The following is a 57,671-nucleotide window of genomic DNA, read 5'->3' on the forward strand; positions in this document are numbered from 1 at the left end:
CACCACAATGCGGGAGAGTAGGTAGCTGCCATTCTTATTGAGGGCCTCACAGTAATGTGAGGCTCTTTTTTTTTGTGCCTGTAAACCCCGAAACGAACCGCTCAGGGATGACAAATGGACTAGCGGGCGAACAGCTGACCGGATGACATGATATTGAACAGGTATGCCTGCCAACTCCGCCTGTCGCCCTGGTCTGCCAAGCCGCGCATGCTCCTTTGAGCCCGCCACCCGCAACAGAAAAACCGCCAGAATATAATCCCCGCTTTTTAAAAACGAATTGAGCCCCTGCCTGTCTGCATAAATAGCAAACCAGAAGCACCGTATTCTCTTTGCATATTTGGTTAAGGGGGGCACATGCTCTTCCGGTTGGGACAATGAATATTTTAATGGAAGTACAACAGCCGTGTCTCGCTTGCGGTTTACCCGCGAAATTTTACTGGTGCAATGGTTTAGGTAAATGAGCAAAGAAAATGAAGGGAAGGGATGTAGGGATTTTTAAATGTCCTGAAGATTGTGTATGGGGTGTTGTCAGATAAAGAAAAGGCTGTTCCCGGTTTGGGAACAGCCTTCCTGCATTTTCAGTATGTGTTTAGTGGCTATCTAATAAGGCTGATGGATCTGTATAACTTCCATGCTTCGCGGCCTTCATCAGTAACCAAACTAAAAGTTAACCGATAAAGTGCCTGATTCAAAAATATCGATACTGCTTTGTACCGGTTTGAATAGGGAATAAAGCGTTATGGTACCGGTGGCTGCAATATCAGGAACCGGTACGGAATTCGTAAAAGCCGAGATTTCAAACGTATTGGTTCCCCCGGAAGCCTTCGGATAGGTAACGACTGTTTTTTGTAACGGATAGAAGACGGTGCTATCCTGTGGCTTTGCCGATTCGTTGATAAAGTTCATGTACTTGACGCCGCTTACCGTGGTTATATTCTGATAAACCCTGTTGTATAGTGAAGCTCTGTACCGGTCGCCGTAAATGGTACCGGAAACCTGGGCTACCGTGGAACTATCTCCGTTTTTAGCAAAAGAAACAATATTTGCAATCAATGTAGCCTCGGGTAAATTGTCGATGGCCACTTCTTTCCTGCTTCCGTAATCCTGGTCTGTGATATCTACAAAGGAGGTTTTTACATCAGCGCTTAATGAACTGGAGTAAGAGATCCTGACCTTGGTAACGCGCCTGTCCGGACTTACAATAAACCGTAATAAGGCCCTGTTGCGACCGGGAAGTATGGTCAATGAATCGACCCGGCCTGGTTTGGCCGTTTCCGCATTGTTTAAAAAAGGTGCAGAATAGTAATCACTCGGTTTATTGCACATGGAAACTGCGTAAAGCACGGTAAATAGAGTACCTGTAAAAAATATTTTTCGCATAATTCAGTTTTTAAAGCTGGCCAAACAATCTTAATTCAAAAACAAAAACATTGGTATCGCCCTCGTAAGATCCATTCCAGGTTGCATAAGTCCTGATACGGATATATCGGAACTTTCCAAAATTGGTCGGATCCGGAAATTCGTAGGTTTCACCGTTGTCCCTGATATTGTTTTGCTCTGCAGTGGTTGCCGGAACCCCAAAGCCAAACCCTGTCAGCGGCCTCGATCCCACAAAGCGTCCCAGTGAGGTCCAGGAGTTATCCCATTCTCCGGTTGGGGTGGGGTTATTGCTGCCATATACCTCGAAGTCGTAAATATGTGCTGGTCCGTATACATCTGAAAGTGTACTGTACCGCGTTGCCCATATTTGCATGCGGCTTAACCGTGCCTGGATACCCATATCGATGGTAAGCGAATTGGGCAGGGTGATATTGGGGGTGGTTGAAAGAAAACCGTTATTGGTATTGTTATCCCAGATGCCACTGAATGGAAAGCTTCCAACGCGCTCTGTAACGTCGTTTGGTAAAGCAAATTTTTTCCAGAGCGTTGTTGGGATTTTTACTTCTTCGATCGGGGTGCGCTTAAATTGTAACGTGTCGGAAAAATGATCGTAGCGATCTTCCACATAGATGCCAAAGGTTATTTCCTGTGCCTGCTGGCTTCTTACCCGTATAATACCGGAATCCCGGCTTGTATATTCAGATTGCACCGGGGCCCATTTCCCGGTAGAGTCTATTTTTATAACTCTTATCACCAGGTCTGCTTTTGTCTGATTGTGATAATTGATATTCAGTCCGCCAAAGGCCGTTACTACATTGGTTAAATCACGCAAGGAGTCCAGCACCACAAGATAGGGTGGGCGCAACACCGTCACTTTCGCAATAACCGGGTCTGATGCCACTTCGCCCACACTCACTGAACGCAGTTCCACATCGTAGGTTCCTTCTTTCCCAAACCCCTCAACTGTCAGGTGATTGTTATATATGGATCCTTTCGTTTCGCGCACGGTACCGTTGTCGAGGTGGTACGTAGCCTTTACATAGCGTAAATCTTCTGAAGCCGGCAGATCATATTTAATAATGGCTCCTCCGGACAGGGGCGTAACCTGTATGTTTGATACAACGTCGGGTTTTGCTCCCACTTTATTGATGGTTATGCCCGTATCCTGTTTGCATCCGTAGCAGGATAGCAATATGATCAGTAATATTGTTTTTGTATATAAAAAGTATTTCATGTTTATTTATTTTAGACCAGCGTTGCTGGCAAATGAACGTTTGCTATAACCTACCAACCCGGATTTTGTTTCAGTTTTGGATTCCGTCTTAATTCATTAAGGTTGATCGGCCAGAAATAATCCTTCGTGGTAAACGTCCGGTTAAACATCGTGTTCGGCCGGTAAAATGCCCCTGCCGTTCTTTGCTTTACATCCCAGCCCTGGATCAGCTCATTTAATTCCCCAACAGCATCTTTCCATCTTCTCAGGTCCCAGAATCTTTTGCCCTCAAAAGCGAGTTCTATTGTTCGCTCCCGTTTAATAATAGCACGCATTCCGTCTTTCGATGCAGGCTTGTTGGGCTGCGAGGAATAGGCGGCCCATGAAGTAACCACGCTGTTTAAGCCCGATCTTGCCCGCACACTATCCACATAAGCATACACATCAGCACCAGGGCCCTGGCTTTCATTGAGGGCTTCCGCGTACATTAAATACAAATCTGCAAGGCGGATAATTGGTATGGCATAAGGCCGGGCCGTATAGGCGTTACTGGCGCCATAGGAGTTTTGATAATTCACATACTTCTTCACCATATAACCTGTAGCCCCGTTATTGATTACATTGTAGTTGCTGACATTACCGCCCGATTTGTAATTCGTATTGGCAGCGTTCGCATCATTGGCATCGCTCATCATGAAATAGCGCCCGCCATCCATTGATAAGGTGCCATAAAACCTTGGCTCCCGGTCTAAATGGAGCAGCGCGGTCTGATAGCCCGCCTGAAGGTCATACCGGTAGTCATTGGTCGACGGAACAGTGGTTAGCTGGTAGCGGGAAGCATAAGGATAGGTTTTATCTTCTTCGATGGGCACACCATTTTTTGAATAGAACTTTTCGGCCATATTTAACGTAGCGGCCATATAACTTAAAATATTCCCATTTGAAATGGTGTTGGCATTAAATCCCCTTGGCGTAAAAATAGCCTGGAAGCCGGCACTCGACGGATTATTCGTATCAAACCACAACGCTTCTGTATTTCCATCAGATTCATTGAATGCGGTGCGCAGGTTCATCTGGAAATAGGTGGATGGGGCGTTTACCACGATATTGCCGGGTTTCTGCCATATCTGTAACCGTTTCCCGTTGATGGCAGCAAAGTCAATGGCGTCTTTACAGGCAATGGCCGCTGCCGTCCATTTTGTTCCGTCGTAATTTTGATTGAACAACGGGGCCCCGTTATCGTCTTTCAGATCGGCCATGTCGGTATTCCCGTTGAATAGCGGACTGGCTGCTTCTATCAGTATTTTTGCTTTAATGGCTCTTGCCGCAATTTGCGTAATCCGTCCTACATCGATATTGCCATTTTGCTCTACGGGCATGAGATCGGGCAGGGCTTCGTCGATCGTTTTAACGATGTAGTTAAAGCAGTCATCCATCGGAGAACGGGGGATATGCATTTCGTTGGGATCTGTATATACCGGCAGGTTTTTATCCATGATCACAATAGGACCATATGCGCGTGCCAGCAGGTAATGATAATAGGCTTTCAATACTTTTGCCTCTGCTTTCCACATCGCTTTTTCCACATCGGTCATATCCGGAACCGAGCCCACCCGGTCGATCATTACATTACAGTCATAAATGCCCCTCCAGTAAGAACCCACAATACTGGTTTGCGATGTGCTCACACCATTACCCCACCAGTCCAGAAGCGGCGCATTTGCATTTTGTTGTCCCATTGCGATGTACCAGTTGGGATAACCACCGGAAGAAAAATTGGAAGTGGAGTTTAACCAGAATTCATCAGCTGCCAGGTAGCCTTCTGTGGATCCCAAATTCGTGCCGGATGGCAGCCGGCTGTAACAGGTGGCCAGGTAGCGGAGCGCCATCACGCGCAGATTAAAAGCCTGGTCCAGGACCGGTACGTTATCTGGTACCACGTCGATAAACTTCTTACACGAACCAAACGTTACCAATGATAACAGGAATATGATTGATATTTTTCTCATGACAATATTTTAGAGATTAACGTTAACGCCAAAGTTGAATACACGTTGCAGGGGGTATTTAAATCCATTGCCCCCCATTTCCGGATCCCAAAGCGTAAACCTTGAAATTTTAAACAGATTCGTTCCGCTTAAATAGAGACGAATGTTTTGTACATGGTATCTTTTGATTTTAAGCCCTTTGAGATTATAACCAATTTCAGCTTGTTTCAAACGTATAAAACTTGCGTCCCGCATCCAGAATGTACTGGTTTGCGTATTGTTATTGGTGGGCACCTGGCTTAAGCGGGGCCAGTTGGCATATACATCCTGGTTGTCTTCAGACCAATAACTATCTGCCCAGGCCTGTAATACCGCATTGGGAGAAAGCCGGTCGCCGAACGGAGCCGCTCCGTAAATGCCACTGCCTTTGTCGTATGTAGCCGTAGGGTTAATGAACAAAGACGTACGCGCATTGCCCGTAAAATAGAGTGATAGGTCAAACGATTTATAACTGATGCTTGGACCAAAACCATAACTGATTTCCGGTACGGTTGGATAGCCGATCGGTACCATATCATTGGCATCGATAACCCCGTCTTTATTAATATCCACATATTTGATATCGCCGCCCAGTACTGCCTGTCCGCCAAACTGCTGTTGCGGGCTGTTCAGCACCTCTGCATCATCGATAAACAGGCGTTCTGCGATATAGCCTCTCGTTTGGTTGGCACTGAGTCCTATGCGCGACAAATAGCTGTAGGCGTATGTGGGCTCATCATAAAATACATATTTCCCTGAAGAATACGTGAAGGTCCCCCGGGCCTGAATGTAGAAGTCGTGGCTTATATTTTTGCTATAGGCCAATTCTGCCTCAAAGCCATTGCTTTTATATTTCCCGAGATTGGCCAGTACGTTCGCCTGCAGGCCGGCCGATGCCGGAATGCCGGCCCTTGTTTGTACGATATTATAGCGGTCCTGTTTGTAGTAATCACCGGTAAATGTTAATGCACCGTTGAACATAGACAGGTCGATACCGAGGTTTAATTGCTTGGATTTTTCCCATTGAACATAAGGGTTGTCATATCTTGAAACCGAAACACCCGAAACATTCAACCCGGGTACGGTAGGCAACCCAAAAGAGTATTTGCGGTTTTGGTCGTTCAGGTTGATGTTGGACAGGTAAAAAAAGCGGGTATCGCTGATATTATCATTCCCTACTAAACCGTAGGTTGCCCTGAGTTTGAACCTGCTGAACACCGGTTTCAGCACTTCAAAAAAATCCTCCCTGTCAACATTCCAGGCTACACCAAAAGAAGGGAAAAAGCCCCATCTGTGACTGGCATCGAAACGCTCAGAGGCATTATACCCGAATGAAAACTGTGCATAGTATTTTTCGCTGTAATTGTAGGCAACGTTACCCGATAAACTGATGTTACGGAAGGGCAGCGTATTGATCAGTGAAAAATCGGTTGGAGTCGACACGTTGGTGCGCAATGTGGAAATGCCCATGGCAGATAGCCCGTGTTTTCCATATACCCTGTTGAACGAAAGCTGCGCCTCGCCGTAGAAAATGGATTGCTGGGTGCGGTCTCCCGGTACAAAATTGAGGTACTCTGTTCCGCCGTCCGGATTGATCACCTGGAAATTATCTGCTTTCCCGGTTTGAGGGTTTACAATCGGGGTATAATAAAACGGGTTGTAAACGCGGGATTGTGTAAAGTATGAATTCCTTGTAATATTGGCCAGCCCTCTGAAGTTAAGCCCGCTGGTAATAAAGGATAGGTTCTGGTTTAACTCCGTTTGAAAATACAGGTTGCTTCTTCGTCTTTCTGAATATCCTTTTACAATTTCGGCGTATGCATTCATATATCCGCCTTCCCCGAAGTTCCCGAACATGGGATGTTTTATCCACGACATATTATCCGGAGGCGTGTATACCGGCTGAAACAGTACGGGGTTGGAACGCAGGGCTTTGGCAAAAGCATCAGAACCATCCACGGGCGGCCCGTTATAGTCCTGGATATTGACATTTGCGCGGGCGGTAAGACGGGTGGTTTTGGTGATGTTCATAACCACGTTGGTACGCAGGTTATATACATTAAACTTAACGTTGCTGTTAAAATTATTAATGGGATCTATTTTTAGCAGTCCGTTGTCAGTGGTAAGGTTACCGCTCACATTATAGGTAGCTACCTGTCCTCCTCCGGATATATTCAGGTTGTAGTTCTTTGTGGTGGTTACTTTTTTGGTAAGAAAATCCAGCCAGTTTACGGAGGGATACAAAATAGGATCATCGCCGGCAATTGTCCGGTCAATTTTTTCTAAGGAGTAAACATTTTGATTGTCCTTGTCAAGCGGATCCCTGGTTAGAATCGCTTCCCGGTTCATTTTCATGAATGTGATGGGATCTGCAATCTTTACCGTTTGGGTAGGCATGGATACGCGTTGCTCGGCCCGCAGATTGAGTTTGGGCGGACCGTCTTTTCCGAGTTTCGTTGTAACCAGTATCACGCCGTTTGCGCCCCTGGAGCCATATACCGCTGCCGCTGTGGCATCCCGTAGTACACTGAAGCTTTCCAGGTCGTCCCATGGTATTCGTGCCAGGTCATCGGTGGACACTTCCATATTATCAACCAGGATGAGCGGCTTTTGGTTGACACCGAAGGTACTGACACCGCGCACAAAAAAATCGGCGTTATCGGCACCCGGCTCTCCGCTTCGCTGAAAGGAGATGACCCCCGCGATGCGCCCCTGTAAGGCTGCTGTAAGGTTACTTGCGGGTACTTTCAGTTCTTTAGGATCGATGGTGGTTACAGACCCCACAACATCTCTTTTCTTGGCACGGTTACCAAAGGCGGTAATGACTACCTCGTCAAGTTTTTGAACATCCTTACGCATGACCACATCGATACTTGTCCGGTTGGAAATCGGGATCTCCTGCGTGGTATAACCGATCATTCCAAATACCAACACACCGGAAGCCGGAACTTTTAAAACGTAGCGGCCGTTTAAATCCGTAGTGGTTCCGATATTGGGTTTCGACTTCAATACGATTGTTACGCCTGGCAGGATGGCTCCTGCCGAATCCGTTACCAGCCCGGTTACTTCTATATCTTCCGGCGGTAATGGCCGCGAACCGGTATTATTGGATATCTTCTGCGATGACTGGACCGGAGCGGTTCTTTTTGTAACCACAATGGTTTTACCGGTTTTACTATACGTTAGCGGCTGCCCGTTGAAGCTTGCCGCTAAAACCTGGTCGAGCGGAGCATTCCGGAGATCAATTGTTACAAGGTTTGCTTTTTGCAACGCATCCTGGTCATAGAAAAATACATAATCGGTTTGCTTCTCAATGGCTTTAAACACTTTTTCCAGTGAAACTTTTTTGCCGGAAACGGATACTTGTTGTGAGTAACCCGCCGCACTGACCTGCAGCAGTCCCGACAATAAAAAAATAGCAAGCAATTTCATCATCTTTACAGTTTTTGACAAGCTGTGCCCCTTGGGTCGCCTGGGCCCATAAATCATTAAATACATTACCTTTGTTTTTGGTTAATTAAGAAATCCGCATACACGGTAGACAATCCTCAGAAGTTGTTGTTTTAATTAGCTTTTTACGCCGTTTCGGCTGCAACCCGGAACGGCTTTTTTGAGCTATTGTGTTACAATAATTTTTTTACCTTCAATCCTAAATTTTATCTGGCTGAGCTCAAGTATTTTCAGCACTTCAGCAGCATTATTTTGTCTTGATATTTTACCCCCGAAATTTCTTTCGGGTATTTTACCTTCATAACTGATCTCTACATCGTACCAGCGTCCTATCTGGCGCATAACCTCCTGCAAGCCGGTTGCATGAAATTCAAAGAATCCGTTCTTCCAGGCAACCGCCTCATTCACATCTATGTTGCTTGCTACCGTAATTCCATTTCTGTCGGTTTGGCTGGCCTGCTGAGCGGGCGTTAAAATGGCGGTATTCCCGTTGCTTGATATGCTTACGCTTCCTTCCAGCAGGGTGGTTTTGGCCGCTTTTTCATCGTTGTAGCTCATTATATTGAAATGCGTACCCAATACCGTTACTTCACTCTTCATGCCGGCCGGGGTTTCAAATGCTACTTTAAAGGGTCTGGCCGCGTCTTTCGCAATTTCAAAATAGGCCTCACCCGAAATCTCTATCTTTCGTTCCTTTCCCTGGAATGTAGTTGGAAACCGGATGGAAGAAGCAGCATTCAACCACACTTTGGATCCGTCTTCAAGCGTTAGCTGGTATTGCCCGCCCCTGGGTGTGGTAACGGTATTATAGAAAACAGACGCCGGACCCTGTTTTTTGTTATAAATGAGCTGGTCATTTTTTTTAACGATAGCAGCCTGTCCCTGCATGGTTAAGTCGCCGTTTTGAGCATCTCCAAGTATTACCTGGGAGCCGTCATTCAATGTTAGAACCGCCTTATTGCTGCCGGGGGGCAGGTCGTTGACCAGTCGTGCCTGCGGCGTATTCTTTTTATACCATTCCGGGTTTTGGATCAACAGGTAGCCTCCGATTAAAACAAATAAGGCCGCCGCAGCTACCGAAAAGCGTCTCAGGATCTGGAGCCTTTTGCGCTTTGTGTTGGTTTGTTCAGCAGTGCTGATCTTACGGGAAATGTTTTCGAAAATCTTTGCCAGCTGGCGTTCGTGTTGAACGGAGCGTTCGTTAGGATCGGTATGAGTCGTTTCGAGCGCTTTCTTTATAAGTGCTTTTTGCTGCGGGCTGTATGCCTCCGACGAAAGCCATTGCAGAAGCTGTTCGGCCTCCTGGGGCGAACACCTGTTTTGCAGGTATTTTTCTAATAACGCTTCGAGATTTTGAGCTTTGTCCACAAACGATTTTTCTCTTAGTCGTTCAGGCTCAAAAAATCATCGGCTCAATAATTAATTTTTTTTTATTTTTTTTAAGAATGGGAAATGGCCGCCTGTGAAACGGCAAATATGGCCAGCAGGGTAGCCGCTCTTATTTCGGATTCGGTGAGCATAAATTCCCGTATTGCGTGTGTTGCCTTTACGATATGATCGTTAATGGTAGAGGTGGAAATCCCCAGCAAGTCGCTCACTTCACGGTAAGACCGGCCTTCCATTTTGCAGAGGTAAAATATTTTTTTTCTTTGGGGGGGTAAAATTTCCATTGCTTCCTCCAGTAACGCAAGTTCCTGGCTGTTTTCAGGACCCTCATACAGGTATTGTAAACTGGCGGTATGTTTTATGTGCTCATATAGGCGCCTGTCCCTTTTCAGTTTCCTGAAAAAATCGCTGGCTTTATTTTCTGCAATACGGTACAGATACGCTTTAATACTGTATTGGATATTGAGCGTTTCCCGCTTCTCCCAGAGATTGAGAAAGATGTCCTGTAAAATTTCTTCGGCTTCTGCCTCTGATTTTACAAGTCTGATCAATGCCAGGTACAGGTCTCCGCTATACTGTTCATATAAACGGCTGAATGTAGCAAAACACCCTGTCTTTAGGAGTACAACAAACTCCTGGTCAATATTAATTTCCCTTTCCATACATAAGACAGCCAGAAAACTTAGAGATTTAATTGTTAATATGAGATATCAGGAAATTAAATCGTTTCTCCGGAAAATGCATTTTTAATGCGTTAAAACAAAATTAACAGATAATTAAGAGTTGCAGCAAAGCGAAGAACGAAAACGTTTTCGTTGGGAAAGCCAACTGTAACGACGACCGTTTATTGAATGACTTATAATATAAAAATATATCTTGTAAATTGTTTATTTTAAATTATTTATTGCTTTTTGCGATTAGCCAGATTTCTCCGAATTTGTTAGAAAGCAGCTGTACGGAACAAATTAAATGTGTTGGCTCTATAGTGGTACTGTTAGATGCGAATCGCCAGCGGGGCGACGGCCTGACGGTACCGCATGTATAAGAAACTAGACAACGCTTCGTCACCGGGCCAGCAATTTTCTGCTGTAAAGAATGCGCCTGACGCAGATACAATGTAAGGCATCCATATATAGCCTGCCCGCATGATCCGGTTTCCTGGTAATGCTGTTTCGGAGATTCATTGCTATACCGCCCAAACAGGCCATACACTCTAAGGTTGCTTTGTCGCCTCTCAAAAAAATGGACTATTCGTTTATCGTCTTCAACAAAGAGGGGGTGATGCGTTGCCAATCGGTACATTTTCAGTGACCTCTTTTTCAGCAAAAGCCCGCACGATTCATTTTAGCTAAGGATTCGATAACTGACCCTTCTCTTAAACACCTGCCGCATCGCTCATTTAGGCGATGCCGTATTATCAAAAATCATGTTTTTAGTGGATAAGTGAACGACAGCTGGTCGTATATTTTTACACAGTTAATTGCATGCAACATACCGTCTGTAACATTCCCTTCTAAAACATTTAGATGCGTATGAAACAGGCCCTATTTAAGTATCATTTTTTAAACCCCTAAAAGAGCAACACATGAAACGTCTATTACCTTTTTTATTGCTGGCGCTTATGATAACAACGAGCCATTGTATCAAGAAAAATCAAACAGGTCCTGATTTACCGGTGGAAAAAAGTCAACTTCGGGAACCGGTTTCAAAAATTTCAACAGCCTTGGCGGGAGCGGAGGATTCGGTAAAATCTATTTCTCCAATTCCCCAAAAATTCTTCGACGCGGTAACTGAGCTGGTAAAACCATTGCAGGAACAGCTGGATGCGGTTTATAAGGACATGAATCCTTCGTTGTACGAAGCGTATCAGAAGGACGCCAGTGCACTCAGTAAGCTGAGTTCCGACGCAGAAAGAGCAAAAGTTCTTTACAATATGAAAAGCAGGTATTATCCCTTTTTAAAAGAAGGTTGGGTAAAAGCAGGTATAAATGATGCGGCCTATAAAGAGAAAATAACCGGCCTGCTACCGGATGATCTGCGCAAGCTGATCCGGTTTGATCCGGATTTTCTGAACTTTTATTTTGACCTTGTGAGAGCACCCAATGCCACCACATGGTCGCTGCGCATGAGAGATAGAGACCGTATCGATTATGATGAAGATGATGTGCCTCCTCCTCCGGTTCCCACCTGCACCTGGGTTGAAGGCAAAGTATATTATCCAAATATTTTAGGTTGGCACCCCTATGTACAGAAATTTGCCGCTACCGATGCAGAGGCATACGGTGTGGGCGCAAATGGTGTGTTTACCCATGCGAATACCTATCCGCTCTGGGGACGTGGTCTTGCGAGTATGGATCTTATAACCAACACGACACCCGATAATAACGCATGTGCCAAAGTCAGGGTTCGGAAAACCACCAATTGGAGTGCATCACTTTATGCCTTTTGTTTTTATGGCCATGCAACCGTATCCACTACGGAGTACAACACAGGATATACGGCCGGGTACATAGCGGCTGTGGCCCCGGTTATATTTTATCAGGAAAGGCACCCCAGCAGTATTATTACGGAGCAATACACACTTTATAAGGGCGACGCTAAAATTAAATTTGGCGGTAACTCTATATCAACGGTGGCTTCTGAAGGTATATTTTCCCACGGCTCATCTAAGTCAAACCTGTCTATATCCTCGTGGACCATTACGGATCTTTGTTGCAACAAATAACACCGGTCCGGTTTCTATCCACAGCCAGGCTGGAAACCCAGGATGAGCATTTCAGGTAAAGGATAGTAAGATTAAGCGCATTACTAATGATCCGAAGCTTCAGCATCTGGATTGTTCAGGCTCCTGAAGTTTTAAAGAATAGACATCGTGAGTGCGCGCGATTTTTGGTATATCCTTTCTTGTGGAATAGGAGCGTGGTCATCTTTTCGGTTGAATTGAACTATTAAGTAACTTTAACAGGTTTAAACCCTTTATTTGTGCCTGTATGGATACACTAATAATAAGCGAAAAGAAGAAGAAGTACAAGGTCGACCTGATTGTTGTTGCAGTGATATTTGTTCCAACACTGTATTGGATTATTTCTAGTTCAGTGGCTATCGGGTTTGCAATTTTTCTTATCATTGTATTATTGATCATTCCAGGTTTTATTGTTGCTGGATATATCTGGGACGTTGCAGCGAAGATTACGCTTTCCAAAGAGGGAATCGCTTTTTCCTACGGCAGAAACATTTATGATATTGTTAATTTTGAAGCCGGTTTTGGTATCGAACCTGACTCGGAATTTATATGGAAAAATATTTCAGATTTCTATGTTCTATCTTTAAGTTCTCAAAGCTCCGGTGGCAGCGACGGAGTTTTGGTTACTTCCACTAATAACTACCTTACCGTTCTATATCGCAAGGACGGTGATTTGCCTAAGCATTGGCGAAAAGGAATAATACGACTACGGCGTTTTGAAAAAGAACCAGCCGAAATCTTAGCGCTTTGTAAAGCATTTAAGAACAAATTCGGAACCTTACAAGCAGAGTAATTCCTGCTTTCGAATAAAGGATGCTAAACGCAGCCGGCAGATCCGGAGTGGACAGGCCATTGATCGGATGGTTTTCTGGTCCCGTACAACACTCCAGGTTTAACCTGGTAAAAAATAAAAATGCCCATAAAATGCATATTTTATGGGCATTTGGCGTGCATTATTGAAAAAAGCCGGGAGGACTGCACGCTAAAGGTTTATGCAACATCTTCAATACCTGAATATTTTACTTACTCAGTGAAATGGGGACCACGAATGGAGCATTTTATCTTTCCCGAATTTTTCAGGAGTAATTTCCATTTATCTGGCACAAAGGTTTTTAACGTATCCGGATGATGGTTAAATGCTGCCAAGCAAGTTCATTTTATAGCTAATAGCGTAAGTTTTCTTACCTGCCTGGATGAGAACCAGCGGCCTCTTGAATTTGATTTTGGTTGGCGGGCTTATTGTTAAGCGGTGATCGGCTGATAAGCACTATTAGTAAAACAGAAATCATAAGGTAAGGCCATAAAACGTGAACCGGGTTGTATGCTTTAGTATCGGTAACAAGTTTGAAAAGCACGCCTTCGCTGTTCTGCGGAGACCTGGGTATTATAGACTGTGCCAGGTTCCAACCCATGTGTACACCGATCGATAAAAAAAGCTTACCCGTTTTTAAGTAGCATAGACCGTAAAGAATAGAACCAAGGCCTGTTGTTAGCCAGGTTATCAAGAAAGACTTCATGTCTATCGGCGCGTTGAGTTTAATGTGCATGATAGCAAAAGGCAGTGTAATGCAAATCTGAGCTATCCAGGGGCCGTAAGATTGCAAAAGCCGCTGGAACGGGTATCCGCGATAAGTGAATTCCTGTACAAAGGAGGATACGAAATGCATAAAAATAAGTGTCAGCAAAAAGAATGGTCCGGGGAATCCGGTGAATACCAGCTTCCCATGATTGAGCCAGATCGTTAAGCCGGCAGTGCCGGCCAGCGCAATCATACCCAGCGCAATGCCGCTGAAAAATTGCCGATAGTCTTTCGATTTGGACGGTTTAATGCCCAGGCTCCACAACGTCAATCCTTCCCGGCGAAGCAGCAGGTAGCTTAAGAGTAACGCGGTTCCAAAATATACGAATATACTATCCAACACTTCTACACGACTGGCTATCCAGGAGATGCCAATGACAACGGTAAAATAGAGTGCAACCGTCAGCCAGGCGTAACGCTTCGAGCTACTGTATTTGATAGGCATCATTTTTTAAAGGCAAATTGCCGCACCAACATCATGCGTCCAAATGTAATCGACTAACCTGGGTAAAATACCAACGAAGGGAACCGCATTGCCAACAAAACTTCATCTTCCACCAGTTCCTTTAAGGGGCGCCATGTGCCCTTGTTCACATTACCCTGCACTTCATCGTATTTCCATTAGCCTGCACGCTCTTGGAAAAACAAAAATGCCCATAAAACGTTCATTTTATGGGCATTTAGCGTGCATTGAACTGCAAAAAAGTCGGGATGACTGGATTCGAACCAGCGGCCTCTTCGTCCCGAACGAAGCGCGCTACCGGGCTGCGCTACATCCCGAAAGGGGACGCAATATAAAATAAGTTTCTATATTATAAACCGATCTGCGGAATTATTTCTGAATATTTACACCCGGTGTTTTTGCGTTCCTGGCTTTCTAACACGTTCGCTGCTAATCGAGCAGCAGCTGTACTATAGACAACCTGGGAAGTGTTACGGTAAGTGCCTGGCCTGTTAACTGCGCGCCTGTAAAGGGCGCCGGGGCCACCTTCTTTTTGTTTTCAAACGTATTAACATCGGTAAAGGCCTTTCCGGTGAGCACGCTGCCGCTTACTTTTTTATACTTCAACCCGGGTAATGATGCCTGGATGGTACGATCATTTGCCGGATCAATATTCACCAGGGTGATGCAAAGCTTTCCTTTTGCATTGATCGAAGCCGATGCATTTACAGCGGGGAGCTGCTGTCCGCCGTTGGTATACCCCGGTGTTTCAATCTGAAGCGGTACCCGTTTGGCATCCATATGCGGCTGGTACAGGTCAAACACATAATAGGTGGGGGTTAACAGCATGTCGGACCCTTTTGTGAGAATCAATGATTGAAGCACGTTGATCGTTTGAGCCAGGTTGGCCATCCGTACACGGTCCGCATGATTGTTAAAAATATTCAGCGTGGTGGCCGCAATCAGCGCATCCCTTAAACTATTTTGCTGGTACAGGAATCCGGGGTTGGTGCCGGGTTCCACATCTGTCCATATGCCCCATTCGTCTACCACCAATGCTACCCGTTTTTCGGGGTCGTATTTATCCATGATGGCGGCGTGCCGGGTGATCAGCTCGTCCATAAACAGACAGTTCTTCATGGTATTGAAATATTCCTTTTCATCAAAGGCGGTAGCCGATCCTTTCTGGTTCCATTTTCCGGTGGGGATGGTATAATGGTGAAGACTGAGTCCCCACATCATATGCCGGGGAATGTTTTTCATAATTACTTCTGTCCAGTTATAGTCTGCAGAATTAGCCCCGGCCGCTATTTTTTTCAGCGGGGCATCCGGATAGTTCCGGGCAAAGGTTGCATAACGCCGGTACTCGTTGGCATAATACTCCGGTGTCATATTACCACCGCAACCCCAGCTTTCATTGCCCACTCCCCAGAAGCTTACCTTCCAGGGCCGGTCTCTTCCGTTTTCTTTCCGCAACCGGGTCATCGGCGTTTCCCCGGAAGCATTCAGGTATTCTACCCATTTCGACATTTCTTCCACGGTTCCGCTGCCTACATTTCCCGCGATATACGGTTCTGTTCCCAGCAGGCTGCAAAGCTCCAGGAATTCATGGGTACCAAAACTATTGTCTTCGGTTACGCCGCCCCAATGTGTATTGATCATCTTGGGCCGGTTATTCCGCAAACCGATGCCATCCCTCCAATGATATTCATCCGCAAAACAACCACCCGGCCAGCGCAGATTGGGGATCCGTATCTTTTTCAGTGCCTCCACAACGTCCAGCCGGATCCGGTCTTTCTTCGGCACATTCATACCTGGGTCTACCCAAAAACCGTCGTAAATACAACGACCCAGGTGTTCCGAAAAATGACCGTAAATATGACGGCTGATGACGGTTCCGGTGTCATTTACCGCAAGGCTGAGGGTTCCCTGTTGTTGGGCATTTGAAAATAGGGCTGCATACAACAGCAGTACAGCAAGCAAGCTACGTTTCATATTATTCGTTTTATTTTAAGAGGACGTTGATCACATTCCTTCCACCGGCAACCGCACTACTTTAATTGTCACAATTACAATTAAGCCTCTGTCAAATATAAATCATTCGTGCAATTGCTCCCAAATATTTTACCCGCCGTTTTTTTGTCCGGGGAGGCAGGGATAAATAAGCTGTTACGATAGGCTGTTTTCCCTGCCTCGGTCCGGCGCAATTCTATTTTGATAAACTACTGCCGCAACGGCCGGCGTATTCCCAACGGAGATTTTGTTACAAATTTCCCATATTGGGATACATCCGGCCGCATATTCATGCGGAACTTTGCCATAGAAAAAATAAAAACATGCGCCTTTTCAAAATTTCAATGATCGCATTTGTGCTCTTTATAAGTGCAAATGCGGTGGCACAATCAGCCGACGCCGATAAACTCTTAGGTATTTTTATCACCGAAGGAGGCAAAGGTAAATTGAGCATCAAGAGAACCGGTAACCACTATTTTGGGACACTGATATGGGCAAATGTGCCCGATGCAAAAGACATCCACAATCCGGATAAACATAGGCGCAGCACTAAAATAGCTGGTACGGTTATTCTGAAAGACTTTGTTTATACCGGAGACCAGACCTGGGAAAACGGTACGGTTTATGATCCTGAAAGCGGTAAAACCTATCGCGGAAAGATCCTGCTGAAGGAGGATGGCAGTCTTTCTCTTCGCGGTTTTGTAGGAATTGCGGCATTTGGCAGAACCACTGTTTGGAAACGGGCAAAATAAATTACAACAGTTTTAAAGTAAAGAAACAGCATAGCGATGCAAACAATACTGGGTGCCAATGGACAAATTGGCGAAGAACTGGCAAGGGAGCTCAAAAGGAATTATACACCTGATATACGGATCGTGAGCCGGAATGCAAAGAAGGTGAACGATACCGATACGGTGTTCCCTGCTGATTTGACCGACCGGGCACAGGCGATAGCAGCGGTGAAGGGCAGTGAAATCGCCTACTTCACCCTCGGGCTTCCCATTGACTCCGGCTTATGGGAAACGCAATTCCCGTTGATTACAAAAAATGTAATCGAGGCCTGTAAAGTGAGCGGAACCAAACTGGTGTTCTTCGACAATACATATATGTATCCGCAGGATGATCAGGTGCTTACTGAAGACACAGCTTTTGCGCCGGTTGGCAGGAAGGGACGGGTACGGAAAAAAATGGCGGAAATGGTGTTGCAGGAAATGCAGTCGGGCGGGCTGGAGGCCGTCATTTGTCGTGCCCCCGAATTCTATGGCCCGGGTAAAACACAAAGTATTACCAATACGTTGATCTTTGACAATATCAACAAAGGCAAAAAACTAAAAGTGCCGTTACGTGCCGATAAAAAAAGAAGCCTGATCTGGACACCGGATGCAAGCCGCGCAACCGCGTTAATTGGTAATACCCCGGACGCATTTAGCCAAACCTGGCATTTGCCGGTTGATGCATCCCATCTCACCTATGAGGCGTTTATTGCGCTGGCTGCTGATATTTATGGCAGGGCACTAAAATACACCGTTGTTCCCAAATTTGCGTTTACACTCGGCGCTCTTTTTAGTAAACGGATAAAGGAATTACAGGAATTACTTCCGAGATACGCGCACGATAACCTGTTTGACGATTCCAGATTCAGGAAGCGTTTTCCCGGGTTCCGGGTAACGGGTTACCGCGAAGGAATAGAGCAGATACGGCAGGAGCAGGTCCGAAAAAAAGCGTAAAAAGTTGTAGCTTGGTGATGCATCATCTGAAATTTAAAATAATATGAAGGCTCCGGCAAATGTTCTGTCTATAAGTGCACTGCACCGGTTTTTGGGATTAAAGAAACCTTCCCACCCGCTGATCAGCGTGTTTGATTTTGATGCGGTAAAACTGGAACCGGAAACGATCCTGAGTGCCGTTACCACCGATTTTTATGTAGTGGCCTTAAAGAAAGATTGTGCAGGAGGTAAATGTAAATACGGTCAGCAATACTATGATTTTGACGAAGGGATCATGTACTTTATGGCTCCCCGCCAGGTATTGCAGTTTGAAGATGTGCTGCTGAACGGAGTGCGGGGCTTCGTATTAGTGGTGCATCCTGATTTTTTGCTGAGCTCCGCACTGGCTTCCAAAATCGGCGGCTATGGCTATTTCTCCTATACGAGCAATGAGGCCCTGTATCTTTCGGAAAAAGAAGAGCACACCATTATGGATATTATACAAAATATCAGCCGGGAAATCGATGCCAATATGGATGCCTTTACGCAGGACTTACTGGTATCAAATATCGATCTGCTACTGAAATACTGCGACCGCTTTTACAATCGTCAGTTTATGACACGCAAGAAGATAAACAGCGATCTGCTGACCCGGCTGGAGTCGCTGCTGGACGATTATTTTAAGCAGGATCAATTGGCGGTAAGAGGGATCCCAACGGTTCAGCTTGTGGCCCATGCGCTTCACCTGAGCCCCAATTATCTGAGTGATATGCTGCGGGTACAAACCGGGCAAACCACACAGCAGCATATTCAGCACCGGGTGATCGAAAAGGCAAAGGAATTGTTATCCACCACGGACATGTCGGTATCTGAAATAGCCTATCATTTGGGATTTGAACATCCCCAATCCTTTCATCGCTTATTCAAAAACCGGACGGCGGTTTCGCCTGCAGCCTTTCGCACTTCATTTAACTAACGGGCATCTGCTTACCGGAGATCCGGTTAGCGGGATGCGAGATGTTGTTCCGGGTTTTGGCAGCTATAAAAACAAGGGTCATATGAAAAAGAAGCTTTTATTAATTGTAACCAATATTGACCGGTATGCCAGCGGGCGATTAAAAACAGGTCTGTGGCTTAGTGAGCTGACCCATATATATCACAGTGCAAAGGAAAGGGGCTGGGAGCTAACCATCGCAAGTCCCAAGGGTGGACAGGTGCCGATTGATCCGGAGAGCCTCAAGCCGCTGGTATTGGATAAGATCTCAAAGCATTATTATGAAGATCCTGCTTTTATGAATGAACTAAACGGTTCCGCAAGCCTGGAAGTGGTAAAAGGCGAAACGTTTGATTGTGTGTATTTGGCGGGCGGACATGCTACCATGTACGACTTTCCTGATGATGCCCTTCTGCAATCGATCATCAGCGATCAATATGGCCGGGGAAAGATGGTTGCCGCTATTTGCCATGGTGTTGGCGGATTGCTGAATGTGAAGGATACCGATGGCGCATATCTGATCAAAGGGAAAAGGATGACCGGCTTCGACTGGTTTGAAGAAACGCTGGCCAGGCGGAAAAGCGAAGTGCCCTTCAACCTGGAAGCGGCCATAAAAGAACGTGGTGCGTATCTGAAAAAAGCATGTATCCCCATGACATCAAATGTAGTGGTAGATGGGCACCTGATTACCGGACAAAACCCGTTCAGCTCTAAAGAAATGGCGAAAGTAGTGGTGCGCGCACTCGAAAAACTTTGAGTCAAAGCTCCCCGCATGCTGGACTACCGGTTATATTAAAACTGGACTACTTTTCCAGGATAATTACCGGATACTTTTGCTATCATAATTCCTGCGATGCACTGCGCAACAGGAGGGTTCCGGAACACCGCATGGCCGCCGGACTGCTTCCTTATCATTGGGCATCGCAATGGCAGCAGTAACCAACTATGAATGTACAGGAGCTTGTTATAAATGACAGCGAGCAGGTTTCTTTAGAGGATATAGTTCTTGAAGAAGCCGGCAGGGCGCAACTTGTTCAGCTTATTAAGGAGCACCGCTTTATTGAGGCATTAACCGGGTATGGCCTGCCTGTTAACAATAAAGTATTGCTTGCCGGAAGCTCGGGCTGTGGCAAAACAATGACCGCCAAAGCGGTGGCAAAGACGTTGGGTAAAAAGATCCTGATACTCAATTTGAGTAATGTGGTCTGTGCAAGAATTGGCGAAACATCCCAAAATATGAAAGCGGTCGTTGAAAAAGCGGGCCGCGAAAAAGCTGTTTTGTTTTTAGACGAATTTGATCAGCTCGGTAAATCAAGGGATACGGATGATAAAGATGTGGGAGAGATGCGAAGGGTGGTGAATACGTTAATTCAGCTGATCGACTATTATCCCCCGAATGCGTTGTTGTTGTGCGCCACGAATTACCCGTCTATGATTGATACGGCATTGTTGCGCCGGTTTCAATTGCGCATACATTTTGAAATGCCGTCGCCGGAACGATTAAATGCGTATTACGATAGACTGTTATCCTGCTTTCCGGTGGCATTGCAACATATAGAGCGGATCTATGAGATCTCTTATGCGGAGGCGAAGGACCATGTGTTCACGCATATAAAAGCCGCAGTGATACGGGAACTGGAAGAGGCACAAAAACAGTAGTGGCATGAATGCGGATATTCTTACAAATATTTCAGTTATAAAAGACCGGATAACCGGAGCTTGTATGGCAAACTACCGGGATCCGGGTGAAGTAAAATTGTTGTTGGCCACCAAAACCGTTCCGGCTGCGCGGATCAATATAGCACTGCAGGCAGGGCATACATTGATTGCCGAAAATAAAGTGCAGGAGCTGAAAGAAAAATACGCTGCATTAAAGGCCGTACCCCATACCAATCATTTTATCGGGCATTTGCAAACCAATAAGATCAAAGATCTTATAAAGTGCGAGGTGTCCTGTTTACAGTCGTTGGACCGGCTGGAGCTGGCGGAAAAACTGCATCAGCGGTTGTTATCTGAAAACAAAACCATGGACGTGCTGATACAGGTAAATACTTCCGGTGAGGAAAGTAAATTCGGAGCGCAACCGGAACTGGTCTTTGAACTGGTAACCCGGGTTTCGAAATTGAAAACCCTGAAGATAAAAGGATTGATGACGATCGGTTTATTCAGTGCAGAAACGGAAAAGATACGGCCCTGTTTCCGGTTGCTCAAAAATATTCAACAACAGATCATGGATTTAAACCTGCCCGGTGTAACCATGCAGGAACTGTCGATGGGTATGAGTGGCGACCTGGAAATAGCCGTTGCAGAAGGCGCCACTATTGTACGGGTAGGTACCGCCGTTTTTGGTCAACGGGTTTATCCCGACAGCTATTACTGGAATGAAGGGGATACGCTTGGGAAATAAACGCGGGTTCAGTGGTTGCTTTCGGAGGGAACCACCAGAGGAGTACAGGTTATGGATGTAAGGGCTGGCAGGTTGTGCTATGCCGCTGTATACTGCGTTGATCCGCTATCCGCTTTTATGAAAAAGCCCCGGATCCTAATCCGGGGCTGCTTATAAATTTACCTGTTTCAGGAACGGTATCTGTAATGGAATTAAACAGTTCCCCCGGATATAAACTTATTGGCCTTGTCTTCTTTAAACCGGGCCAGTTTGCCATCCCAATGCAATGTTTCGTTAGGGAAGCGGGCGGCGATGACACCCAGCAAAATCACCTCGGTCAGTTTTGCAGCGTAAGAGAAGGGGGCGCTGCATTTGGCTTTACCCAAACAGGCATCTACAAACTCGTGGTAATGTTTGGGTGTTTCGGCATCGTAGCTGGTGGTAGGCTTGCCCGCTGCTCCGTTGGAATCGTATTTTTTTATATCGATCGGTTCAAATTTACCGTTTACGATCAGTTTGGGTAGTTGCATAAAGTGGGGCAATAACAGGCGCTGCCCGTTTTCACCGATAAACATGGCTCCCTGGTCGGGCAACGCTTCTCCGCCCGGAAGTTCCAGTTCGGTTTGTGCTTCCGGTGCACCCTTGCCGTCATACCATACCCACTCCAGGGTTTTAGCCGTGTAAGGTGTTCCGGGAAACACATAAGTTACGTGGTTTTTTTCTGCATGGCCAAAATCGTTGGGCGCCCGGCACTCGTTCTTAACCGTTAATGGTACGCTTAATTTCAGCGCGTTGTAAGGTGTATCAAAAATATGAACCCCCATATCACCCAGGGTGCCGCAGCCATAATCGATGCATTTCCGCCAGTTGCCCGGATGATAAAGCCCTTTCTTATACGGGCGTTTTTTTGCAGCTCCCAGCCAAAGATCCCAGTTCAACCCCTCCGGTACAGGATCGCTTCCGGTGGGCTCCGGTCCATCATATCCCCATACTTTGGGCGACCAGGCAATTACTTTTTTTACTTTTCCGATAATGCCTTTCTGGATTAAGATGGTGGCCAGTTTATAATCGTAGAACGAATGTACCTGGATACCCATCTGTGTTACCAGTTTCTTCTGGGCTGCCACGGCGTCCATTTTCCGTGATTCAGCAATATAATGCGTTAATGGTTTTTGGCAGTAAACGTGTTTGTTCAGTTCCATGGCCATTAATGAAACGGGCGCATGTGCATGGTCTGTAGTAGATACCACCACTGCGTCAATATCTTTCCCCATTGTTTTAAACAACTCCCTGTAATTGGTAAATGTTTTTGCATTTGCATGTTCTGCTTTTGCTTTATTCAATGCATTCTGGTCTACATCACAGAGTGCTACAATTTCCACCAGGGGGTGGGAGGCGATCGCCAGCAGATCATTGGTACCCATTGAACCCAATCCGATCTGGGCCACTCTTAATTTTTTTCCGGCATTGAGCGCGGATGAGGGAAACGGAAGCATAAAAGCGATCGTTCCGGCAGCAGTAGCTTTTATAAAACTTCTTCTTTTCATATGTGTATTTTTGTTTTTACAGTTTATTCAAATGATTATTTCAGCGGTTTAACGCGGATGTTCTTAAACCACAGGGAGCTTCCGTGGTACTGAAGGCCGATATAACCGGTTTTGAAAGTACCGTATTTATCGCTCTTGGCCCACTTGCCTGATTTTTTGCGGGTATACCAGTCTTCCGACCAGGGTTTAAAACTCAGCAGCTTTACGCCGTTCAGCCAATGCTCCGTACGGCCCGGAGCCACTACGATCTTTGTGGTATTCCACTGACCCACGGGATGCAGCAGTTTATGGGCTTCGTCCGTTGGATGCATGGCATAATCTGCACCGGTCTTCTGCCAGTCTTGTAATTGTTCGGGATGCTCAGCGCCAAATTGCGCATTGTAATCTTTCAGGTCGGGGTGCATGCTTGCAAAATTTTCATCATCGATCAGCTGGTATTCCGGGCTGATGCTCGAGGGCGAACCGTATCCCTCTTTTACATGGTAGAAGATACCGCTATTACCACCCCGGGCGATCTTCCAGTCGATGGTCAGTTCAAAATATTCAAATTCTTCACCGGTAAAGATCACATCACGTCCGCCTTTATAAGAGGTATCCCGTTGTGCATCATTATTCATCCACAGCATCCCGTCGCTGATCGTCCAGCCCGGAGGCAGCCGGTTGCCATTATAACCCTTCCATTTGGAGGCGTTGCCTGCGTCCAGCAGGTCAATGCTTTTTTGACGGCTCTGGAAAGAAACAGGTGCTGTTTTACCGGTTATGATGGGGCCGGGGCCTTTCATTCCCGGTAGGATAAAAGCGGGAAGCAGGAATAGATATAACGACGGAAATAATTTCATAAAAGTGAATAATGGGCAAGAAATGAATAAATACTTAGTTTTTTTCGAAACAGTCGCTAAAATAGTAAAATAACTTATAAAACCGGTAGATAAATTGTTATACGAACGTTTGAAAGGATGTTTGGTACTGCAGTGCGGTGTTGCTTCGGCCGGGCTGGTCAGCAACCGCAAAAGAGACTTTTGCATTGCTGGTATGTATAGATCAACATCGCCTTGCCCGCAGGGGGCTGCCTGCATTACAAAAAAAAGCCGCATCCGGTTGGGGATGCGGCTTCTGGAATATCCAAAATACCATTAATATCTGTAGAGTTCCGGTTTGAACGGACCTTCGGCAGGGATGCCCAGGTAAGCCGCCTGTGCGGGCGTCAGTGTATCCAGTTCCACGCCGATCTTCGCCAGGTGTAACCGTGCTACTTTTTCATCCAGATGTTTCGGAAGTACATATACATTGTTCTCATATTGATCGTTGTTGGTCCACAGTTCAATTTGAGCCAATGTCTGGTTCGAGAACGAGTTACTCATTACAAAGCTTGGGTGACCGGTAGCACAACCCAGGTTTACCAGGCGGCCTTCAGCCAGTAAAATAATGTCCTTACCATCGATATTGTAGAGATCTACCTGGGGTTTAACGGTATCCTTGGTTTGACCATAATGCTCATTCAGCCAGGCCACATCGATCTCGATGTCAAAATGCCCGATATTGCAAACGATGGCTTTATCTTTCATCGCTTTAAAATGTTCACCGGTGATGAGGTCGCGGCATCCGCTGGCCGTAACCACGATATCCGCTTCTTTTACGGCATCGATCATTTTCTTTACTTCATAACCGTCCATTGCAGCCTGAAGTGCACAGATGGGATCAATTTCGGTTACGATCACCCGGCATCCTGCTCCGCTTAAAGAAGCTGCAGACCCTTTACCAACATCTCCGTAACCACCTACAACAGCTACCTTTCCTGCCAGCATTACGTCTGTAGCGCGGCGGATAGCATCTACCAGTGATTCTTTACAGCCATATTTGTTATCAAATTTGGATTTTGTAACCGAATCGTTCACGTTAATAGCGGGCATGGGAAGCGTACCTTTTGCTACTCTTTCATATAAACGGTGTACACCGGTTGTGGTTTCTTCGCTGATCCCTTTCACATGCTGTACCAGTTCAGGGTAGGTATCCAGCACCATATTGGTAAGGTCGCCTCCGTCATCCAGGATCATATTTAACGGACGGTCTGCACCGCCAAAGAACAGGGTTTGTTCAATACACCAGTCGGCTTCCTGCTGGGTTTGACCCTTCCAGGCAAATACGCCGATCCCTGCAGCAGCAATAGCGGCAGCCGCATGATCTTGTGTAGAGAAAATATTACAGGAACTCCATTTTACTTCAGCACCCAGGGCTACCAGCGTTTCAATCAACACTGCGGTTTGAATGGTCATATGCAAACAGCCTGCAATACGCGCACCTTTCAGGGGTTGCGAACCGGCGTATTCTTTACGGATGCTCATCAAACCGGGCATTTCTGCTTCGGCCAGGCGGATTTCTTTGCGGCCCCATTCGGCGAGGCTGATATCAGCAACTTTGTATTTCAGGTCAAAGTCTATCTGGGTTTTTGTTACCGTGGACATATTGTATATTTTTTAAACCGCAAAGATAAGGCTTAGTAAAAAACACTATGTTAATTCTTGTTAATAAGTGATATTCTCTGAAAAATTGTATATTTATAGTGATAAATAATTCATATAAATGAAGCGCAACCCTAAAACAGAAGAATCGGCTATTCCGCAAACGCATCCGGAACCGGATGATAAGGACCGCGAAATTTTAAAGCTCCTGCAGGAAAATGCCCGTATGTCCGTAACGGAAATCGCCTCCCGGGTACATTTGAGCCCAACCCCGGTGCATGAACGCATCCGCCGGCTGGAAGAGTGGGGCGTGATCCGGCAGTATGCCACCCTCCTGGATGCGCAAAAGCTGGATAAGGGGCTTATGGTGATCTGCTATGTTTCGCTGAAACAACATGATAAGAAGGCAGGGCTAAAATTCATCCAGGCGATCAATGGGTTGAATGAAGTGGTGGAGTGTTATAGTATTTCCGGTGAGTTTGATTTTATGCTGAAGGTGCTGGCAAAGGACATGGCGGGCTTTTATGATTTTCACGTGAACCGCTTAAGCCAGGTAGAAAACCTGGGGCATGTGCAAAGTGTGTTTGTGATGGGCGTGATCAAACAAACTCATAAGATGCTTTTTTAAGCATGCAGAACAGCGATAAAAAAAATCGCCCGTGCATTTTTATAACGCACGGGCGACAGATAAAGCAGGAGGTTTATCCTTTTTTCTTTACATCTACCAGCTCTACTTCAAAGATAAGTACGCTTCCCCCGGGGATCGTAGGAGGTGCGCCTCTTAAACCGTATCCCAGCTCGTAGGGGATAAAGAATTTATATTTGGATCCCTTGTTCATCAATTGCAACCCTTCCGTCCATCCTTTGATCACAGCCGATACCGGGATGCTCAATGGTTCTCCGCGGTCGTAAGAGTTGTCAAATTCCGTGCTATCCAGTAATGACCCTCTGTAATGACAGATGGCGGTGTCTTCGGCAGCCGGTTTTACGCCGGTACCTTCCGTTAATACGATATATTGCAAACCACTGGCCGTGGTTTTAACACCGGGCTGGGTTTTGTTTTTTTCAAGAAACGCGCGGCCGGCATTGATAGTAGCCTGCGATTGGGCTTCTTTGGCTTTTTCAGAATAGGCCATCATAACGCTCATCAGGGTTTCATCACTCAGCGCCGGCTTTTTACCGCCAAATGTGGCTTTCATGGCATCCATCATCACAGCGGTATTCAGATCACCGATATCTTTTTTAATGGATTGAGCGATGTTGACACCTATGGCATAGCTGGCGGAATCGGCCAGTGTTTTTAATGCAGGGGCGGCTGCGGCAGCAGGGGCTGTAGCCGGTTTTTTTACCGTTGCCGGTTTGGGTTTTGGTTTTGCCTGGGCAAAAAGGGATACGCTGCCTGCCAGTAACCCGATTGTAAGAACGTACTTCATCATTTTTTGTTTTACACGCGATTGAAAATTAGATCCTTTTAGATTGAAACGGTAAATATAGTGACCCTTTTTGATAATTTTGATGGAGAACAGTATGTAAGTTTGTTAAATACAAAAACAGGTATCAATCGCAGCATATGGAACGTTTTACTAAAGCATTGCAAATCCGCTGGGCCGACCTTGATCTGAACGGGCATTTACGGCACAGTGTTTATTATGACTGGGGCGCTTATTGCCGGATCAGCTTCCTTTCTGAAAATGGGTTAACGACGGCGCATATGGCCGAATTACACGTGGGGCCGGTTATTTTCCGGGAGGAGTGTGTTTTTAAAAGAGAGATAAGGCTGGAGGATGCGGTTACCATCGACCTGGAACTAACCCAGTCCCGGAGGGATTTTAGCCGCTGGGCGATGCGGCATCATATTTATAAGGATGCACAAACCCTTGCGGCCGTCATAACACTGGAAGGCGCCTGGATAGATACGCTGAAGCGCAAACTCACCATTCCTCCCCCGGTAGTAGCTACGGCATACAGCGCCATGCCGCTGGCAGCGGATTTTAAATGGCTGGAGCCTTCTTTATAAAAGGGAGACTCATGAGGTACGAACGTTAGAGTTGCTCTCTGAATGCCTTAGGCGCCACACCGGTATGTGATTTGAAAAAGTTGGAAAAATTAGCGGTATCATAGAAGCTCAGCTCATAAGCGATCTCTTTAATGCTCTTGCCCGAAATGCCCAGCAAGCGCTTGGCTTCCAGAATGAGCCTTTTCTGGATCAGCTCATTTGCAGAAGCGTATAAGAACCGTTTACAAAGGATATTGAGATAGTTGGGCGTAATATTAAGTTGCCGGGCATAATAGGCTACAGACCGCTGTTCGCGGAATTGTTCATTCACCAGTGTGGTATACCGGATGATCAACGGATTGGATTTCATTTTCTGAATGATCTCAAATTGTGCTTCCTGATCTTTGCCCAGCAGCTGAACAATTAATTTACTCCGGGTATAGATGATGTCCAGGTTGGGACGGCCAGCCCGCAGCTCTTCATCCAGCTGCTGAAATTCATGATGAAAGATCCGGAAGCGCTGTTCGGGAAGTGACAGAACGGGGTGCCTGAAATAAAACAGCGGACTGAAGTTGAGGTAATTGATCATGGATTGAAAAATTACTTCACTGATCATCAGCTGAAAGCCGGTGGTGGCCTTGTTCAGGTGCCATTGATGCACCTGGCCGGGCAATAGTACGTGGATCTGCCGGTTGCTTACTTCGTGCTCAATAAAATCAATGGTATGGCTGCCGCTGCTTTGGTTAATGAGAAAGAATAAATAAAAATCATGCTTATGAGGTCTGGTGATCCGGTTGTTGCCTTTAAGGACATGGTTTAATATGGTAATGCCGTTTACATCGCGGAAGGTAAAAGCATCCAGGTTCAATATGGGAATATCGGCAGGCATGGTTTTTTGAATATACGCTAAATATAGGAAATTGCCGCAACCTGCGGAAACAAAGACCATAGCTGGCAGACCGCCTGTCCGCTATCCTGGTGCCTGCTGTAATAAAAATATGGATACACAAAAAAGGCCTGCCCGGAGGCAGACCTTAGGACACGAATAACCATTGATTATTTTGCCGGCTCCGCATGCGTGGTGGGCGTATGAACAATATCGAAATACACCGCTTTATTTCCTGCTGTAGGATAAATCCGGTAGGTAAATTCTGCTTTGGTCAGTACCGTAATCTCCACCTCACGTCTGAACAGTTCCGCTCCTGCATCATTCCGTGCAATGATAAATCTTGTTTTTCCGTCAAGCGAAAGCCACCAGTCGCCCTTCATTTTAGGAGAGTTGTCTAAATTATACATGGTGAATTTGCTGTCTGTTTTGAAATAGGCAAATCCTACAAAATTGGAAACATTCGGATCGCTGAGGGCTACCTGCTTTCCTTCTGCATTTTTGGCGCTGGTTGTTTCCCAGGCCGTAGATGCCAGTACTTCACTTGGTGTTTGCGTTGGGACAGGCGTTTGGTCTTTGTCTTTTGAACAAGCAGCGAAAAGGCTGAGGAAAAACATGGATACGGCAACGAATACTGAAATTCTCATGAATATATATTTTATTTACTGCAAAGCTATTTCGCGATGGCGGCAAAAAAATATCAGGAATATTCCAGTTGTTGTGTAAATTATAACTGGGATGGTTTTATACTTGATTTAACAAATGAAAAACCATCCCGGTTGCTTATTCGTCTTCTTCAAAACCGAAATGCTCGTATTCACCGGTAGCGGAGCCAAGCATGCTTCCGAAAAGATCTTTGAATTCAACTTTTGTTTCAAAAAGCTTTTTGCTGATCAGTGAATAGGATGAAAGGCCAAACAGCACAAATTCCATTAACAGGGCTGCCTGCAGTTCATTGGCACCGGCGAAATACTTTTTCACCAGCGCATGCAGTCCGTCTACCTGGTAAAGCTGCTGCACTTTATTGTTATCGGTGGTATTGAAATCAATATTCAGCGTGTGGCCTTTGTCGAACCAGTTAATGATCGGTTTATAAGGGTTATCGTCGGCCTTGTTCTGTGCAGATGGCTTTCCCGTATTTTTCCTTTTTCCCAATTGCTCGGGATTGGGAAAGTACTGTACGAATTGCGAACGGATGGCTTTGTCTACCAGATTCATTGCCACCTGGAAAGGTCCTTCCTGTTCGCCTTCATATACCAGTTCTACTTTTCCGGTGATGGAGGGGATGATACCGGACAGATCGGAGATCCATACCTGGGTAGCACTTTCATTGTTGACCAGCGCCCTGCGTTCGGCGGTGCTGACGGCATTTTCAAAGGCCGAAATGGTTAAACGGGCGCTGACGCCGCTTTTTTTATCTACGAGCTCGCTGTTGCGGGCTTCAAACGCTACCTGTTCAATCAGCCGCTTTACCAGATCGCTGATCTTTACCCGTTCTTTTTGTTCTTCATGAATACCCGCTTCCTGTTCGGTGATCTCCAGCGCGTGCTCCAGGGTGCGGGGATAGTGTGTTAAGATCTGGCTTTGTATCCGGTCTTTTAAAGGTGTTACGATAGAGCCCCGGTTGGTATAATCTTCGGGGTTTGCCGTAAAGACAAACAGGATATCGAGGGGCAGCCGGAGTTTGAACCCCCGGATCTGGATATCGCCCTCTTCAAGGATATTGAACAGGGATACCTGGATACGTGCCTGGAGATCCGGCAGCTCGTTGATCACAAAGATGCAGCGGTTGCTGCGGGGAATAATGCCATAGTGAAGCACCCGTTCATCATCAAAGCTGAGTTTCAGATTGGCAGCTTTAATGGGGTCGATATCACCAATGAGGTCGGCTACGCTTACATCCGGTGTGGCCAGCTTTTCTCCGTAGCGCTGATCCCTGGCCAGCCAGGCAATAGGTGTGTTATCTCCCTTTTCGGCAATGAGATCCTTTGCGTATTTGGAAATAGGATGCAGCGGATCGTCGTTGAGATCGCTGCCTTCCACTACCGGAATAAATTCATCCAGCAATGCCGTCATCTGCCGTGCCATGCGGGTTTTGGCCTGCCCGCGTAAACCCAGGAAAAGGATATTGTGTTTGCTCAGCAGGGCCCGCTCTGCTTCCGGTATCACCGAATCTTCATACCCCACGATACCGGGAAAAGAGGTTTCGCCTGCCTGTAATTTTTTTATTAGATTTTGTCTGATTTCTTCTTTGATCGACTTTGATTGATATCCGGATGCTTTTAATGCGCCTAATGTTTTTATCACGAGTGAGGTTTTTGGTGAGACGTTTTAGTGAAATGTGTTTGATGAAAAATGCGTTTTTAAAAAACCGTTTTGGAACGGCCGCTTTCAAAATCTTTAAAAATAAAGCTACCGAGGTTGTCCAGTGAAGCAAAGTAGGCTTTACCATGGTTCATTTCGGTAAATTCCTGAACAAAGCGCTGCAGGTAAGGATCTGTGGCGATCATGAAAGTGGTGATCGGGATTTTTAATTTCTTACAGGCGGCCGCCAGGTTCATACAGCGGTTCACCACTTTACGGTCTAAGCCAAAACTGTTTTTATAATACCGTTTTCCGATCTTCAGGCAGGTGGGTTTCCCGTCGGTGATCATAAAGATCTGTTTGTTGGGATTTTTTCTGCGCCGCAAAAGATCCATCGCCAGTTCCAGTCCGGCTACTGTATTGGTATGATAAGGGCCCACCTGCAGGTAGGGCAGGTCTTTTATTTCTACGGGCCAGGCATCATTGCCAAACACCACTATATCCAGTGTGTCTTTCGGATAACGGGTAGTGATCAGTTCACTCAGGGCCATGGCTACTTTTTTGGCTGGAGTGATACGGTCTTCGCCATAGAGGATCATGGAATGGGAAATGTCGATCATCAATACGGTAGATGTCTGTGTTTTGAAATCCGTTTCCCGGATGCTCAGGTCATCTTCCCCGATATGGAACGCATCAATACCGTGATTGATCTGTGCATTGCGGATGGATTCTGTAAAATCGATCTGTTCCAGCATGTCTCCGAACCGGAAGGGGCGCGTTTCGGGGTTCAACTCATCTCCCTGACCGGGTTTGAAGGTTTTATGGTCGCCTTTCCCGGCTTTCTTGAGCTTTCCGAAAATTTCTTCAAGGCTTTTTTTGCGGATGCCCTGTTCTGTTTTCGGGGTGATTTTTATTTCGCCTTTTTGATGGTCGTCGGTGATATAACCTTTTTGTTTCAGATCATCTATAAAATCGCCCATTCCATAGTCATCATTGCCCAGCTGGTATTCCTTGTCCAGCTCATTCAACCATTGAAGCGCTTCCGCAGCGTCACCACTGGTATATGTAAGCAACTGCATGAAAAGGTCGAGCATTTTTTCAAACGGGGTTTTGCCCTGGTCATCAGCGGCCAACCCGGAGAATTGGATACCTCTCATATACTAAATGTAAAACTATTTTTCTAAAAACAATGCGGTGCTGCCGGAAGTCCGGAAATATGTAGCCGGGATTGTAAACTGCTCTTTTTATAACATTTTGAGTACGGAAATGGTTGCAATAAAAAAATCCCCTCCGGAGAGGGGATCAAAGGTATATGAACCATTTATTTATTTTTTTGTGGTATCTGCCGCAGTGCTTTTTCCGCCGCTATCTGCCGCTTTAGCGGGCGCATTTTCCTGGGGAACCAGTTCCTGAACCGGGGTTTTTTCACCTTTCTTTAAAGGATCGTAGTGCGATTCGATGGCTTCTGCTGCGGCCTGTGTGATCTCGTTCAGCGGATCTTCGATGTTGGCCACGCCCTGGAAATATTCCGGTTTTTCTGTTTTCAGATAGTTGTAATACTTACGCTGATCAGCGAGGTCCTTCTTCACGGCGGCAATCACCTTGCGCGCTATATCCAGTTTGCCGGCCTTATAGTAGGCTTCGGCGTACATTAACCCGGTTTGGTTATGCTGGTTGTAACGGCTTGTCATGGCGTATGGCAGGTTTTCCGGAAGGATGCCGGCTTCGGCTTTATTCAACAACTTAACGGCCTCTTCTTTTTTACCTGCATCGGCGAGGTTTCCGGCGGCTTCTGCAAAAATACTCCGGATATTGAGCAGGTACTGGCGGTTTACTTCATCAAAATAAACGCCTTTTTTATTGGCTCCGCCAAATTCAAATTTGGTCAGGAGGTTCTTCGCCATCACGTCTTCGTTGTTATCACGGATGGAAGTACCGCCGGCGCGCATCTGGCGATAGGCCTGATCCACGATCCAGTTGGCCTGCGGCGCTTTAACCGTAAAGGGCACGAGCCGGTAGGTGAGTCCGTCCTTTCGCAGGTTCTGTCCAAAGCCCAGTTCTCCGTAAGGTGCGGTAAAGTATATGGGGCGCTTCCATTGATTGGAGGCAATGATGCTGAGTACCATCAGGTCGTTGCGCTGAATGCCACCTCTGGATGCGGGGATCTCAAATGCCCATTGCTCCGGAACACTATCCGTTGGGTTTGCTGTTCCGTTTTTGCGTACGATGTCTTTATTTACCGGTACGAAGAACTTGCGGAAGGGCAGGGCAACGGCGCCCACATCACGTCCGGTTTCGGGGTCTTCCGTACGGGCTCCCACAACGGTTTTGATCACGTCATACAGCGGATAGACATTATTGGGATCAATGTTTTGTCCCGGCTGCGGTTGTCTGAACGGCAGGTATTCGCGGTTATGTCCTTCAATCTGTTCCGGACTCAGGATCACATCCACCGAATCGGCGTCGTTTATTTTATAACGCAGCTGGTTGATATACCAGTCAATGCCCAGCAGGCTGGTATTGATGATGCGGATGTCCGGACGTATATTTTCCACTTCCTGGGCATACCAGAGCGGGTAGGTATCATTATCGCCGAAGGTGAACAGGATGGCGTTCGGGGCACAGCTTTCCAGGTAATCTTTTGCCAGGTCCGGTGCCATGGTTTTTTCGCTCCGGTCGTGGTCGTTCCATTCCTGCTGGGCCATCAGGCCCGGAACGGCTAAACAAAGCAATGCGATCAGGACATTAGCTGACCGGATATTGGATCCTCCCGACGAAAGGGCCCGGGCCGCAAAGGTAACAATGTACAGCACGGCGGCATAGATGATGGCAGCCACCAGGCTGGCAATGATAATGGCACTAAAGGTGCTGGACATACTGCTGAGCGCGGTGATCAGGAAGGTGCCGGAAGCTCCGTACACCAGCAATTTCTGGAATGATTCTTTGTCTTCTTTTTCCAGGGCCGAACGCAGCAATGCCACCACCGACAAACCGATCCAAATGGCAAAGGCATAAAAGGACCCCACATAGGCATAGTCCCGCTCACGGGGCTGATTACCCGGCTGGTTCAGATACAGCACAATCGCCATACCGGTAAAGAAGAAGAGGAGGAAGGTAACCACCCAGTCTTTCCGGTTCTTCAGGAATTGGTATACGAACCCGATGATGCCGAGTACAAACGGCAACATGTAAAAGACATTATGTGCTTTGTTTTCTTTTAAGCTTTCCGGCAGCTGGCTCTGATCGCCGAGGCGTGCGTTGTCCATCAATGAAATACCCGATACCCAGTTTCCGTCTCGTTTATTGCCATACCCCTGCAGGTCGTTTTGCTTACCGGCAAAATTCCACATGAAGTAACGCATATACATAAAGCTGGTCTGGTAACTCATAAACCAGTTGATATTATCGGCATAGCTGGGTGCGCCATAAGATCCCTGCCCGGTGTTGGGGTCGGGCTTGGCCAGTCCCAGCCAGTCTGCATAAAAGTCCTGGTGTCCCTGTTCATTGCTCGAATCCCACACCCGCACAAATAACTGTTTGTCGGAGCTTTTGTAACGTACACTGCGGTCTCTTCCGATAGGGATGTATTTGTTTTCTCCTTTAACGTATTTCATCTCGCCCATTTCATAGGGGCTTCCGGTTTCGTCGTAGTCAACTTCGGCTGTATAATGCGCACCATAAAACAAGGGCTGTGTGCCGTATTGTTCCCGGCTGAGGTAATAAACAAGATTGATAGGATTATCCACGTTGTTCATGTCAATGGCCGGGTTGGCGCTGCTGCGGATAATATTGGTAAAGTACATGAAATAGCCCAGCATCATAAAGGCAAAGCACCATAAAAACAGCTTCATGATCTTAAGCGCAGTTGGCCGTATGAAGTATCCCAGCACCGCACCTACAATGAGCAGTAAAATGATCTTTACGGCAGCCATGGTTCCTCCAAAGGCAAAAGGTAAAAATGCCAGCAGGAAGAAGGCCGCGGTCCACAGAACGATTGCGGTTTTTGATACGGCTGGTTTAAACCGTACCCCGATAGCTACCAGCAGCGCTATCAAGATGAAGTACACGGTAAACCCGGAAAAGAACGGCATGCCGAAGCTGTTTACAAACATAATGTCGAACAGGCCGGCGGCTTTCATGCTATATTGAATAATGGCTACCTGAATGATACCGGTGATGATACACCCGATAATAAATGCGCCAATGGACCCCTTAACGGTGGGTGTATACCGGCGGTAGTAATAGATCATTACGATGGCCGGTATGGTAAGCAGGTTGAGCAGATGCACGCCAATGGATAAGCCCATCATAAAAAACAGGAATACGATCCAGCGGTCGCTGCGTGCCCGGGCGTTTTCGTCAGCACCGGCCAGTTCATCGGCGTGCTCCCATTTGAGCATGGCCCAAAATACAAGACCTGTGAAAAAAGAAGACAGCGCATATACCTCGCCTTCAACGGCACTGTACCAGAATGAATCGCTGAATGTATAGGCCAGCGCACCAACGGCTCCCGCGGCCATTACGGTAAAGATCTGCTGACCGGTGAGTGATTCGCCGGATCCTACAAACATCTTCCGTGCAAAGTGCGTGATGGTCCAGAAGAGAAACAGGATGGTAGCAGCACTTACCAATGCGCTCATAAAGTTTACAGCATTGGCTGCGGTTTGTGGATTATCTCCAAAAAGCAGGATAAATATCCGCCCCAGCAAGCTGAACATCGGCGCGCCCGGAGGGTGTGCCATCTGTAATTTATAAGCCGTGGCAACAAATTCACCACAATCCCAAAGCGAGCCACGGGCTTCCCGGGTTAGTGAATAAGTGAGGGTAGCAATGGCAAAAACCACCCATCCGGTTAGGTTGTTTACTTTTCTGAAATTCATGTTAAAACGCGTCTTTTTTTCAATGATGACAAAAATAGGGATAAAGACGTCATTTTGGTTGAATGTCAGTTAGTATTACAGATATTTTATAACTATGAAAAATACGCCGGAAGGGGAAGCAAAAAGGAGCTTTTGGTGGCGGGGAAAGGAGTAAAAAGTAGTGAAAGCGGTTAAAAGGTAGTGGTTTGCCCCGGCCGGTAAGGGTTACCGTACCAGGTAGTGTTGATTTCCTGTACAAAATCCTCAATCTGCCGGTCAAAAGGGTCTTTACGGATATCATAGTCCTGTTTCAGGTCGCTCCCATAAAAGAACGCCACCGTCTGGTATACGCGCGCGTTCAAACCGCCTTTGTATTCCCGGATGATTTCATAACAATCTGCCCCGGTTTGACGATAGATCAGCTTCATCAGCACTTTGCCCTGGTACACCGAGAGGTTTGAGAGCGGATCGGAAAACTGCTTCTTAAGTTCTTTTTCTTTGGATTTGATAATGGCTTTACGGGCTTTTTTGTCGGTAATGCCCTGTAACTGCCGGCTGATCTGGTTGATGGTGGCGCCTGCAACGCGGGCGTAGGGGTAACAAACATATACGGCGTTCCGCAGCCGGTTCCACTCTTTTTTTACTTTTTCCAGTTGTGCCGGCGGAAGTTTGGAGATCCAGATGTTGGACTCCTCCGTGTAAGGCATCATTTTAAAGGATCCATAATCGGGCCCGTACCAGATAGCTGCTACTTTTGTAGAATCCCGTGGCCCCCAATCTTTCATGATCTCCTGCATGGAAGGCATCGGCGGAACGCGTACCGTATCTGCTGTTTGCGCACGTGCAGTGTTCTCAAAAGCAAATGGCATCAGCAAGGATACGGCCAGTATAATCCGGTATCGATATTGCTTATTCAATATGCAAATTTAATATTGGTACGCTGAACTTCGTAAAGTAACCGTAGATTGAACTGTTTTTGGGTGTTAATATTAAATTAATTTTTTTATAATTTGACGCTCAAAAAACGGCTGCCCGTTATTTTGGGCAATATGACCGTTAAATATCATTTGTAAAATCAATAAATAGCAACCCATTTATATGAAACCGATGAAAGCTGTTTTTTTGTTTGCAGCCATTGTCTGCGTTCAATGTGCCGCGGCACAACAGCAACTGCCTGCGTATTTTAAAACGGCTCTTCCAAGGGGCTGGGTGTCGGATACGCTGATTACGGGTGATTTGAATAAGGACGGGCAGCCAGATGCGGTATGGGTGATCCGGAATACCGACGGGGCAAACTTTAAAGCCCATGACGGGTTGGGGCAGGATACACTGGATTTGAACCCCCGTCGCTTACTGATCTATTTTAAGGAAGGGAACCATTACCGGAAAATTTTAAGCAACGATGCCTTTCTGCCTTCGGTGAACAGCGCAGACAATCCCTGCCTGTCCGATCCCTTCGTTGATGGAAGCATCGGAATTGATAAAGGCGTATTAAAAATGGGGTTTCATTACTGGCTGAGCTGCGGCAGCTATGAGGTTACCGACTGGGATTATACCTTCCGGTTTCAAAATAGAAGGTTTGAATTGATTGGCCTGGATGTGTCTTCTCTGCACCGGGCAAGCGGAGAGACGTCCATGACCAGTTATAATTTCATGACCGGCAAAAAACAGGAAATCTCCGGCGGAAACGAGTTCTTCCCCGAAAAAGATCATCCCCGGGAACGTTGGTCTGTGATAAAAAAGCGCCCGCTGTTCGACCTGGCGGTAATGACAGACCGTACGGTAAAGAACAGGGATTGGTAGCAACCTGCACTCTTTTGTCGTAAAAGGAATCAGATTTGGCCGGAGGCTTTTAGGCGGCCAACGGGCTACATCCGCTTATTTTTTGTGTCTTGCCTCCAGTACCTGTAATACGTCTTTTAACTCAAACCCCTTGGCCTGTAACAGCACCAGGTAGTGAAACATCAGGTCGGCGGCTTCACCCAGGAACAATTCCTTATTATCATCCTTGGCCTCGATCACAATTTCAACGGCTTCTTCACCCACTTTCTGAGCGATCTTATTGATCCCCTTTGCAAACAGGGAAGCGGTGTAAGATTTTTCGGAAGGATTGTTTTTCCGGTCCTGGATCACCTTTTCCAATGCCTGTAATGAAAAGGTGTCATTCGCCGTTCCAAAACAACTGGTTGTTCCGGTATGGCAGGTAGGACCTTGCGGGTGGGCCTTTATAAGGAGAGTATCTTCGTCGCAATCAGCCAGGATCTCTTCCACCAGTAAGAAATTATTGGAAGTTTCGCCCTTGGTCCAGAGGCGCTGCTTACTGCGGGAATAGAAAGTGACTTTGCCGTCTGTCTTTGTTTTTTCCAGCGCTTCTGCGTTCATAAATCCCAGCATGAGGACCTGTTGGGTAGCCGCATCCTGGATAATTACCGGCGCAAGGCCGTCAGCATATTTTGAAAAATTGATCATGGTCTAAAATTCAGGTTTCAGGTTCAAAGTTCAGCGTTTCGGGTTGAAACTTCAACCTTGTACGCAAATACAATTACAATCGAACAGGGATATGGGTTTCTTTTAAATAGTTTTTTAAAGCGCCGATCTCAATTTCGCCAAAGTGAAAAATACTGGCGGCCAGCGCAGCGTCTGCTGCGCCCGCTTCAAATACTTCTTTAAAATGCGGCATGGTACCTGCGCCACCGGAAGCAATTACGGGTATGGAAAGGGCCTGGCTGATCTGCCGCGTAATATCGATGGCAAACCCGCTCTTAGTGCCGTCATTTTCCATGGAGGTTAACAGGATCTCGCCGGCACCGAGGTCTGCCACTGTTTTTGCCCACTCTGCGGCAATGAGGTCTGTAGCATTCCGGCCACCATGTGTAACCACTTTCCAAACGCCGTCAAACAGTTTAATATCGATGGCCACTACCACACACTGGCTGCCAAAGTTTCTGGCCAGATCGCTTACCAGCTGCGGGTTTTTTACCGCGGAAGTGTTGACTGAGATCTTATCGGCGCCATGTTCCATTAATACCGATACATCGTCTACCGTATTGATACCGCCGCCAACAGTGAAGGGGATGTTGATATGCGTGGCAATTTTGCGCACCAGTTCCGACAGGGTTTTCCGTTTGTCGACGGTTGCGGTGATATCTAAAAACACCAGTTCATCGGCGCCTTCCGTGCAATAGCGCATGGCCAGTTCCACAGGGTCGCCGGCATCCCGCAGCTGTACAAAATTGGTGCCTTTTACTGTACGGCCATCTTTGATATCCAGGCAGGGGATGATTCTTTTTGCGAGCATGATTCTGTTTGAAAAGTTTGAAATTTCTTATTGTTGTTCAGGAATAGAGACCGGACAGTTACCTCTGGGTTTAGCTATTGAATTGCGTCAGTTCTTTTAAACTGATCCTATTCTCATAAATTGCTTTTCCTACAATGGCACCGTTACAGCCAATGGCCCGCAGGCTGTCGAGGTCCTGTATGCTGCTGACCCCGCCGCTGGCGATCAGCTTCAGGTCTTCCACTTCATCGAGTATTTTTCTATAAAGATCATCCGCGCTTCCCTGCAGCAGACCGTCCTTGCTGATATCGGTGCAAAAGAATTGCTGAATCCCTTTGGTGCGGTAATGTTTCAGGAAATTGAAAATATTAATTTCTGTTGCTTCCGTCCACCCCTTGATCATTATTTTTTCGTCGAGCACGTCTGCGCCCAGGATGAATTTTTCTACGCCAAAGGCGGTCAGCCAGTCCTGGAACACTACCGGTTTTTTAACGGCCATACTGCCTACGGCGGCATATGCCGCCCCCGCATCAAAGGTGATCTGTACATCTTTTTCGCTGCTGATCCCGCCGCTGAAGTCGATGACAAGCCCGGTTTTGCCCGCGATGTTTTCCAACACCTTCCAGTTGGTTACCCGGCCGGCCTTTGCGCCGTCCAGGTCTACCAGGTGCAGGCGTTTTAAACCGGCATCTTCAAACTGAAGCGCTACTTCCAGGGGATTTTCGTTGTATACTTTTTTCTGGGTATAATCGCCTTTACTCAGCCGTACGGCTTTCCCTTCTATGATATCGATTGCGGGTATGATCTCCATTTATTGCTGGTCTGTTTAATTTGTTTGATCGTATTGTTTTTTAATAATGAAGTTAACTGGCTGATGGCTGTCTGATTCAGCTTTTGCAGTTGTTCATTTTGAGGTAGCTCCAATTGCTAAAAAATTTTTTAAGATCTGTTCTCCGGCTTCGGCGCTCTTTTCGGGGTGGAATTGCACGCCGTAAAAATTATCCCGGTGTATCCCACTGCTGAACGTTGTTGCATAACGGGTACTGGCAATGGTGGCAGGATTCAGTTCAGCATAATAACTGTGCACAAAATAACACCAGGCATCCTGCTGTACATTTTTAAATAATGGATTTTCTTTGGTGTGGATGCGGTTCCAGCCCATTTGCGGGATCTTTAAATCGGGGCTCACAAATTTCTTCACAGCCACATCAAAAATGCCCAGGCAGGGCGTATCGTTTTCCTCGCTGTGCGCACAAAGCAGCTGCATCCCCAGGCAAATCCCCAGCAATGGTTGCCGCGCCTCCCGGATCAGCTGATCCAGCCTCCGTTCTTTCAGGTAATTCATGGCGGTGCTGGCTTCTCCCACACCCGGGAAAATAAGCTTGTCTGCCGAGCGGATGGCTTCCGGATCGTCGGTAACCGTTGCTGTTACGCCAATGCGTTCGAGCGCAAAGAGTACCGATTGTATATTTCCGGCGTTGTATTTTATAATTACAGTAGTCACTTTTTTTGTTCCGGGTTTAAAGTTTAAAATTCAAGGTTGAACATACGTGTGCAACTTTAAACAGTTTTATAACATTCCTTTCGTACTGGGCAGCTGGTTATTGCCCGGTGTTCTTTTAATAGCCATCTTAATGGCTTTTGCCAATGCTTTGAAAATGGCTTCGATTTTATGATGCTCGTTTTCGCCTTCGGCTTTAATGTTCAGGTTCATTTTTGCCGCATCGCTGAGGGATTTGAAAAAATGATAAAACATTTCGGTAGGCATTTCACCGATCTTTTCGCGGTTGAACGTTGCGTCCCACACCAGCCAGGGACGTCCGCCAAAGTCAAGCGCCACCTGTACCAGGGCATCATCCATGGGCAGGCAGAAACCGTAGCGTTCAATACCGGCTTTATTACCCAGGGCCAGCGCCAATGCTTCTCCCAGGGCGATGGCCGTATCTTCTATGGTATGATGTTCATCAATATGCAGATCGCCTTTGGTTACAACTTCCAGGTTCATACCGCTGTGACGGCCGAGCTGGTGCAGCATATGATCAAAAAATCCCAGTCCGGTATCAATAGAACATTGACCGGTGCCGTCCAGGTTGATATGGATCTTTATTTTTGTTTCATTGGTATTGCGTTCATGCTCCACTACTCTTGATTGCAGCTGCAGCAAGGCATAAATATCCTGCCAGCTGGTGGTCTTTAAAGCGATGGTGGCTTCCAGTTCTTTTACTGAGTCTGAGATCTCGGCGGCACCCAGCGTTTCATCCTGCACCAGCCAGATGCCTTTGCACCCCAGGTTCTTTGCCAGCTGGATATCGGTGATGCGGTCGCCGATCACATAGGATCCTGCCAGATCGTATTCGGGGTTGTTGATGTATCGGGTAAGCATGCCGGTGCCCGGTTTGCGCGTGGGGGCATTGTCTTCGGGGTAGGAGCGGTCAATAAACACTTCGCTGAAATGGATGCCATCTGCTTCCAGGTTGCGCATGACCAGGTTTTGCGTGGGCCAGAAGGTTTCTTCGGGGAAGGCGGCCGTTCCCAGTCCGTCCTGGTTGGTTACGATCACCAGTTCATAATCCATTTCCTTTGCAATTTTTCCCAGCCAGGTGAACATACCGGGGTAAAAAGTTACTTTATCAATGGAATCCAGCTGATAGGTGGGCGGTGCTTCGTAAATCAAGGTTCCGTCCCTGTCGATAAATAATACTTTCTTCATATTCTTTGTTTAAAAGACTGATGGGGTTTCAACAACCTTATAGGCCTTTAATGCATCAATTAAAATACGGTTTTCGTTTTCTGTGCCTACTGTAATACGCAAACAGTCTGCACATCCGGGAACGTTGCTGCGGTTGCGCACAATGATCCCTTTTTGCTGCAGGTATTTAAAGATATCGTTGGCGCCGGTCATTTTTACCAGCAAAAAGTTGGCATCCGACGGGTATACTTTTTGGATATAAGGTAGCTGGTTTAACTCGTTTTCCAGCCAGTTGCGCTGCTCAATACAATCGCGGATCCAGGTATTTACCTGGTCGATGTTTTGCAGTCCCTGTAAGGCCAGTTCCTGTGTGGCAATATTAATATTGTACGGGTACTTTACGTTATTCATTAATTGGATGATCTCCCGGCTGGCAAAAGCCATTCCCAGCCGTAAGGCGGCCAGTCCCCAGGCTTTTGAAAGGGTTTGCAGTACCACCAGGTTGGGGTGGTCCGTTAACTGAAGCGACAAAGTTTTTTGTTTGGCATAATTGATATAGGCTTCATCTACCACCACAATGCCGTCAAAATTATTCAGGATCATTTCAATATCCTGGCGGGCAATACTGTTACCGCTGGGGTTGTTGGGAGAACAGATAAAAATGATCTTCGTGTATTCATCAACAGCATCGGCAATGGCCTGTATATCCATTTGGAAATCGGCATTAAGGGGGACCTCTTTCACTTTTATATTGTTGATGGCTGCTGCCACGCCATACATTCCGTAAGTGGGCGGTAGGGTAATAATATTATCAAAGCCGGGCTCACAAAAAATGCGGATCAGTACATCGATGGCCTCATCACTTCCGTTTCCGGTAAAGATGTGCTCCGCCGGAAGTCCTTTAATGGTACTGATCCGTTGTTTAAGCTTTGTTTGTACCGGATCCGGATAGCGGTTCAGCAACTCATGTTGTTCGTTAACATCCAGGGTAACCGGTGAGCCGATGGCATTTTCGTTGGCGTCCAACATTACACTGGCTTCGCCGCTGAATTCGTGGCGGGCCGTAGAGTAGGGCGCCAGGTTCTTGATGTTTTCCCGTATCAGGTATTCTAAATTAAACTCCATATTATTGCTGATTTCTGATTGCTGAAAGCGGATTGCCGATTCTTAACTTAACGGCATTGCTGTGGGCCTGTAATCCCTCGGCTTCTGCCATGGTTGTTACGGTAGCCGCAATATTTTTTAAGCCTTTTGCAGTTAGCTGCTGAAAGGTAATCTTTTTGCAGAAGCTGTCGAGCGAAACACCGCTGTAGGCTGCTGCATAACCATTGGTAGGCAGGGTATGGTTGGTGCCGCTGGCATAATCGCCTACACTTTCCGGTGAATGGTTGCCAATGAAAACGGATCCCGCCGCTGTAATTTCGTTTAACAGTTTGCCCGTAACCTTGCAGGCAAGGATCAGGTGCTCGGGGGCGTAAAAATTAGACAATTGAACGGCTTCTTTAAGGTCTTTTACCACTACCATCCGTGAATGTTCCAGTGCCCTGGCGGCAATATCTTTCCGGGGCAGGTTTTTCAGCTGTGCTGTTACAGCTTTTTCAATCTTCTTTACCATGCCGGCCTGTGTGGTAATACAGATCACCTGTGAATCGGGGCCGTGCTCTGCCTGTGCCAACAGGTCGGCCGCAACAAAATCCGGATCGGCCGTTTGATCGGCAATAACCAGTACTTCCGAAGGGCCTGCAGGCATATCAATAGCCACCTGGTTCTGTACCAGTTGTTTTGCTGTAGTCACGTACTGGTTCCCCGGTCCGAAAATTTTGAAAACCTGCGGAACGGTTTCTGTGCCGTAGGCCATCGCCGCAATGGCTTGCGCGCCCCCGATTTTAAATATCTGGTTTATGCCACATAAAGAGGCGGCATAAAGAATAGCGGGATGCACCTGTTGCTCTTTGTTACAGGGGGTACATAATACCACTTCCTTACAGCCGGCAATGCGGGCGGGCAGGCCCAGCATCAGCACGGTGGAAAATAACGGAGCCGATCCTCCCGGAATATATAAGCCAACCTTTTCGATGGGACGGCTTTCGCGCCAGCAGGCAATGCCGTCCATCGGAGCGATTTTCTGGCGGGACTCTTTTTGAGACCGGTGAAAGGTTTCAATGTTCTTTTTTGCCTGTTTCAGGGCTGCTTTTAATTGCGGTGTGAGGCGGGCGGCAGCTTCCTTTATTTCAGCGGGTGTTACCGCGATGGATGTAAGTGCCACCCCGTCAAATTTTTTACTGAAGTCCCGCAGGGCTGCGTCGCCTTTCTTTTGAACGGCAGACAGGATCTCAGTTACCGCCGGGATCAGCTTCCGGCTGTCCTGAAGCGGGCGGGCGCCAATCTCGGGCCAGCAGTCGCGGGTGGGATATTTATAAAGTTTCACTATTACTCATTTGATGTACGCCGTTTATTTTTACACGTTACAAGCATCGGATGCCTTATTCGATCATTTTTTCAATCGGGATAATCAGGATACCTTCGGCGCCGGCAGCTTTCAGATTTTCGATCACATTCCAGAAGTCGGATTCGCTGATTACCGAATGTATCGAGCTCCAGTCTTTTTTGGCCAGCGGCACAATGGTGGGACTGTTGATACCCGGCAGGTAGGCACAGATCTTTTCAATGCTTTTATTCGGGGCGTTCAGCATTACGTATTTATTATACTTTGCTTTTCTTACGGAACGGATCCGGAACAGTAGTTTTCCCAGCAATTCTTTGCGGGCCGGGCTGAGTTTTTTGCCCGAGATAAGCACGGCTTCTGATTTCAGGATGGTTTCAAACTCATACAGCTCATTGCTGAACAGGGTGCTGCCGGAGCTTACCAGGTCGCAGATCGCATCTGCCAGCCCGATCCGCGGAGCAATTTCCACAGATCCGCTGATCACGTGGATATCGGCCTTGATCTTATTTTGTTTGAGCCATTTGTTCAGGATAAAAGGGTAACTGGTAGCGATTTTCATACCATCCAGGTCTTTTATGGCCAGTTTTTTCCGGGTCTTGGGAAGGGCAATGGAAAGCCGGCATTTGCCGTACCCCAGGCGCTCCACGATTTCGGCGGCCTTGTTCTTTTCGAGGACCACATTTTCTCCTACAAAACCGATATCTGCCACTCCGTCCTGCACATACTCGGGAATATCATCGTCCCTGAGAAAGAGGATCTCCGCATCAAAATTTTCGGCATTGATCTTTAGCTGGTTGTTGCCATTGGGCACACCGATCCCGCATTCTTTTAACAGCTTTAACGAATCTTCGCTAAGTCTGCCCGACTTTTGAACCGCAATTCTTAATTTTTCCTGCATGGTTTTTTATTTTTTTAAATAAAAAAGGCTTACAAAATTTGTAAGCCTTTTTCTATAATTTGGATACATAACACCACCGGGCTTACATGGGCAAGTCTGTAAAATGATGATGGATATGTACTAAAATTTTCATTGCGGTGCAAATATATATGAAAATTGTGATTTCCCACTTTTTTGGTAGAAAATTTTGAGCAGAGAAATTCAGCTGCAGCAGAAAATGCCCTATCTTTAAAGTTTTAAAAAGGATACATGTTACAACTTACCAAGCCCCTTGCTTTTATTGATCTGGAGACCACAGGCGTGAACCTGGGTTCCGACCGCATCGTAGAAATTGCCATTGTGAAAATCTTGCCCGACGGAACGCGGAATGTAAAAAGAAAACTGATCAACCCGGAAATGCCCATTCCAAAAGCCAATACCGATATACACGGGATTACCGATGAAATGGTAAAGGATGCTCCCACATTTGCACAGGTGGCCCAGGAGCTGAAACAGGTGTTGGATGGTTGTGACCTTGCAGGCTACAACTCCAACCGTTTCGACGTACCCCTGCTGGTAGAAGAGTTCTTGCGTGCAGGGGTTGATTTTGATATGCGGGGGCGCAAGCTTGTAGACGTACAGAATATTTTTCATAAAATGGAGCAGCGTACCCTGGCGGCTGCTTACCGGTTCTATTGCGATAAAGTACTGGACGGAGCGCATTCGGCCGAGGCGGATGCTTCTGCTACGCACGAGGTGCTGATCGCCCAGATCGCCCGGTATCCTGAATTGGGAACCTCAGTAGAATCGATCAATAAAGCCATCGGTGAAGAAGTGATTGTAGATTTTGCGCGCCGGTTTATTATGGACAATGGCGTAGAGGTTTTCAACTTTGGAAAATACAAGGGGAAATCGGTTGCGGATATCCTGAAGGCGGAGCCTCAGTATTACGATTGGATGATGAAGGGCGATTTTCCCCAGCACACCAAGCAAAAACTGACGGAGATATTTACCCGCAGCAAACTGAAAAAAAACTAGACCCGGCAAAGGTCTTTCATGTTATTACTGAATGAAAGGACAGCGTGGATAAAGTTGTTATTATACCCACATATAATGAAAAGGAGAATGTAGCCCGGATCATCGAGGCCGTAATGGACCTTGAGGGCAACTTTCATGTGCTGATTGTGGATGATGGTTCCCCGGATGGAACGGCAGACATTGTAAAGGCATTGCAGGAGCCCTATAACGGGCGGCTGTTCCTGGAAGAACGCCGCGGAAAACTGGGACTGGGTACCGCCTATATTCATGGGTTTAAATGGAGTTTGAACAAAGGATACCAATTTGTATTTGAAATGGACGCCGATTTTTCGCATAATCCGAAAGACCTGGTCCGTTTGCATCAGGCTTGTGTGGAAGGGGCGGATCTGGCCATCGGAAGCCGGTATGTAAAAGGCGGCGGCATCGTAAACTGGCCGGCGGACCGGGTATTCATATCCAGGGGCGGCTCGTTATATACACGCATGATCACCTGGATGCCCGTAAAAGATCCCACGGCCGGGTTTATGTGCTATACCGCAAAAGTGCTGCGCGCCATAAATTTCGACAATATCAGCTTTGTAGGATATGCGTTCCAGATCGAGATGAAGTATGCTACCTGGAAGCTTGGGTTTAAGATAAAAGAAGTACCGATCATTTTCCAGGACCGTACGGAGGGACAATCAAAAATGAGCAAAGGCATTTTGAAGGAGGGGATACTGGGGGTATTGAACCTGCGCTGGCAGAGCCTGTTTAAGAATTACAGGAACAGGGTTTCAAATAATTGATACAATAAGTATGTATAGTAAGCAGGAGGCCGCTTTAATTAAGAAGGAATTCTGGACCTCATTGGGTATGTATCTGAAGCCGGTTTTAAACGCCAATGGCCAAAAGATAAACTGGGTCAACTATAAAACAGGGATCAAGCATATTTACTTCAGAACGGATGTAACTAAAAAAGTTGCTACGGTAGCTATTGAGCTTACGCATCCGGCAGCACCGGACCGGTTGATGGCGTTGGAGAAACTGGTATCGCTAAAGCCGGTTTTTTCAGAAATGGTGAATGGTACGTGGACATGGCAGGAAACGGTTTATGATGAAACTGGTCAGCCCATTTCCCGGATCGTTATCCAGAAAGAGGATGTGAATATTTTTGATAAGAACGACTGGCCGGCGATTATTTCTTTTTTAAAACAGCATTTGATTGCACTGGATGCCTTCTGGCATATGGCCAGGGATTATTTTGAGGACTGATCCGGTTACGCATAACCGGCGATGCAAAAGGCTGCGGATATTTAAAAAACGGAATCAATGAAACAATTAACGATGAGCTTGCTGGCTACTGTAATGCTCCATGCAATGACAAATGCCCAACAGGAAATTCCTTTATATACAACCGTTCCAAACAGCATACCTGCTGAGAACCTGGAAAAGTCGGTAACAGGCGCAGATGGTATTACGAGGGTCAGTAATGTATCTGAGCCTTCGATAGCTGTGTATAAAGCTGAAGGCGGTTCCGGCAAACAGCCGGCAGTGATCATCTGTCCGGGCGGCGGGTATTCGATCCTGGCCATTAGTCATGAAGGTGTGGATGTGGCCAGGGCGTTTAACGACATGGGGGTAACCGCCTTCGTGTTAAAATACCGCTTGCCGGATGATCGTATTATGACCGATAAATCGATTGGTCCGCTGCAGGATGCAGAACGTGCCATACAATGGGTTCGCGAACACGCTGCTGAATACAATATAAACCCGCATAAGATCGGGATCATGGGGTTCTCTGCCGGAGGACATTTGGCATCCACGCTGTCCACACATTATATGGACGCCGTGATCACGAATCCCAAGAAAACGGCATTACGCCCTGATTTTTCAATACTCATTTATCCGGTGATCAGTTTTAATGACAGCCTGGGCCACCGGGGCAGCCGGGAACGGCTGATCGGAAAAACGCCGGCAACAGCGGTCATTCAAAAATATTCCAATGAACTCCGGGTAAATAAAAAAACACCTCCAGCCTTTCTGGTGCATGCAAAGGACGACCGTACTGTACCCTGGCAAAATAGTGAGCTATATTATGAGGCGTTGTTAAAAAATAAGGTAGCCGCCCGCGTGTTTTACTATGAAAAAGGCGGTCATGGATTTGGCATGCGGAATAAAACTTCGGATGTGAAATGGATGGATGTATTAAAGAAATGGATGGAGGAACAGCATATCCTTTGAAAAACTTCCGGCAGTAACAATGCAGATACGGGATTCCCGCCCCATCAATAAACAAATTGTTGTAACTTAGAAGGACGGCTTACAGCTGCTACTTGTTTAAACGGTCGTCATGAAATATCCTGTAAAAATACGGTCAATTGCACACGTAACGCACGATGTGCTGAGCATACGGGTTAACAAACCCGAAGCGTTGGAATACACACCCGGACAGGCAACGGAGGTCTTTATCGACCGCGAGGGCTGGCTGGAAGAAGGGCGGCCATTCACCTTTACTTCGCTGCCTGATGACAACTACCTGGAATTTACAATAAAAACATATCCCGAACGAAAAGGAGTTACGGCAGAACTGCTGCAACTGCAGGCCGGTGACGGCCTGTTATTGAATGATGTTTTTGGTGAAATAGCTTATAAGGGAGAGGGAATATTTATTGCCGGAGGTGCAGGACTTACACCTTTTCTGGCCATTTTGCGCCAGCTGGACAAAGAGCATCGCATCGGAAATAACCGGTTGCTTTTTGCCAATAAAAAGAAAGCCGATATTATACATGAAGCGGAGTTGCGCGCGCTGCTCGGAGCACATTTTGTAAATGTACTGTCGGATGAAACAATTCCGGGCTATGCGCATGGTTATATCTCCGGCGATCTTCTGCAAAAAATGATCCCGGATCAGGAGGCCTATGTGTATTTATGCGGCCCACCACCCATGATGGACGCGGTGGAACGGGAATTGCTGGCATTGAAGATTGATCCGGCGCGGCTTGTTAAGGAAGGATTTTAGTTTGTTGCGGCGATAACGGTGCTGTTATTTTTATTTATACAAACGGATATTTTACACGAATACAGATGATTTTTAAGCTCGGATTATGAAGCGAAATTTGATGCTTTGCGGACTGCTTTTCATGCAGCTGGTGGTGGTTGCCCAACAACCGGCAACAACCCTCATGGATTCTTTAGGAATTATGGCAAAAGGTGCGGTGTTGCAAAAGATAAGCTCCCGTTTTTCTTTTACAGAAGGACCCGTGGCAGATAAAGCCGGCAACATTTATTTTACGGATCAGCCCAATGACCAGATATGGCGGTACAACCTCGACGGAACGCTTACGGAGTTTATGTCGGTCGCCGGCCGTTCGAATGGCCTGGATATGGATGCAAAGGGAAATATCATTGCCTGTGCCGATGCGCAAAATGAGCTCTGGTCCATTACCCCGGCCGGAAAAGTTACCGTGCTGCTGGGCAAGGTTGACGGTAAAAGGCTGAACGGTCCCAATGATCTCTGGATCGATAAAAAGGGCGGTATCTATTTTACAGACCCGTATTATCAGCGAAAATACTGGACGCGTACGGAGCAGGAGATCCCGCAGCAGAAAGTTTATTACCTGCCTCCCGGGGCAAAGCAACCGGTTGTGGTTACCGATGAGCTGGTAAAGCCCAATGGGATTGTTGGAGATGGCAACGTACTTTTTGTAGCGGATATAAAAGACAATAAAATATACCGGTTCCGGATTCGTAAGGACGGTTCCCTGGCCGATAAAGTAGTGTTTGCCGCCCAGGGGGCAGATGGTATTACGTTGGATGAAAAAGGAAACCTCTATCTCAGCGGTAACGGCGTTACTGTGTTTGATCCACAAGGCCGCCGGATCGCCTATATTCCAGTTCCCGAAAAATGGACCGCCAATATTTGTTTTGGAGGCAAGCACCGCAACCTGCTTTTTATGACCGCCGGAACCAGTATTTATACCCTGCAAATGCGGGTAAGGGGAATTAAAAAGTTTTAACAAGGCGCAAAAACGGGCTGCAGCATCTTCTGTTAAGAATGCCCGTGCCGTCACCGGCAAAGGGGGCGTTGTGCGATTGCAGACCATGCTGGTACCGCATCTGTAAATGGTGCTTCATCACTTTTTTCTGACTACCAGCAGCCAGTCGTTTTCCAGCAACAGGTACCCATAGTCGTAACAAAAAAAGTATGTATGTCCCTTTTTTGTTTGATACTGGTTGGTCATGTATTTAAACTGAAATCCGGCCAATCGTAATTTGTCGCGATGTATAGCGATTGTTTTTTCTGTTTGCTTCAATTGTTCCTGCAGTATTTTCCGGTTTTTCCGAAGAATGGCATTAATGTTCCGGATCAGTTTCTCGGGGCCGCTTTTCATGGCGTTATTGTGTTGATTACGGCAAAAATCATCACAGAACTTTTTATCAGCTCTCCCTTTTATGGGTTTTTGACAGGAAAGGCATAATTTTCCTGGGGCGTCGGTGTTTGGCATAATGACTTGATTTTCCTTCTACAATATACAAAATTATTCTATTATAAGTGTTTGTAAACGCTTATAAACGTTTACTTACGTAAGTAAACGTTTAATAACCGGATAATACTTCCGGAGAAACGCATCTTTGGGTTGTTGAAGCCGATAGCGCTGTCGGTTCAGCCGGAATAGCAAATATGATCATCGCCGAAAGGCCCAAAAACCAACGTTATGTACACAATCAAAAACAAAGTTCAACTGATCGGTCATTTAGGCAGTGCACCGGAAGTAAAAGCAATTGCCAGCGGGAAAAAAATGGCCCGTTTTAGTCTCGCCACCAATGAGAGTTATAAAAACACCAAGGGCGAAAAGGTAACCGAAACGCAATGGCATAACCTGGTAGTGTGGGGCAAGCTTGCAGACATTGCCGCAAAATACCTGGAAAAGGGGCGGGAGGTTGCTGTTGAGGGAAAGCTGGTCAACCGTCAATACGAGGACAAAAATGGCCAAAAGCGTTATTACGCAGAAATACAGGTGCAGGAATTATTGCTCCTGTCTGGCGGTCACCGGAGTACCGTGGCGCCGTAAAACCGTAGTATAACACCTTAGAAAAGCGCCGTTGCTAACCACAGGGTTGCCCTCTATCCGGCAGCCCTTTTTTTATGTCAGGTATTTGACGAAATACCCGGAAAATATCTTTCTTGCCGACGGCCTTTCTCAGTGGTGGGTATGCTTTATAAGTGGCGCCGCTGCAATGAACGATAACCGTTTAAGGCCTGAATTGCAGGAAGCGAAGCTGCAATGCCTTTAATAATTGCTCTATCTTTGCAGTGCTCAAATATTCCTGTGAACTTTAAAACCTGTTATCATGAGAAAAGCAATTTTCATTTTCGCAGCGCTCGGCACCATCATTCTTACCGCATGTAATACGTCAAAACGACCGGCGGCAGGCGCACCCTCCGGCACCATCCTGGAACAACGATGGAAGCTGACGGAACTGGCGGGCAAACCGGTGCCGGATCAGATCAATCACAAAGAGCCGTTTTTACAATTACAAAGCAGTGATTCGAGGTTTAGCGCTTCGGCGGGCTGTAACGGGCTGGGGGGAACGTTTACACTGCAAGACAATGGCCGCATCCGTTTCAGGCTTGGGGCATCAACGTTGATGGCCTGCGATCATATGGAGATGGAACAAGGTCTGATAAGGGCGCTCGAGTCTGCAGATAACTATACCATCCGGAACAATGAGCTTTCGCTCAATAAGGCAAGAATGGCGCCGTTGGCGCGTTTCCGGGCTGTAACGAGCGGGCAGGAAAGCAGTGCTTTAAATGGCACCTGGGAACTCAATTATATATCCGGTTCGCGGATCGCATTTGAAGGTTTGTATCCCCGTAAACGTCCTACTATTGTTTTTAACCTGCCACAAACCACTGCCAGTGGAAATAGCAGTTGTAACCGCTATACCCTCTCTTTTTCTATAAATGATCATTCGATCCGGTTTAAAGATCCGGCAAGTACAAAAATGTACTGTGAGGGGGCAGGTGAATCTACCTTTTTTAATACCCTGAAAACCGTTACCAAATACGATATAACGGGGAATACACTGCACCTGATTATGGGTGATATAGCTGTGATGCGGTTTGAACGGAAGTAGCCGGTTTTATAATTGTTAATAACGACCAGGATAACGCCACCGGTTTTATTAAGTGATGGGTCTTTGATAACATGAAAGAACCATCACAATTTTTAATGACCATCCGCCCGGATCTGATGTTGCCGATTGATACAAACAGGCCGGAAAGTAGCGACGTTGCGTGTGAAAGACACGGGCTGGGGATTAAAAGCAGCGAAAGACTATGTGGATACAATGGAAGCGGGCATTGCCGTCGCGGAACTTCAAATGGTGTATGGGAAGGATGCTGTTAACCGAAAAACTGTACACCCGGGCGATGTCGGATGGGACCAGGTTGCGGCCGTATTTGATGCATTGTGCAATGATGAAGTACCAAATGATGCTGCACTGGATAAAGCGCTTGAAGATTTTTTTCAGGTGTTCCACAGGCCGATATTATAAAAGCGCATACGAGCAGGTATAATGTTCGCAAAAAAGAAGCGGCTTCAACGATGCCTGCCGGAGCAGGGGTAAAACAGCCGGGACCATCACAAAAAAGTATCAATGAGGATCATTATAACAAAGAGCAAAGGGGCGGTTCCGATTCCGGGTGATACCTGGTTATTGCATTGATCATAACAGGAATTGTTCTGTACCTGTTTGCAAAGTATTCGGGAATGCAAGTGTATTGGGCGATAAAATAAAAGGAGGCCGTATCAACGCGCTCCATACTGTAATGAATTCCAAACGATGCCGGAATGACATTTCATTATGAACGGCCTTTTGATACGACCTCTTTGTAAAGCTGCGTTATGCGATGTTTATTTCCTGCCCGGGTTTATTGGTTTCCGGGTTTTTCTGAAATATGATTTTTAACACACCATCGGTATAGCTCGCATTGATGGCATCCGTGAGTACTTTATCGCTCAACTGGAAAGAACGTTCAAAGTTTGCCGGCTGATGTTCCTGGTAAACGTAATTCCCTGTTTCTGCCTGCCCCGGAGCGTCATAACGGATGGTAAGCACATCTTCCTTAACTGAAATTTTAAAATGCTCTTTTTGAAGTCCGGCTGCATACAGGGAAATGATAAAGGCCGTTTCAGTTTCTTCAATATTAACAGGTTTTGAGCCGTTCATGTATCCTTGTAATTTGTGCATCCAGGGATGTCCGCCACCGAACGGACGACCACCAAATTTTTTTCCAAAGAAACACCGTTGTTGCTTAAAGCGGGAATCGAACTGTTGTTGTGTATGACCGCCTATGGATTGATCTGTAAACATGACTTTTTTGTTTTTGTGTTTAATAAACAATTAATGAATGGGAATAATGGCAGGAGTGCCCTGGCGTTTGTGATGGGTAATGGGCTGCAGTGAGCCGTTATGCTGCAGCTCTGTAAAATAAGGGTTGCCGCTCCACTCAAGGCCGTTACCCTCAGCCCATTTTTGACGGGCCTTTGAAATGATTTTACCGGCAATAAGCACAAGTACGCTGATCCCGATTGCCAATAGTAATAATTTAAAGAGCAGGAATAATACCAGCGATGCCAGACCGATCAGCAACGTAAGCCCGGCGAGTCGTGGAAGAATGAACAGGATTTTGTGTTTCATTTTTTCTTTTTTTAATTTTAAAACCGTTGTTTCTATAGAAGACGGAGGTGATTTGTTTTTACTTTAAAAACCGGGAAAATATTTTCAGCAGTGGGCATTTGCCGGCGTCTGCTTTCATAAAATGTTCCTGAAGAATAAAGCACAACTATTGTTTGCCCGGGGCAAACGCCGGCCGGAAATAACGGAAAAGGCTAAGGAACGATGCCGATCATAAAATGGTGCAAACGGTTGATCATTTGATGACGATAAAAGTAGGCCGGAGGGTATTATATTGCAGGAAATAAATGATTTAAAGAAATTTCAAATTTTTAACAGAAACAATTATGAAAAAGAACCGGGCCATATGGCTGTTATGCATCCTGATGCTGAGTATACACCTTACCCATGGACAGGCCGGCGGATCCGGGATCCGTTTCGGGCTGATCGCAGATATCCAGTACGGCGATTGTGATACAAGAGGTACTCGCTTTTACCGAAATTCTTTAAAGAAGCTGGAAGATTGTATTGACACGCTTAATCACCAACAGGTGGCGTTTTCCATCAACCTGGGCGATATTACTGACCGTAATCCGCAAGACCTGGAACCGGTGCTGCAGCGTTTGAAAAAGCTGAAACGGCAGCTTTATACAACACCGGGCAATCATGATTATAAGGGTGTAGCGGATAATAAAACGCTGTACAAAAAGCTTCATATGCCGGGGGAATACTATTCTTTTAAAAAAGGAAACTGGCGTTTTGTAATGTTGAATACAAATGAAGTGGCGGCTTACTCCAATGTAACCGGAACCTGGAAGGAAAAGGAACTCAGCAACATGATGGAGCGGATAAGGGCAGATAAGGCGCATAACGGAGCGGAATACAACGGAGGCATCAGCAGCGCTCAATTCAGCTGGTTAAAGTCTATACTGCAAACGGCACAGAAGAAGGGAGAGCGGGTACTCATCTTTTCTCATCATCCGTTCAGTTGTGCAGACGGGCTCACTGCCTTGAATGATAAAGAAGTGGTATCCCTGCTTTCCGGATATTCCTGTGTAAAGGCGGTTATTGCCGGGCATCATCATACCGGTGCTTTTTGCTATGAGGGTAAAATACCGTTTATCGTAACGGAGGGAATGATTGAAACCGAGCATGCCAACGCGTTTGGAATTATTGAACTGACGGACGGGGAATTGATCCTTAGAGGGTATGGAAGAACCCGCTCGTACAAACTGGCGTTTGAATAAGAATAGCGGATCCCAGGGATCAATGACCGTCGTTGCGTGCCTGCTATCGCTTCGGGGGCCATGCTGCACCGGTTTGCGGACCAGCTCCTGGTGAGGAACATGGATGCGGATGGTATGCCTTGGAATTTCGTTACCGGTATAATGCCTTCGAACGTTTACCGCATTCGGGAGGTAGGTGCATGGTTGCATGAGCATAACCCGCGTGGTAACAACAACGCTCCTGAGATCCGATTGTCATTTTTGCCGCTGAATCTGACGCATTCGCACCGGTGCCGCAGCTTTTTCTTTTTTACTTTTATCATTATTACTTCCTGAAGGTTGAACAGCGTAACCTTTAAATATAAAATCAATGAAAGCGGATCAAAAGACCATGCCTGCCGGCCATTATGCAAGCATTAACGGAATCCGGATGTATTATGAAATCCACGGAAATGCAGCCGGTATCCCGCTGGTATTGGTGCATGGCGGTGGGTCTACCATTCCTTCCAACTGGGAACTGTTGCTGCCGTTTTTTACAACCCAGTACCGGGTTATCGCCATGGAGCTGCAGGCGCATGGCCGCACAGGCGACCGGGATACGCCGGAATCGTTCCGGCAGGATGCGGGGGATGTGCAGGCATTGCTGGAACTGTTGCAGGTGCCCCAGGCGAATATTGCAGGGTTTAGTGATGGCGCCTGTACAGCAATGGAGATCGCCATCCGGTACCCGGAGCTCGTTCATAAAATGGTATTGATCTCCGGCAATTATAAAAGGTCGGGGATGGTTCCGGGATTTTTTGAGGGACTGGAAGCCGCTATATTTGCCGATATGCCAGCACCGTTAAAAAACGCCTACCTCGATGTGAATCCCGATCCGGAAGGATTGTTAAATATGTTTGAGAAAGACCGGGCGAAAAGACTGATGTTTCAGGATGTGCCGGAAGCGCTGCTGAATGGCATAAAAGCACCTGCACTGTTGATGGTTGGTGACCAGGATGTGATTACGGTGCCACATACGGTTGACATGTGGAAGCAGATACCCGGTGCCCGCCTGGCCGTACTACCGGGAAATCACGGATCCTTTATCGGGGAAATTTTTACAAGAGAGGCCAGAAACCCCATGCCGGAAATTGCCGCAAATATGATCAGCCACTTCCTTAACAAAGATTAAGTACTGCCGACCAGGCATGATGTTGCCGGTGATATAGCTTCAGCAATTCTGAAGACCACAAAAAAATATCCAGCAGCAGCCCCCAGTTGCTGCACATGACAATCGTATGTAAGCAATCTTTGTATATTTAATAAACAAAGTATTTACTTTGTTTATTAAATGCTTTTATTTATCTTTGAATGGTAAAGTAAGATCAGGGTATTGCAGATCCGGCGGGCCTGATACGCTACTGTTGTCAGAGGCAGACCGGGTGCGGGATCCTGATCGTTTAAAAACATTCACCAAAAAAAGAATCACATGACACATCAATTACCTTCGTTGCCCTATGCATACGATGCACTGGAACCTCATATCGATACGGCAACGATGCAGATCCATCACGGCAAACATCACCAGGCATATGTTGATAATCTGAATAAGGCTGTTACCGGAACGGAGCATGAGCAAAAAACGCTGGAGGCACTTGTGGCTGCTGCGGGTTCCATTAGTCCGGCTGTGCGCAATAACGCCGGGGGACACTGGAACCATCGTTTTTTCTGGACGAGCCTTTCACCAAACGGAGGTGGGGTACCCGTTGGAACACTGGCGGCTGCTATTGATCAACGCTTTGGCTCTTTCGAAGCGTTCAAGGAACAATTTCAGGCAGCAGCTGTTTCGCGCTTCGGTTCGGGATGGGCATGGCTGGTGCTTACAGATAATGGTCAACTGGCGATTACTTCTACGCCCAACCAGGATAATCCGTTAATGGATGTGGCGGAAGTAAAGGGTACGCCTGTTATCGGAGTAGATGTGTGGGAGCATGCTTATTATCTCCGGTATCAGAACCGTCGCGCCGAATACCTGAATGCCTATTGGCAGGTGGTAAACTGGGAAGCCGCGGATGCATTATTCAACAACCGCTAAGGCATGGTCAGTGGGCGGGTATCTGCGGATCCGCAAGGATTGCTGACACCGGTTATAAAACTGCGTCAGCCCGCTATTGAAAAAGAGATGTCAAAAAAGCAAAAAGTTTTTTTGCAGTCTTTTTGTTGAAACCAAAGAAATACTTATCTTTGCCCCCCACAAAACGGCCCCGTAGCTCAATTGAATAGAGCATTTGACTACGGATCAAAAGGTTTCAGGTTTGAATCCTGACGGGGTCACTTAAGATCAAGGAGTTACAGATAATGTAACTCTTTTTTTTGCACATAATTGTTTGGTATGATCCTTGACAATCTTGTTTGAATTTTTGATCGCTGTACTAATTCGTAAATCTGCGTACATGAAAATAGCTTTTTGGGCGTTGGGAAAGCAGCATGAGGCTTATGTGAAAGAAGGAGTAGAGGAGTTTTCCGGCCGCATCGGGAATTATTTCCGGCTGGAATGGGAGCTGATTCCGGTGCCGAAAGATGCGGCACATCTTGGTGCCACGGAGCTGAAAAAAAAGGAAGCGGCGGTGATCCTTCCCAAAATTGCAAAGGAAGATTATCTGGTTGCGTTAGAGGAACGGGGCCGCCAGATGAGCTCCGAAGGGCTCGCCACATTTTTACAGGGACGTGCCAATGCCGGCACGCGGCGCATTATTTTTTTGATAGGCGGTGCGTACGGACTGGATGAAACCGTTTTGAGAAGGGCCAATACCTTATGGAGTTTATCGCAGCTGGTTTTTCCGCATCAACTGGTGCGTCTCATTCTGGCAGAACAGGTATACCGGGCCTGTACCATCATGAAAAATGAAAAATACCATCATTCCTGAAATTAGAAATGAGAAATGGGAATTTGTCGCTATTTTTAGCGCATGGAAATAACCATTACGCTCATTATCACCATTATTACCGTGGCCGTTTCCCTCTGGGGGTTCAGCAGTTCAAAAGTGATCGATAACCTTATTTTTTTCGGACCTGCCATTTCCCGGAACCGCCAGTACTACCGGTTTATT

The 57,671-nt window shown here is 46.6% G+C and carries 54 protein-coding genes and 2 tRNA genes (1 of these 56 running past the window's edge); 26 read left to right on the forward strand and 30 right to left on the reverse strand.

The features are described 5' to 3' along the window. Positions 1-660: 660 nt before the first annotated feature. From LQ567_RS00005 to LQ567_RS00030, 6 genes are all read right to left on the reverse strand, one after another. Complete coding sequence (locus tag LQ567_RS00005; protein ID WP_231001908.1) at positions 661-1,380, reverse strand: DUF4998 domain-containing protein; 720 nt, start codon at positions 1,378-1,380, stop codon at positions 661-663. Positions 1,381-1,390: 10 nt separating this feature from the next. After that, a complete protein-coding gene (locus LQ567_RS00010) occupies positions 1,391-2,614 on the reverse strand; it encodes a DUF4959 domain-containing protein (RefSeq protein ID WP_231001909.1) in 1,224 nt (407 codons plus the stop codon). A 50-nt stretch (positions 2,615-2,664) separates the two neighbouring features. After that, complete coding sequence (locus tag LQ567_RS00015; RefSeq protein WP_231001910.1) at positions 2,665-4,602, reverse strand: RagB/SusD family nutrient uptake outer membrane protein; 1,938 nt, start codon at positions 4,600-4,602, stop codon at positions 2,665-2,667. Between the two features lie 9 nt (positions 4,603-4,611). Further along, complete coding sequence (locus tag LQ567_RS00020) at positions 4,612-8,055, reverse strand: TonB-dependent receptor (RefSeq protein WP_231001911.1); 3,444 nt, start codon at positions 8,053-8,055, stop codon at positions 4,612-4,614. 180 nt (positions 8,056-8,235) lie between these two features. Beyond that, positions 8,236-9,438, reverse strand: coding sequence for a FecR family protein (locus tag LQ567_RS26150; RefSeq protein WP_231001912.1), 1,203 nt, complete (start codon positions 9,436-9,438; stop codon positions 8,236-8,238). A 71-nt stretch (positions 9,439-9,509) separates the two neighbouring features. After that, positions 9,510-10,118, reverse strand: a complete 609-nt coding sequence (locus LQ567_RS00030; RefSeq protein WP_231001913.1) for an RNA polymerase sigma-70 factor — start codon at positions 10,116-10,118, stop codon at positions 9,510-9,512. 923 nt (positions 10,119-11,041) lie between these two features. On the opposite strand from LQ567_RS00030, the gene LQ567_RS00035 reads away from it, so the two are divergent. After that, positions 11,042-12,181: a hypothetical protein gene (locus tag LQ567_RS00035; RefSeq protein WP_231001914.1), complete on the forward strand. Its 1,140-nt coding sequence runs from the start codon at positions 11,042-11,044 to the stop codon at positions 12,179-12,181. 265 nt (positions 12,182-12,446) lie between these two features. Further along, positions 12,447-12,992, forward strand: a complete 546-nt coding sequence (locus tag LQ567_RS00040) for a hypothetical protein (RefSeq protein WP_231001915.1) — start codon at positions 12,447-12,449, stop codon at positions 12,990-12,992. 388 nt (positions 12,993-13,380) lie between these two features. On the opposite strand, the gene LQ567_RS00045 is transcribed toward LQ567_RS00040, so the two are convergent. From LQ567_RS00045 to LQ567_RS00055, 3 genes are all read right to left on the reverse strand, one after another. Continuing rightward, on the reverse strand, positions 13,381-14,226 hold the full coding sequence (locus tag LQ567_RS00045) for a CPBP family intramembrane glutamic endopeptidase (protein ID WP_231001916.1): 846 nt from the start codon (positions 14,224-14,226) through the stop codon (positions 13,381-13,383). 258 nt (positions 14,227-14,484) lie between these two features. Next, positions 14,485-14,558 (reverse strand) — tRNA-Pro (locus LQ567_RS00050). Positions 14,559-14,670: 112 nt separating this feature from the next. Next, a complete protein-coding gene (locus tag LQ567_RS00055) occupies positions 14,671-16,215 on the reverse strand; it encodes an alpha-N-arabinofuranosidase (protein ID WP_231001917.1) in 1,545 nt (514 codons plus the stop codon). 341 nt (positions 16,216-16,556) lie between these two features. On the opposite strand from LQ567_RS00055, the gene LQ567_RS00060 reads away from it, so the two are divergent. The 6 genes from LQ567_RS00060 (at position 16,557) to LQ567_RS00085 (ending at position 21,340) form a co-directional block, all read left to right on the forward strand. After that, a complete protein-coding gene (locus LQ567_RS00060; RefSeq protein WP_231001918.1) occupies positions 16,557-16,985 on the forward strand; it encodes a DUF2147 domain-containing protein in 429 nt (142 codons plus the stop codon). Between the two features lie 36 nt (positions 16,986-17,021). Next, positions 17,022-17,960 (forward strand): NAD-dependent epimerase/dehydratase family protein, encoded by a 939-nt coding sequence (locus LQ567_RS00065; protein ID WP_231001919.1) that lies wholly within the window; start codon positions 17,022-17,024, stop codon positions 17,958-17,960. A 43-nt stretch (positions 17,961-18,003) separates the two neighbouring features. Beyond that, positions 18,004-18,915 carry a helix-turn-helix domain-containing protein gene (locus LQ567_RS00070; RefSeq protein ID WP_231001920.1) on the forward strand — a complete coding sequence of 304 codons (912 nt, stop codon included), beginning with the start codon at positions 18,004-18,006 and terminating at the stop codon, positions 18,913-18,915. 82 nt (positions 18,916-18,997) lie between these two features. Beyond that, a complete protein-coding gene (locus tag LQ567_RS00075) occupies positions 18,998-19,690 on the forward strand; it encodes a type 1 glutamine amidotransferase domain-containing protein (protein ID WP_231001921.1) in 693 nt (230 codons plus the stop codon). A 188-nt stretch (positions 19,691-19,878) separates the two neighbouring features. Next, positions 19,879-20,592, forward strand: coding sequence for an AAA family ATPase (locus tag LQ567_RS00080; protein WP_231001922.1), 714 nt, complete (start codon positions 19,879-19,881; stop codon positions 20,590-20,592). 4 nt (positions 20,593-20,596) lie between these two features. Further along, positions 20,597-21,340 carry a YggS family pyridoxal phosphate-dependent enzyme gene (locus LQ567_RS00085; protein ID WP_231001923.1) on the forward strand — a complete coding sequence of 248 codons (744 nt, stop codon included), beginning with the start codon at positions 20,597-20,599 and terminating at the stop codon, positions 21,338-21,340. Between the two features lie 191 nt (positions 21,341-21,531). On the opposite strand, the gene LQ567_RS00090 is transcribed toward LQ567_RS00085, so the two are convergent. The 3 genes from LQ567_RS00090 to ahcY form a co-directional block, all read right to left on the reverse strand. After that, complete coding sequence (locus tag LQ567_RS00090) at positions 21,532-22,866, reverse strand: Gfo/Idh/MocA family protein (protein WP_231001924.1); 1,335 nt, start codon at positions 22,864-22,866, stop codon at positions 21,532-21,534. Positions 22,867-22,901: 35 nt separating this feature from the next. After that, the gene (locus LQ567_RS00095) at positions 22,902-23,705 is read right to left on the reverse strand and encodes a 3-keto-disaccharide hydrolase (RefSeq protein WP_231001925.1); all 804 of its coding nucleotides are present in this window, start codon (positions 23,703-23,705) and stop codon (positions 22,902-22,904) included. Positions 23,706-23,999: 294 nt separating this feature from the next. Beyond that, a complete protein-coding gene (gene ahcY, locus LQ567_RS00100) occupies positions 24,000-25,328 on the reverse strand; it encodes an adenosylhomocysteinase (protein WP_231001926.1) in 1,329 nt (442 codons plus the stop codon). A gap of 118 nt (positions 25,329-25,446) precedes the next feature. Between ahcY and LQ567_RS00105 the strand changes: the two genes are divergently transcribed. Beyond that, a complete protein-coding gene (locus tag LQ567_RS00105; RefSeq protein WP_231001927.1) occupies positions 25,447-25,953 on the forward strand; it encodes an Lrp/AsnC family transcriptional regulator in 507 nt (168 codons plus the stop codon). Between the two features lie 73 nt (positions 25,954-26,026). Here the strand turns inward: LQ567_RS00105 and LQ567_RS00110 are convergent, their stop codons facing one another. Next, complete coding sequence (locus tag LQ567_RS00110; RefSeq protein WP_231001928.1) at positions 26,027-26,761, reverse strand: FKBP-type peptidyl-prolyl cis-trans isomerase; 735 nt, start codon at positions 26,759-26,761, stop codon at positions 26,027-26,029. Between the two features lie 134 nt (positions 26,762-26,895). On the opposite strand from LQ567_RS00110, the gene LQ567_RS00115 reads away from it, so the two are divergent. Beyond that, positions 26,896-27,342, forward strand: coding sequence for an acyl-CoA thioesterase (locus LQ567_RS00115; protein WP_231001929.1), 447 nt, complete (start codon positions 26,896-26,898; stop codon positions 27,340-27,342). A 25-nt stretch (positions 27,343-27,367) separates the two neighbouring features. Here the strand turns inward: LQ567_RS00115 and LQ567_RS00120 are convergent, their stop codons facing one another. The 6 genes from LQ567_RS00120 to LQ567_RS00145 all read right to left on the reverse strand — a co-directional run bounded on the left by LQ567_RS00120 (position 27,368) and on the right by LQ567_RS00145 (position 36,287). After that, complete coding sequence (locus LQ567_RS00120; protein ID WP_231001930.1) at positions 27,368-28,210, reverse strand: helix-turn-helix domain-containing protein; 843 nt, start codon at positions 28,208-28,210, stop codon at positions 27,368-27,370. A gap of 167 nt (positions 28,211-28,377) precedes the next feature. Further along, positions 28,378-28,854 (reverse strand): DUF4822 domain-containing protein, encoded by a 477-nt coding sequence (locus LQ567_RS00125; RefSeq protein WP_231001931.1) that lies wholly within the window; start codon positions 28,852-28,854, stop codon positions 28,378-28,380. Positions 28,855-28,990: 136 nt separating this feature from the next. Further along, a complete protein-coding gene (locus LQ567_RS00130) occupies positions 28,991-30,514 on the reverse strand; it encodes a magnesium chelatase (protein WP_231001932.1) in 1,524 nt (507 codons plus the stop codon). A gap of 56 nt (positions 30,515-30,570) precedes the next feature. Beyond that, positions 30,571-31,668, reverse strand: a complete 1,098-nt coding sequence (locus tag LQ567_RS00135; protein WP_231001933.1) for a vWA domain-containing protein — start codon at positions 31,666-31,668, stop codon at positions 30,571-30,573. Positions 31,669-31,836: 168 nt separating this feature from the next. Beyond that, on the reverse strand, positions 31,837-35,391 hold the full coding sequence (locus LQ567_RS00140; RefSeq protein ID WP_231001934.1) for a glycosyltransferase family 117 protein: 3,555 nt from the start codon (positions 35,389-35,391) through the stop codon (positions 31,837-31,839). 170 nt (positions 35,392-35,561) lie between these two features. Beyond that, on the reverse strand, positions 35,562-36,287 hold the full coding sequence (locus LQ567_RS00145; protein ID WP_231001935.1) for a DUF4294 domain-containing protein: 726 nt from the start codon (positions 36,285-36,287) through the stop codon (positions 35,562-35,564). 181 nt (positions 36,288-36,468) lie between these two features. Between LQ567_RS00145 and LQ567_RS00150 the strand changes: the two genes are divergently transcribed. Next, a complete protein-coding gene (locus LQ567_RS00150) occupies positions 36,469-37,173 on the forward strand; it encodes a hypothetical protein (protein WP_231001936.1) in 705 nt (234 codons plus the stop codon). 75 nt (positions 37,174-37,248) lie between these two features. Here the strand turns inward: LQ567_RS00150 and hisIE are convergent, their stop codons facing one another. From hisIE to hisG, 8 genes are all read right to left on the reverse strand, one after another. Continuing rightward, the gene (hisIE, locus tag LQ567_RS00155) at positions 37,249-37,839 is read right to left on the reverse strand and encodes a bifunctional phosphoribosyl-AMP cyclohydrolase/phosphoribosyl-ATP diphosphatase HisIE (protein ID WP_231001937.1); all 591 of its coding nucleotides are present in this window, start codon (positions 37,837-37,839) and stop codon (positions 37,249-37,251) included. Between the two features lie 73 nt (positions 37,840-37,912). Beyond that, positions 37,913-38,668, reverse strand: coding sequence for an imidazole glycerol phosphate synthase subunit HisF (hisF, locus tag LQ567_RS00160; protein ID WP_231001938.1), 756 nt, complete (start codon positions 38,666-38,668; stop codon positions 37,913-37,915). A gap of 70 nt (positions 38,669-38,738) precedes the next feature. Next, positions 38,739-39,458 carry a 1-(5-phosphoribosyl)-5-[(5-phosphoribosylamino)methylideneamino]imidazole-4-carboxamide isomerase gene (gene hisA, locus LQ567_RS00165; RefSeq protein ID WP_231001939.1) on the reverse strand — a complete coding sequence of 240 codons (720 nt, stop codon included), beginning with the start codon at positions 39,456-39,458 and terminating at the stop codon, positions 38,739-38,741. 93 nt (positions 39,459-39,551) lie between these two features. Then, positions 39,552-40,151, reverse strand: a complete 600-nt coding sequence (gene hisH / locus LQ567_RS00170) for an imidazole glycerol phosphate synthase subunit HisH (RefSeq protein WP_231001940.1) — start codon at positions 40,149-40,151, stop codon at positions 39,552-39,554. 66 nt (positions 40,152-40,217) lie between these two features. Continuing rightward, complete coding sequence (gene hisB / locus LQ567_RS00175; protein WP_231001941.1) at positions 40,218-41,357, reverse strand: bifunctional histidinol-phosphatase/imidazoleglycerol-phosphate dehydratase HisB; 1,140 nt, start codon at positions 41,355-41,357, stop codon at positions 40,218-40,220. A 9-nt stretch (positions 41,358-41,366) separates the two neighbouring features. Continuing rightward, positions 41,367-42,461, reverse strand: a complete 1,095-nt coding sequence (gene hisC / locus LQ567_RS00180) for a histidinol-phosphate transaminase (RefSeq protein ID WP_231001943.1) — start codon at positions 42,459-42,461, stop codon at positions 41,367-41,369. Position 42,462: 1 nt separating this feature from the next. After that, entirely contained in the window at positions 42,463-43,764 is a 1,302-nt protein-coding gene (gene hisD / locus LQ567_RS00185; RefSeq protein WP_231001945.1) for a histidinol dehydrogenase, read from the reverse strand. 55 nt (positions 43,765-43,819) lie between these two features. After that, a complete protein-coding gene (hisG, locus tag LQ567_RS00190) occupies positions 43,820-44,680 on the reverse strand; it encodes an ATP phosphoribosyltransferase (RefSeq protein WP_231001946.1) in 861 nt (286 codons plus the stop codon). Between the two features lie 249 nt (positions 44,681-44,929). On the opposite strand from hisG, the gene LQ567_RS00195 reads away from it, so the two are divergent. The 6 genes from LQ567_RS00195 (at position 44,930) to LQ567_RS00220 (ending at position 49,692) form a co-directional block, all read left to right on the forward strand. Then, entirely contained in the window at positions 44,930-45,697 is a 768-nt protein-coding gene (locus tag LQ567_RS00195) for a 3'-5' exonuclease (protein WP_231001948.1), read from the forward strand. Positions 45,698-45,741: 44 nt separating this feature from the next. After that, positions 45,742-46,482, forward strand: a complete 741-nt coding sequence (locus LQ567_RS00200; RefSeq protein WP_231001950.1) for a polyprenol monophosphomannose synthase — start codon at positions 45,742-45,744, stop codon at positions 46,480-46,482. Positions 46,483-46,492: 10 nt separating this feature from the next. Next, positions 46,493-46,948 carry a DUF4268 domain-containing protein gene (locus tag LQ567_RS00205; protein ID WP_231001952.1) on the forward strand — a complete coding sequence of 152 codons (456 nt, stop codon included), beginning with the start codon at positions 46,493-46,495 and terminating at the stop codon, positions 46,946-46,948. 57 nt (positions 46,949-47,005) lie between these two features. Then, positions 47,006-47,917 carry an alpha/beta hydrolase gene (locus LQ567_RS00210; RefSeq protein ID WP_231001954.1) on the forward strand — a complete coding sequence of 304 codons (912 nt, stop codon included), beginning with the start codon at positions 47,006-47,008 and terminating at the stop codon, positions 47,915-47,917. A gap of 109 nt (positions 47,918-48,026) precedes the next feature. Next, positions 48,027-48,695 (forward strand): ferredoxin reductase domain-containing protein, encoded by a 669-nt coding sequence (locus LQ567_RS00215; RefSeq protein WP_231001955.1) that lies wholly within the window; start codon positions 48,027-48,029, stop codon positions 48,693-48,695. Between the two features lie 85 nt (positions 48,696-48,780). Next, on the forward strand, positions 48,781-49,692 hold the full coding sequence (locus tag LQ567_RS00220; RefSeq protein WP_231001957.1) for an SMP-30/gluconolactonase/LRE family protein: 912 nt from the start codon (positions 48,781-48,783) through the stop codon (positions 49,690-49,692). 117 nt (positions 49,693-49,809) lie between these two features. Here the strand turns inward: LQ567_RS00220 and LQ567_RS00225 are convergent, their stop codons facing one another. Beyond that, the gene (locus LQ567_RS00225; RefSeq protein ID WP_231001959.1) at positions 49,810-50,067 is read right to left on the reverse strand and encodes an NFACT family protein; all 258 of its coding nucleotides are present in this window, start codon (positions 50,065-50,067) and stop codon (positions 49,810-49,812) included. A 324-nt stretch (positions 50,068-50,391) separates the two neighbouring features. On the opposite strand from LQ567_RS00225, the gene LQ567_RS00230 reads away from it, so the two are divergent. The 3 genes from LQ567_RS00230 to LQ567_RS00240 all read left to right on the forward strand — a co-directional run bounded on the left by LQ567_RS00230 (position 50,392) and on the right by LQ567_RS00240 (position 52,234). Continuing rightward, positions 50,392-50,748, forward strand: a complete 357-nt coding sequence (locus LQ567_RS00230) for a single-stranded DNA-binding protein (RefSeq protein WP_231001961.1) — start codon at positions 50,392-50,394, stop codon at positions 50,746-50,748. A gap of 280 nt (positions 50,749-51,028) precedes the next feature. Further along, positions 51,029-51,814, forward strand: a complete 786-nt coding sequence (locus LQ567_RS00235) for an META domain-containing protein (RefSeq protein WP_231001963.1) — start codon at positions 51,029-51,031, stop codon at positions 51,812-51,814. Positions 51,815-51,970: 156 nt separating this feature from the next. Further along, the gene (locus LQ567_RS00240) at positions 51,971-52,234 is read left to right on the forward strand and encodes a hypothetical protein (protein WP_231001964.1); all 264 of its coding nucleotides are present in this window, start codon (positions 51,971-51,973) and stop codon (positions 52,232-52,234) included. Between the two features lie 348 nt (positions 52,235-52,582). Here LQ567_RS00240 and LQ567_RS00245 read toward each other — a convergent pair whose 3' ends face one another. After that, a complete protein-coding gene (locus LQ567_RS00245; RefSeq protein WP_231001965.1) occupies positions 52,583-53,053 on the reverse strand; it encodes an Hsp20/alpha crystallin family protein in 471 nt (156 codons plus the stop codon). A 30-nt stretch (positions 53,054-53,083) separates the two neighbouring features. Further along, on the reverse strand, positions 53,084-53,380 hold the full coding sequence (locus LQ567_RS00250; RefSeq protein WP_231001966.1) for a hypothetical protein: 297 nt from the start codon (positions 53,378-53,380) through the stop codon (positions 53,084-53,086). Between the two features lie 323 nt (positions 53,381-53,703). On the opposite strand from LQ567_RS00250, the gene LQ567_RS00255 reads away from it, so the two are divergent. The 6 genes from LQ567_RS00255 to LQ567_RS00280 all read left to right on the forward strand — a co-directional run. Then, a complete protein-coding gene (locus LQ567_RS00255) occupies positions 53,704-54,603 on the forward strand; it encodes a metallophosphoesterase (RefSeq protein ID WP_231001968.1) in 900 nt (299 codons plus the stop codon). Positions 54,604-54,952: 349 nt separating this feature from the next. Then, a complete protein-coding gene (locus LQ567_RS00260; protein WP_231001969.1) occupies positions 54,953-55,753 on the forward strand; it encodes an alpha/beta fold hydrolase in 801 nt (266 codons plus the stop codon). 297 nt (positions 55,754-56,050) lie between these two features. Continuing rightward, positions 56,051-56,656, forward strand: a complete 606-nt coding sequence (locus tag LQ567_RS00265; RefSeq protein ID WP_231001971.1) for a superoxide dismutase — start codon at positions 56,051-56,053, stop codon at positions 56,654-56,656. 165 nt (positions 56,657-56,821) lie between these two features. After that, positions 56,822-56,895 (forward strand) — tRNA-Arg (locus tag LQ567_RS00270). 119 nt (positions 56,896-57,014) lie between these two features. Beyond that, a complete protein-coding gene (locus LQ567_RS00275) occupies positions 57,015-57,488 on the forward strand; it encodes a 23S rRNA (pseudouridine(1915)-N(3))-methyltransferase RlmH (RefSeq protein ID WP_231001973.1) in 474 nt (157 codons plus the stop codon). A 42-nt stretch (positions 57,489-57,530) separates the two neighbouring features. Further along, a protein-coding gene (locus tag LQ567_RS00280; protein WP_231001974.1) for a rhomboid family intramembrane serine protease crosses the window boundary here: on the forward strand, positions 57,531-57,671 show its 5' portion. It continues 501 nt past the right edge of the window; the window shows 141 of its 642 coding nt (coding positions 1-141); its start codon is at positions 57,531-57,533; the stop codon falls past the right edge of the window.

Source organism: Niabella pedocola (assembly GCF_021044425.1).
In the GTDB taxonomy this organism is placed as follows: Bacteria; Bacteroidota; Bacteroidia; order Chitinophagales; family Chitinophagaceae; genus Niabella; species Niabella pedocola.

What these genes read in the sequence shown, in the direction of transcription:
- LQ567_RS00005 (WP_231001908.1), bottom strand. Translation starts at nt 1,380, where the DNA reads ATGCGAAAAATATTTTTTACAGGTACTCTATTTACCGTGCTTTACGCA.
- LQ567_RS00010 (WP_231001909.1), bottom strand. Translation starts at nt 2,614, where the DNA reads ATGAAATACTTTTTATATACAAAAACAATATTACTGATCATATTGCTA.
- LQ567_RS00015 (WP_231001910.1), bottom strand. Translation starts at nt 4,602, where the DNA reads ATGAGAAAAATATCAATCATATTCCTGTTATCATTGGTAACGTTTGGT.
- LQ567_RS00020 (WP_231001911.1), bottom strand. Translation starts at nt 8,055, where the DNA reads ATGATGAAATTGCTTGCTATTTTTTTATTGTCGGGACTGCTGCAGGTC.
- LQ567_RS00030 (WP_231001913.1), bottom strand. Translation starts at nt 10,118, where the DNA reads ATGGAAAGGGAAATTAATATTGACCAGGAGTTTGTTGTACTCCTAAAG.
- LQ567_RS00035 (WP_231001914.1), top strand. Translation starts at nt 11,042, where the DNA reads ATGAAACGTCTATTACCTTTTTTATTGCTGGCGCTTATGATAACAACG.
- LQ567_RS00040 (WP_231001915.1), top strand. Translation starts at nt 12,447, where the DNA reads ATGGATACACTAATAATAAGCGAAAAGAAGAAGAAGTACAAGGTCGAC.
- LQ567_RS00045 (WP_231001916.1), bottom strand. Translation starts at nt 14,226, where the DNA reads ATGATGCCTATCAAATACAGTAGCTCGAAGCGTTACGCCTGGCTGACG.
- LQ567_RS00055 (WP_231001917.1), bottom strand. Translation starts at nt 16,215, where the DNA reads ATGAAACGTAGCTTGCTTGCTGTACTGCTGTTGTATGCAGCCCTATTT.
- LQ567_RS00060 (WP_231001918.1), top strand. Translation starts at nt 16,557, where the DNA reads ATGCGCCTTTTCAAAATTTCAATGATCGCATTTGTGCTCTTTATAAGT.
- LQ567_RS00065 (WP_231001919.1), top strand. Translation starts at nt 17,022, where the DNA reads ATGCAAACAATACTGGGTGCCAATGGACAAATTGGCGAAGAACTGGCA.
- LQ567_RS00070 (WP_231001920.1), top strand. Translation starts at nt 18,004, where the DNA reads ATGAAGGCTCCGGCAAATGTTCTGTCTATAAGTGCACTGCACCGGTTT.
- LQ567_RS00075 (WP_231001921.1), top strand. Translation starts at nt 18,998, where the DNA reads ATGAAAAAGAAGCTTTTATTAATTGTAACCAATATTGACCGGTATGCC.
- LQ567_RS00080 (WP_231001922.1), top strand. Translation starts at nt 19,879, where the DNA reads ATGAATGTACAGGAGCTTGTTATAAATGACAGCGAGCAGGTTTCTTTA.
- LQ567_RS00085 (WP_231001923.1), top strand. Translation starts at nt 20,597, where the DNA reads ATGAATGCGGATATTCTTACAAATATTTCAGTTATAAAAGACCGGATA.
- LQ567_RS00090 (WP_231001924.1), bottom strand. Translation starts at nt 22,866, where the DNA reads ATGAAAAGAAGAAGTTTTATAAAAGCTACTGCTGCCGGAACGATCGCT.
- LQ567_RS00095 (WP_231001925.1), bottom strand. Translation starts at nt 23,705, where the DNA reads ATGAAATTATTTCCGTCGTTATATCTATTCCTGCTTCCCGCTTTTATC.
- ahcY (WP_231001926.1), bottom strand. Translation starts at nt 25,328, where the DNA reads ATGTCCACGGTAACAAAAACCCAGATAGACTTTGACCTGAAATACAAA.
- LQ567_RS00105 (WP_231001927.1), top strand. Translation starts at nt 25,447, where the DNA reads ATGAAGCGCAACCCTAAAACAGAAGAATCGGCTATTCCGCAAACGCAT.
- LQ567_RS00110 (WP_231001928.1), bottom strand. Translation starts at nt 26,761, where the DNA reads ATGATGAAGTACGTTCTTACAATCGGGTTACTGGCAGGCAGCGTATCC.
- LQ567_RS00115 (WP_231001929.1), top strand. Translation starts at nt 26,896, where the DNA reads ATGGAACGTTTTACTAAAGCATTGCAAATCCGCTGGGCCGACCTTGAT.
- LQ567_RS00120 (WP_231001930.1), bottom strand. Translation starts at nt 28,210, where the DNA reads ATGCCTGCCGATATTCCCATATTGAACCTGGATGCTTTTACCTTCCGC.
- LQ567_RS00125 (WP_231001931.1), bottom strand. Translation starts at nt 28,854, where the DNA reads ATGAGAATTTCAGTATTCGTTGCCGTATCCATGTTTTTCCTCAGCCTT.
- LQ567_RS00135 (WP_231001933.1), bottom strand. Translation starts at nt 31,668, where the DNA reads ATGAGAGGTATCCAATTCTCCGGGTTGGCCGCTGATGACCAGGGCAAA.
- LQ567_RS00140 (WP_231001934.1), bottom strand. Translation starts at nt 35,391, where the DNA reads ATGAATTTCAGAAAAGTAAACAACCTAACCGGATGGGTGGTTTTTGCC.
- LQ567_RS00150 (WP_231001936.1), top strand. Translation starts at nt 36,469, where the DNA reads ATGAAACCGATGAAAGCTGTTTTTTTGTTTGCAGCCATTGTCTGCGTT.
- hisIE (WP_231001937.1), bottom strand. Translation starts at nt 37,839, where the DNA reads ATGATCAATTTTTCAAAATATGCTGACGGCCTTGCGCCGGTAATTATC.
- hisF (WP_231001938.1), bottom strand. Translation starts at nt 38,668, where the DNA reads ATGCTCGCAAAAAGAATCATCCCCTGCCTGGATATCAAAGATGGCCGT.
- hisA (WP_231001939.1), bottom strand. Translation starts at nt 39,458, where the DNA reads ATGGAGATCATACCCGCAATCGATATCATAGAAGGGAAAGCCGTACGG.
- hisB (WP_231001941.1), bottom strand. Translation starts at nt 41,357, where the DNA reads ATGAAGAAAGTATTATTTATCGACAGGGACGGAACCTTGATTTACGAA.
- hisC (WP_231001943.1), bottom strand. Translation starts at nt 42,461, where the DNA reads ATGGAGTTTAATTTAGAATACCTGATACGGGAAAACATCAAGAACCTG.
- hisG (WP_231001946.1), bottom strand. Translation starts at nt 44,680, where the DNA reads ATGCAGGAAAAATTAAGAATTGCGGTTCAAAAGTCGGGCAGACTTAGC.
- LQ567_RS00195 (WP_231001948.1), top strand. Translation starts at nt 44,930, where the DNA reads ATGTTACAACTTACCAAGCCCCTTGCTTTTATTGATCTGGAGACCACA.
- LQ567_RS00205 (WP_231001952.1), top strand. Translation starts at nt 46,493, where the DNA reads ATGTATAGTAAGCAGGAGGCCGCTTTAATTAAGAAGGAATTCTGGACC.
- LQ567_RS00210 (WP_231001954.1), top strand. Translation starts at nt 47,006, where the DNA reads ATGAAACAATTAACGATGAGCTTGCTGGCTACTGTAATGCTCCATGCA.
- LQ567_RS00215 (WP_231001955.1), top strand. Translation starts at nt 48,027, where the DNA reads ATGAAATATCCTGTAAAAATACGGTCAATTGCACACGTAACGCACGAT.
- LQ567_RS00220 (WP_231001957.1), top strand. Translation starts at nt 48,781, where the DNA reads ATGAAGCGAAATTTGATGCTTTGCGGACTGCTTTTCATGCAGCTGGTG.
- LQ567_RS00225 (WP_231001959.1), bottom strand. Translation starts at nt 50,067, where the DNA reads ATGAAAAGCGGCCCCGAGAAACTGATCCGGAACATTAATGCCATTCTT.
- LQ567_RS00230 (WP_231001961.1), top strand. Translation starts at nt 50,392, where the DNA reads ATGTACACAATCAAAAACAAAGTTCAACTGATCGGTCATTTAGGCAGT.
- LQ567_RS00235 (WP_231001963.1), top strand. Translation starts at nt 51,029, where the DNA reads ATGAGAAAAGCAATTTTCATTTTCGCAGCGCTCGGCACCATCATTCTT.
- LQ567_RS00245 (WP_231001965.1), bottom strand. Translation starts at nt 53,053, where the DNA reads ATGTTTACAGATCAATCCATAGGCGGTCATACACAACAACAGTTCGAT.
- LQ567_RS00250 (WP_231001966.1), bottom strand. Translation starts at nt 53,380, where the DNA reads ATGAAACACAAAATCCTGTTCATTCTTCCACGACTCGCCGGGCTTACG.
- LQ567_RS00255 (WP_231001968.1), top strand. Translation starts at nt 53,704, where the DNA reads ATGAAAAAGAACCGGGCCATATGGCTGTTATGCATCCTGATGCTGAGT.
- LQ567_RS00260 (WP_231001969.1), top strand. Translation starts at nt 54,953, where the DNA reads ATGAAAGCGGATCAAAAGACCATGCCTGCCGGCCATTATGCAAGCATT.
- LQ567_RS00265 (WP_231001971.1), top strand. Translation starts at nt 56,051, where the DNA reads ATGACACATCAATTACCTTCGTTGCCCTATGCATACGATGCACTGGAA.
- LQ567_RS00275 (WP_231001973.1), top strand. Translation starts at nt 57,015, where the DNA reads ATGAAAATAGCTTTTTGGGCGTTGGGAAAGCAGCATGAGGCTTATGTG.